Source organism: Microbispora sp. ZYX-F-249, assembly GCF_039649665.1.
Taxonomy (GTDB): domain Bacteria; phylum Actinomycetota; class Actinomycetes; order Streptosporangiales; family Streptosporangiaceae; genus Microbispora; species Microbispora maris.
Map to the genome: position 1 here is coordinate 1 of NZ_JBDJAW010000031.1, position 57,014 is coordinate 57,014.

At 70.6% G+C, this 57,014-nt stretch carries 52 protein-coding genes, 2 tRNA genes and 1 riboswitch (1 of these 55 running past the window's edge); of the genes, 28 read left to right on the forward strand and 26 right to left on the reverse strand.

Annotated features, from left to right (window positions below):
* Positions 1-470: 470 nt before the first annotated feature.
* From AAH991_RS29245 to AAH991_RS29270, 6 genes are all read right to left on the reverse strand, one after another.
* Positions 471-3,059: a valine--tRNA ligase gene (locus AAH991_RS29245; protein WP_428834045.1), complete on the reverse strand. Its 2,589-nt coding sequence runs from the start codon at positions 3,057-3,059 to the stop codon at positions 471-473.
* A gap of 76 nt (positions 3,060-3,135) precedes the next feature.
* On the reverse strand, positions 3,136-4,419 hold the full coding sequence (clpX, locus tag AAH991_RS29250; protein WP_169952773.1) for an ATP-dependent Clp protease ATP-binding subunit ClpX: 1,284 nt from the start codon (positions 4,417-4,419) through the stop codon (positions 3,136-3,138).
* Between the two features lie 207 nt (positions 4,420-4,626).
* Complete coding sequence (locus AAH991_RS29255) at positions 4,627-5,274, reverse strand: ATP-dependent Clp protease proteolytic subunit (protein WP_346229144.1); 648 nt, start codon at positions 5,272-5,274, stop codon at positions 4,627-4,629.
* A 14-nt stretch (positions 5,275-5,288) separates the two neighbouring features.
* Positions 5,289-5,933: a ClpP family protease gene (locus AAH991_RS29260; protein WP_169987685.1), complete on the reverse strand. Its 645-nt coding sequence runs from the start codon at positions 5,931-5,933 to the stop codon at positions 5,289-5,291.
* A gap of 353 nt (positions 5,934-6,286) precedes the next feature.
* Positions 6,287-7,678 carry a trigger factor gene (gene tig / locus AAH991_RS29265; protein ID WP_346229145.1) on the reverse strand — a complete coding sequence of 464 codons (1,392 nt, stop codon included), beginning with the start codon at positions 7,676-7,678 and terminating at the stop codon, positions 6,287-6,289.
* 201 nt (positions 7,679-7,879) lie between these two features.
* Complete coding sequence (locus tag AAH991_RS29270) at positions 7,880-8,746, reverse strand: Sco1979 family transcriptional regulator (protein ID WP_346229146.1); 867 nt, start codon at positions 8,744-8,746, stop codon at positions 7,880-7,882.
* A 276-nt stretch (positions 8,747-9,022) separates the two neighbouring features.
* Between AAH991_RS29270 and AAH991_RS29275 the strand changes: the two genes are divergently transcribed.
* The 4 genes from AAH991_RS29275 (at position 9,023) to AAH991_RS29290 (ending at position 11,744) form a co-directional block, all read left to right on the forward strand.
* Positions 9,023-9,502, forward strand: coding sequence for an ATP-binding protein (locus AAH991_RS29275; protein ID WP_346229147.1), 480 nt, complete (start codon positions 9,023-9,025; stop codon positions 9,500-9,502).
* A 275-nt stretch (positions 9,503-9,777) separates the two neighbouring features.
* Positions 9,778-10,671, forward strand: coding sequence for a ferritin family protein (locus AAH991_RS29280; RefSeq protein WP_346229148.1), 894 nt, complete (start codon positions 9,778-9,780; stop codon positions 10,669-10,671).
* 48 nt (positions 10,672-10,719) lie between these two features.
* Entirely contained in the window at positions 10,720-11,277 is a 558-nt protein-coding gene (locus AAH991_RS29285; RefSeq protein ID WP_346229149.1) for a DoxX family membrane protein, read from the forward strand.
* Positions 11,278-11,405: 128 nt separating this feature from the next.
* Positions 11,406-11,744 carry a hypothetical protein gene (locus AAH991_RS29290; protein ID WP_346229150.1) on the forward strand — a complete coding sequence of 113 codons (339 nt, stop codon included), beginning with the start codon at positions 11,406-11,408 and terminating at the stop codon, positions 11,742-11,744.
* 227 nt (positions 11,745-11,971) lie between these two features.
* Here the strand turns inward: AAH991_RS29290 and AAH991_RS29295 are convergent.
* Positions 11,972-12,042, reverse strand: a tRNA-Gly gene (locus AAH991_RS29295).
* A 90-nt stretch (positions 12,043-12,132) separates the two neighbouring features.
* Between AAH991_RS29295 and AAH991_RS29300 the strand changes: the two genes are divergently transcribed.
* Together AAH991_RS29300 and AAH991_RS29305 are read left to right on the forward strand one after the other, a co-directional pair.
* Positions 12,133-12,209: transfer RNA gene (locus tag AAH991_RS29300), tRNA-Pro, on the forward strand.
* A gap of 173 nt (positions 12,210-12,382) precedes the next feature.
* Positions 12,383-13,144, forward strand: coding sequence for an enoyl-CoA hydratase (locus AAH991_RS29305; protein ID WP_346229151.1), 762 nt, complete (start codon positions 12,383-12,385; stop codon positions 13,142-13,144).
* Positions 13,145-13,147: 3 nt separating this feature from the next.
* Here the strand turns inward: AAH991_RS29305 and AAH991_RS29310 are convergent, their stop codons facing one another.
* Positions 13,148-13,540 (reverse strand): VOC family protein, encoded by a 393-nt coding sequence (locus AAH991_RS29310; protein ID WP_346229152.1) that lies wholly within the window; start codon positions 13,538-13,540, stop codon positions 13,148-13,150.
* A gap of 50 nt (positions 13,541-13,590) precedes the next feature.
* Between AAH991_RS29310 and AAH991_RS29315 the strand changes: the two genes are divergently transcribed.
* The 4 genes from AAH991_RS29315 (at position 13,591) to AAH991_RS29330 (ending at position 18,060) form a co-directional block, all read left to right on the forward strand.
* On the forward strand, positions 13,591-14,088 hold the full coding sequence (locus tag AAH991_RS29315; RefSeq protein WP_346229153.1) for a DUF2087 domain-containing protein: 498 nt from the start codon (positions 13,591-13,593) through the stop codon (positions 14,086-14,088).
* Between the two features lie 64 nt (positions 14,089-14,152).
* Positions 14,153-15,511: a TrpB-like pyridoxal phosphate-dependent enzyme gene (locus AAH991_RS29320; protein ID WP_346229154.1), complete on the forward strand. Its 1,359-nt coding sequence runs from the start codon at positions 14,153-14,155 to the stop codon at positions 15,509-15,511.
* Between the two features lie 162 nt (positions 15,512-15,673).
* Complete coding sequence (locus AAH991_RS29325; RefSeq protein ID WP_346229155.1) at positions 15,674-17,407, forward strand: ATP-binding SpoIIE family protein phosphatase; 1,734 nt, start codon at positions 15,674-15,676, stop codon at positions 17,405-17,407.
* Positions 17,408-17,493: 86 nt separating this feature from the next.
* Positions 17,494-18,060, forward strand: coding sequence for a TIGR03086 family metal-binding protein (locus tag AAH991_RS29330; RefSeq protein ID WP_346229156.1), 567 nt, complete (start codon positions 17,494-17,496; stop codon positions 18,058-18,060).
* 9 nt (positions 18,061-18,069) lie between these two features.
* On the opposite strand, the gene AAH991_RS40540 is transcribed toward AAH991_RS29330, so the two are convergent.
* Complete coding sequence (locus tag AAH991_RS40540; protein WP_373320643.1) at positions 18,070-18,147, reverse strand: 50S ribosomal protein bL37; 78 nt, start codon at positions 18,145-18,147, stop codon at positions 18,070-18,072.
* Between the two features lie 140 nt (positions 18,148-18,287).
* Here AAH991_RS40540 and AAH991_RS29335 point away from each other — a divergent pair, with 140 nt between their 5' ends.
* The 4 genes from AAH991_RS29335 to AAH991_RS29350 all read left to right on the forward strand — a co-directional run bounded on the left by AAH991_RS29335 (position 18,288) and on the right by AAH991_RS29350 (position 21,883).
* Entirely contained in the window at positions 18,288-19,091 is an 804-nt protein-coding gene (locus AAH991_RS29335; protein ID WP_346229157.1) for a DeoR/GlpR family DNA-binding transcription regulator, read from the forward strand.
* 37 nt (positions 19,092-19,128) lie between these two features.
* Complete coding sequence (gene galT, locus AAH991_RS29340; protein ID WP_346229158.1) at positions 19,129-20,187, forward strand: galactose-1-phosphate uridylyltransferase; 1,059 nt, start codon at positions 19,129-19,131, stop codon at positions 20,185-20,187.
* Positions 20,188-20,257: 70 nt separating this feature from the next.
* A riboswitch (cyclic di-AMP (ydaO/yuaA leader) is annotated at positions 20,258-20,396 on the forward strand.
* Between the two features lie 34 nt (positions 20,397-20,430).
* Positions 20,431-21,342 carry a coiled-coil domain-containing protein gene (locus AAH991_RS29345; RefSeq protein ID WP_346229159.1) on the forward strand — a complete coding sequence of 304 codons (912 nt, stop codon included), beginning with the start codon at positions 20,431-20,433 and terminating at the stop codon, positions 21,340-21,342.
* Positions 21,343-21,421: 79 nt separating this feature from the next.
* A complete protein-coding gene (locus tag AAH991_RS29350) occupies positions 21,422-21,883 on the forward strand; it encodes a GNAT family N-acetyltransferase (protein ID WP_346229160.1) in 462 nt (153 codons plus the stop codon).
* 79 nt (positions 21,884-21,962) lie between these two features.
* Here AAH991_RS29350 and AAH991_RS29355 read toward each other — a convergent pair whose 3' ends face one another.
* On the reverse strand, positions 21,963-22,394 hold the full coding sequence (locus tag AAH991_RS29355) for a hypothetical protein (RefSeq protein WP_346229161.1): 432 nt from the start codon (positions 22,392-22,394) through the stop codon (positions 21,963-21,965).
* 321 nt (positions 22,395-22,715) lie between these two features.
* Here AAH991_RS29355 and AAH991_RS29360 point away from each other — a divergent pair, with 321 nt between their 5' ends.
* Both AAH991_RS29360 and AAH991_RS29365 read left to right on the forward strand, forming a co-directional pair.
* A complete protein-coding gene (locus AAH991_RS29360) occupies positions 22,716-23,885 on the forward strand; it encodes a serine hydrolase domain-containing protein (protein ID WP_346229162.1) in 1,170 nt (389 codons plus the stop codon).
* A gap of 44 nt (positions 23,886-23,929) precedes the next feature.
* On the forward strand, positions 23,930-24,439 hold the full coding sequence (locus AAH991_RS29365; RefSeq protein WP_346229163.1) for a DinB family protein: 510 nt from the start codon (positions 23,930-23,932) through the stop codon (positions 24,437-24,439).
* Between the two features lie 17 nt (positions 24,440-24,456).
* On the opposite strand, the gene AAH991_RS29370 is transcribed toward AAH991_RS29365, so the two are convergent.
* Positions 24,457-25,761: a M50 family metallopeptidase gene (locus tag AAH991_RS29370; RefSeq protein ID WP_346229164.1), complete on the reverse strand. Its 1,305-nt coding sequence runs from the start codon at positions 25,759-25,761 to the stop codon at positions 24,457-24,459.
* 190 nt (positions 25,762-25,951) lie between these two features.
* On the opposite strand from AAH991_RS29370, the gene AAH991_RS29375 reads away from it, so the two are divergent.
* Positions 25,952-26,557: a response regulator transcription factor gene (locus AAH991_RS29375; protein WP_346229165.1), complete on the forward strand. Its 606-nt coding sequence runs from the start codon at positions 25,952-25,954 to the stop codon at positions 26,555-26,557.
* A 4-nt stretch (positions 26,558-26,561) separates the two neighbouring features.
* Here the strand turns inward: AAH991_RS29375 and AAH991_RS29380 are convergent, their stop codons facing one another.
* A complete protein-coding gene (locus tag AAH991_RS29380) occupies positions 26,562-27,674 on the reverse strand; it encodes a PP2C family protein-serine/threonine phosphatase (RefSeq protein WP_346229166.1) in 1,113 nt (370 codons plus the stop codon).
* A gap of 117 nt (positions 27,675-27,791) precedes the next feature.
* Here AAH991_RS29380 and AAH991_RS29385 point away from each other — a divergent pair, with 117 nt between their 5' ends.
* Both AAH991_RS29385 and AAH991_RS29390 read left to right on the forward strand, forming a co-directional pair.
* Complete coding sequence (locus AAH991_RS29385; RefSeq protein ID WP_346229167.1) at positions 27,792-29,027, forward strand: GNAT family N-acetyltransferase; 1,236 nt, start codon at positions 27,792-27,794, stop codon at positions 29,025-29,027.
* Between the two features lie 36 nt (positions 29,028-29,063).
* Positions 29,064-29,261: a hypothetical protein gene (locus AAH991_RS29390; RefSeq protein WP_346229168.1), complete on the forward strand. Its 198-nt coding sequence runs from the start codon at positions 29,064-29,066 to the stop codon at positions 29,259-29,261.
* Here the strand turns inward: AAH991_RS29390 and AAH991_RS29395 are convergent.
* Positions 29,222-29,692 carry a ribose-5-phosphate isomerase gene (locus tag AAH991_RS29395; RefSeq protein ID WP_139576480.1) on the reverse strand — a complete coding sequence of 157 codons (471 nt, stop codon included), beginning with the start codon at positions 29,690-29,692 and terminating at the stop codon, positions 29,222-29,224. The two genes, AAH991_RS29390 and AAH991_RS29395, sit on opposite strands and share 40 nt — an antisense overlap.
* Positions 29,693-29,799: 107 nt before the next feature.
* On the opposite strand from AAH991_RS29395, the gene def reads away from it, so the two are divergent.
* On the forward strand, positions 29,800-30,288 hold the full coding sequence (gene def, locus AAH991_RS29400) for a peptide deformylase (protein WP_346229169.1): 489 nt from the start codon (positions 29,800-29,802) through the stop codon (positions 30,286-30,288).
* A gap of 1 nt (position 30,289) precedes the next feature.
* Here def and AAH991_RS29405 read toward each other — a convergent pair whose 3' ends face one another.
* On the reverse strand, positions 30,290-31,696 hold the full coding sequence (locus AAH991_RS29405) for an aldehyde dehydrogenase family protein (protein WP_346229170.1): 1,407 nt from the start codon (positions 31,694-31,696) through the stop codon (positions 30,290-30,292).
* A 94-nt stretch (positions 31,697-31,790) separates the two neighbouring features.
* Positions 31,791-32,399, reverse strand: a complete 609-nt coding sequence (locus AAH991_RS29410; RefSeq protein ID WP_346229171.1) for a mycothiol-dependent nitroreductase Rv2466c family protein — start codon at positions 32,397-32,399, stop codon at positions 31,791-31,793.
* Positions 32,400-32,581: 182 nt separating this feature from the next.
* Between AAH991_RS29410 and pepN the strand changes: the two genes are divergently transcribed.
* The 4 genes from pepN to AAH991_RS29430 all read left to right on the forward strand — a co-directional run bounded on the left by pepN (position 32,582) and on the right by AAH991_RS29430 (position 38,856).
* The gene (pepN, locus tag AAH991_RS29415; protein WP_346229172.1) at positions 32,582-35,146 is read left to right on the forward strand and encodes an aminopeptidase N; all 2,565 of its coding nucleotides are present in this window, start codon (positions 32,582-32,584) and stop codon (positions 35,144-35,146) included.
* Between the two features lie 315 nt (positions 35,147-35,461).
* Positions 35,462-36,013 (forward strand): LemA family protein, encoded by a 552-nt coding sequence (locus AAH991_RS29420; protein WP_346229173.1) that lies wholly within the window; start codon positions 35,462-35,464, stop codon positions 36,011-36,013.
* Positions 36,014-36,015: 2 nt separating this feature from the next.
* The gene (locus AAH991_RS29425) at positions 36,016-37,878 is read left to right on the forward strand and encodes a DUF2207 family protein (protein WP_346229174.1); all 1,863 of its coding nucleotides are present in this window, start codon (positions 36,016-36,018) and stop codon (positions 37,876-37,878) included.
* Between the two features lie 9 nt (positions 37,879-37,887).
* Positions 37,888-38,856, forward strand: a complete 969-nt coding sequence (locus AAH991_RS29430; RefSeq protein WP_346229175.1) for a hypothetical protein — start codon at positions 37,888-37,890, stop codon at positions 38,854-38,856.
* Positions 38,857-38,859: 3 nt separating this feature from the next.
* Here the strand turns inward: AAH991_RS29430 and AAH991_RS29435 are convergent, their stop codons facing one another.
* Positions 38,860-40,287, reverse strand: coding sequence for an amidase (locus tag AAH991_RS29435; protein WP_346229176.1), 1,428 nt, complete (start codon positions 40,285-40,287; stop codon positions 38,860-38,862).
* 372 nt (positions 40,288-40,659) lie between these two features.
* On the opposite strand from AAH991_RS29435, the gene AAH991_RS29440 reads away from it, so the two are divergent.
* Together AAH991_RS29440 and ilvD are read left to right on the forward strand one after the other, a co-directional pair.
* A complete protein-coding gene (locus AAH991_RS29440) occupies positions 40,660-41,262 on the forward strand; it encodes a nuclease-related domain-containing protein (RefSeq protein WP_346229177.1) in 603 nt (200 codons plus the stop codon).
* A gap of 91 nt (positions 41,263-41,353) precedes the next feature.
* A complete protein-coding gene (gene ilvD / locus AAH991_RS29445; RefSeq protein WP_346229178.1) occupies positions 41,354-43,192 on the forward strand; it encodes a dihydroxy-acid dehydratase in 1,839 nt (612 codons plus the stop codon).
* Between the two features lie 77 nt (positions 43,193-43,269).
* Here the strand turns inward: ilvD and pip are convergent, their stop codons facing one another.
* From pip to AAH991_RS29460, 3 genes are all read right to left on the reverse strand, one after another.
* Complete coding sequence (gene pip, locus AAH991_RS29450) at positions 43,270-44,232, reverse strand: prolyl aminopeptidase (protein ID WP_346229179.1); 963 nt, start codon at positions 44,230-44,232, stop codon at positions 43,270-43,272.
* 130 nt (positions 44,233-44,362) lie between these two features.
* On the reverse strand, positions 44,363-44,836 hold the full coding sequence (locus tag AAH991_RS29455) for a hypothetical protein (RefSeq protein WP_346229180.1): 474 nt from the start codon (positions 44,834-44,836) through the stop codon (positions 44,363-44,365).
* A gap of 344 nt (positions 44,837-45,180) precedes the next feature.
* Complete coding sequence (locus AAH991_RS29460; RefSeq protein WP_346229181.1) at positions 45,181-46,920, reverse strand: alpha/beta hydrolase domain-containing protein; 1,740 nt, start codon at positions 46,918-46,920, stop codon at positions 45,181-45,183.
* Positions 46,921-47,221: 301 nt separating this feature from the next.
* On the opposite strand from AAH991_RS29460, the gene AAH991_RS29465 reads away from it, so the two are divergent.
* The gene (locus tag AAH991_RS29465; protein WP_346229182.1) at positions 47,222-47,716 is read left to right on the forward strand and encodes a helix-turn-helix transcriptional regulator; all 495 of its coding nucleotides are present in this window, start codon (positions 47,222-47,224) and stop codon (positions 47,714-47,716) included.
* A gap of 91 nt (positions 47,717-47,807) precedes the next feature.
* Here the strand turns inward: AAH991_RS29465 and AAH991_RS29470 are convergent, their stop codons facing one another.
* The 3 genes from AAH991_RS29470 to AAH991_RS29480 are packed head-to-tail and all read right to left on the reverse strand — an operon-like array spanning position 47,808 to position 49,415.
* On the reverse strand, positions 47,808-48,032 hold the full coding sequence (locus AAH991_RS29470; RefSeq protein ID WP_346229183.1) for an FmdB family zinc ribbon protein: 225 nt from the start codon (positions 48,030-48,032) through the stop codon (positions 47,808-47,810).
* A 49-nt stretch (positions 48,033-48,081) separates the two neighbouring features.
* Positions 48,082-48,900, reverse strand: coding sequence for a GNAT family N-acetyltransferase (locus tag AAH991_RS29475; RefSeq protein WP_346229184.1), 819 nt, complete (start codon positions 48,898-48,900; stop codon positions 48,082-48,084).
* A gap of 5 nt (positions 48,901-48,905) precedes the next feature.
* Positions 48,906-49,415: an HNH endonuclease gene (locus AAH991_RS29480; protein ID WP_346229185.1), complete on the reverse strand. Its 510-nt coding sequence runs from the start codon at positions 49,413-49,415 to the stop codon at positions 48,906-48,908.
* Between the two features lie 299 nt (positions 49,416-49,714).
* Between AAH991_RS29480 and AAH991_RS29485 the strand changes: the two genes are divergently transcribed.
* The gene (locus tag AAH991_RS29485; RefSeq protein ID WP_346229186.1) at positions 49,715-51,778 is read left to right on the forward strand and encodes a prolyl oligopeptidase family serine peptidase; all 2,064 of its coding nucleotides are present in this window, start codon (positions 49,715-49,717) and stop codon (positions 51,776-51,778) included.
* Here AAH991_RS29485 and purU read toward each other — a convergent pair whose 3' ends face one another.
* The 4 genes from purU to AAH991_RS29505 all read right to left on the reverse strand — a co-directional run.
* Positions 51,779-52,627 carry a formyltetrahydrofolate deformylase gene (gene purU, locus AAH991_RS29490; RefSeq protein ID WP_346229187.1) on the reverse strand — a complete coding sequence of 283 codons (849 nt, stop codon included), beginning with the start codon at positions 52,625-52,627 and terminating at the stop codon, positions 51,779-51,781.
* Positions 52,628-52,781: 154 nt separating this feature from the next.
* Positions 52,782-54,695 (reverse strand): tetratricopeptide repeat protein, encoded by a 1,914-nt coding sequence (locus AAH991_RS29495; RefSeq protein WP_346229188.1) that lies wholly within the window; start codon positions 54,693-54,695, stop codon positions 52,782-52,784.
* 259 nt (positions 54,696-54,954) lie between these two features.
* Positions 54,955-55,521 carry a GNAT family N-acetyltransferase gene (locus AAH991_RS29500; protein WP_346229189.1) on the reverse strand — a complete coding sequence of 189 codons (567 nt, stop codon included), beginning with the start codon at positions 55,519-55,521 and terminating at the stop codon, positions 54,955-54,957.
* 21 nt (positions 55,522-55,542) lie between these two features.
* Positions 55,543-57,014, reverse strand: partial view of an NsdA family TPR-like regulatory protein gene (locus AAH991_RS29505; RefSeq protein WP_346229190.1) — the 3' portion only. Its footprint extends 118 nt past the window's final position; the window shows 1,472 of its 1,590 coding nt (coding positions 119-1,590); the start codon falls outside the window, past its right edge; its stop codon occupies positions 55,543-55,545.

The window sequence follows — 57,014 nt, forward strand, 5'->3', positions numbered from 1 at the left end:
ATGACGGGGTCATGCATGATTTCATGCACTGGCTTTTAGCACACTGTTGAGTTCTCAAGAAACGGACGCGACCACCATCACCCAGAACCCGTTTCACCAGGCCCTACGCTCCGGAGCGTTTCGCTTCGTTGTGCTTCTATTCTGGCGAGTCCGGTTATTCGTGTCAAATCAACTCGATTTGCTTTGAATTCCGTTTTTCGCCGAGAATTTCGGCCGCCCCGTTTCCGGGGCAACCCCTCGAACTTACCTGATCCCCGGCACCTCGTCGAATCGCGACGAGACATCCCGAGATCGGGTCAGAGAGAGGGAGTAACCGAGAGTCTAACAACCGGAACCCCGTGGGGTGTTCCAACTCGCCGGACCCTCAGCGCGAGAGAAAGACTAGCACCGGTTGGGAGGTGCTGGAGACAACTTAGGCAACTTCATAGTCCTGCCCCGTCTCCAGCACTCCCAAACCTCATCTGCCACACCTATGCCGGCAGGGCGGCGAGCTGGGCCTCGAGGCGAGAGATGTCCTCGGCGGCCTGCTCGGCACGCCGGCGCACCTTCGCCACGACGTCCTCGGGGGCCTTGGCCATGAACTGCTCGTTGCCGAGCTTCGCCGTGACCTGCGCCTGCTCCTTGCGCGCCGCGGCCAGATCCTTCTCCAGCCGCTTCCGCTCGGCGACGACGTCGATGGCACCGGCCGTGTCGATCTCCACGAGCACCGTGCCGACGGTGAGCCGGGCCGTCGGATTGAAGGTGTCCGCCGGCTCGTCCAGGCGCAGCAGGACCCGGATCGCGTCCTCATGGGCCGCGAGAGCCGTACCGGACAGGGACAGTCGCGCGGCCACGCGCTGGCCGGGCTTCAGCCCCTGGTCGGATCGGAACCTGCGCACCTCCGTCACGAGGTTCTGCAGCGCGGCGATCTCCTGCTCGGCCGCGGGGTCGAGCAGATCGGACGACACCGATGGCCAGGGAGCGACCACGATCGACTCCCCGCCGGTCAGGGCACGCCACAACTCCTCGGTCACGAACGGCACGAGCGGGTGGAGCAGCCGCAGCAGCGCGTCGAGGACGTGCCCCAGAACGCGCTTGGTGTTCTCGGCCACCGCGCCGCCCTCGGCGAACTGCACCTTGGCCAATTCGACGTACCAGTCGAAGACCTCGTCCCAGGCGAAGTGGTAGAGGGCGTCGGAGGCCTTCGCGAACTCGAACTCCTCGAAGGCCGCGTCGACACTCGCGACGACCTCCTGCAGCCGGGACAGGATCCACCGGTCGGCCGCGGTGAGGTCGTCGGGCAGGCCGTCGGAGACGGCGCCGTTCATCAACGCGAACCGGGTGGCGTTCCAGATCTTGTTGCAGAAGTTGCGGGACCCGGCCGCCCAGTCCTCGCTGATCGCCACGTCGGAGCCGGGGTTGGCACCACGGAGGAGCGTGAAGCGTGTGGCGTCCGCGCCGTATCGCTCGATCCAATCGAGCGGGTCGACGACGTTGCCGAACGACTTCGACATCTTCTTGCCGAACTGGTCGCGGACCATGCCGTGCAACGCCACGGTGCGGAACGGCGGCTGGCCGTCCATCGCGTACAACCCGAACATCATCATCCGGGCCACCCAGAAGAACAGGATGTCGTAGCCGGTCACCAGGACGGTCGTCGGATAGAAGCGGGCCAGGTCGGGCGTGGCGTCGGGCCAGCCCAGCGTGGAGAACGGCCACAGTCCCGAGGAGAACCACGTGTCGAGGACGTCCTGGTCCTGTTCGTAACCGGCCGGCGGCTCCTCGTCGGGCCCCACACAGACCATGTCGCCGTCCGGGCCGTACCAGACGGGGATGCGGTGGCCCCACCACAGCTGACGGGAGATGCACCAGTCGTGCATGTCGTCGACCCAGTCGAAGTAGCGCTTGGCCAGCTCCGGCGGGTGAATGCGGGTGCGGCCGTCGCGCACCGCGTCGCCGGCGGCCTTGGCCAGCGGCGTGACGTTCACGAACCACTGCAGCGACAGCCGCGGCTCGACCACGGTCTTGCATCGGGAGCAGTGGCCGACCGAGTGGACGTACGGGCGCTTCTCGGCGACGATGCGGCCCTGCTCGCGCAGCGCGGCGACGACGGCGGGCCGTGCCTCGAACCGGTCGAGGCCCTGGAAGGGCCCGTGGGCGGTGATGATGCCCCGCTCGTCCATGACGACGAGCGACTCCAGCGAGTGGCGCCGGCCGATCTCGAAGTCGTTCGGGTCGTGCGCGGGGGTGACCTTGACCGCGCCGGTGCCGAACGAGGGGTCCACGTGCTCGTCCGCGACGATCGGGATGCGCCGGCCGGTGAGCGGGACCTCGACATACTTGCCGACCAGGTGCGCGTAGCGCTCGTCGGCGGGGTGAACGGCGACCGCGGTGTCGCCCAGCATGGTCTCCGCGCGGGTCGTGGCGACGACGATCTCCTCGTCGCCCGAGCCGTATCGGATCGAGACGAGCTCGCCGTCGTCGTCGCTGTGCTCGACCTCGATGTCGGACAGGGCGGTCAGGCAGCGGGGGCACCAGTTGATGATCCGCTCGGCCCGGTAGATGAGCCCGTCGTCGAACAGCTTCTTGAAGATCGTCTGGACGGCCCGGGAGAGCCCCTCGTCCATCGTGAAGCGCTCGCGGGACCAGTCCACGCCGTCGCCGAGCTTCTTCATCTGGCCGAGAATCCGGCCGCCGGACTCCTCCTTCCACTGCCAGACGCGCTCGACGAACGCCTCACGGCCGAAGTCGTGGCGGGACAGGCCGTCCTTGGCGATCTCGCGCTCCACGACGTTCTGGGTGGCGATGCCGGCGTGGTCCATGCCGGGCAGCCACAGCGTCTCCATCCCCCGCATCCGGGCCCGCCGGGTCAGCGCGTCCTGGATCGAGTGGTCGAGCGCGTGGCCCACGTGGAGCGACCCGGTCACGTTGGGCGGGGGAAGCACGATGCTGTACGGCTCTCGCCCGCTGCCCGGGTCCGCGGTGAAGTAGCCCGCCGATACCCAGCGCTCGTAGCTCCGGGTCTCGACATCGGCGGGGGCGTACTGGGTGGGCAGCTCAGACGTAGTCACGCTGCCCAATTCTAGGGACGTCCGGACGCCACCCGAGCCGTCGCCGCACACCCTGTGGACAACAACCTGTCCGGAGAGGGAGCCGTCAGGCCGACTTCTCCCTCGGAGTCCGCTGCTGCTTGGCCTGCAGCTGGTCGCGCGGCACGAGGGTCGGGTTCACGTGCTCCAGCACGGCCTCGCGGGTGATGACGACGCGGGCCACGTCCTGGCGGGAGGGCACCTCGTACATCACGGACTGGAGGACTTCCTCCATGATGGCGCGCAGGCCGCGGGCGCCGGTGCCGCGCAGGATGGCCTGGTCGGCGATGGCCTCCAGCGCGTCGTCGGTGAACTCCAGCTCGACGTTGTCCAGCTCGAGCAGGCGCCGGTACTGCTTGACGAGCGCGTTGCGCGGCTCGGTGAGGATCTGGATCAGTGCGCTCCTGTCGAGGTTGTGCACCGAAGTGATCACCGGCAGCCGGCCGACGAACTCGGGGATCATGCCGAACTTCAGCAGGTCTTCCGGCATGACGTCCGAGAAGATGTCGGAGGAGTCCATCTCCTCCTTGGAGTGGATGATCGCGTTGAAGCCGATGCCCTTCCTGCCGACCCGGGATTCGATGATCTTCTCCAGGCCGGCGAAGGCGCCGCCGCAGATGAACAGCACGTTCGTGGTGTCGATCTGGATGAACTCCTGGTGGGGGTGCTTGCGCCCGCCCTGCGGCGGCACGCTCGCCGTGGTCCCTTCCAAGATCTTGAGCAGGGCCTGCTGCACGCCCTCGCCCGACACATCCCGCGTGATCGACGGGTTCTCGCTCTTGCGGGCGATCTTGTCGACCTCGTCGATGTAGATGATGCCGGTCTCGGCCTTCTTGACGTCGTAGTCGGCGGCCTGGATCAGCTTGAGGAGAATGTTCTCCACGTCCTCGCCGACGTATCCCGCCTCGGTCAGCGCGGTCGCGTCCGCGATGGCGAACGGCACGTTGAGCATCTTGGCGAGCGTCTGCGCGAGCAGGGTCTTGCCCGACCCGGTGGGGCCGAGCAGCAGAATGTTGGACTTGGCCAACTCCAGGCCGTCGTCGCGGCCCCGCTCCCCGGACTGGACGCGCTTGTAGTGGTTGTAGACCGCCACCGACAAGGCCTTCTTCGCCTTGTCCTGCCCGATGACGTACGCGTCCAGGAACTCGTAGATCTCACGGGGCTTGGGAAGGTTGTCCCACTTGAGCTCGGAGGACTCGGAGAGCTCCTCCTCGATGATCTCGTTGCAGAGATCGATGCACTCATCGCAGATGTAGACGCCTGGTCCGGCGATGAGCTTCTTGACCTGCTTCTGGCTCTTGCCGCAGAACGAGCACTTCAGCAGGTCTCCCCCGTCGCCGATGCGTGCCACCCCAGATACTCCTTTGCGTGGGACCGCCTGCCGCCGCGGTCGCTTCCGTCCGCACCCTCTTCGCGATCGATTGATCGCGATCCGGTGCGAAAACGTCATCCCGCTCAGGTTTCGACGTTACCGTCTCTCGGGCCCTCAGTGAGCCCCCTAGCGGTGAGTCGCACCGGAACGTGCCCAAATGGGCACCGTTCCGGTGCGGCAACCTCCTCAGGAAGCGGCGACCGCCGCCGCACGCTTCTTCCGCGACGGGATGATGTCGTCCACCAACCCGTACGCCTTCGCCTCCTCGGCGCTGAGGATCTTGTCGCGCTCGATGTCCTTGCGGACCTCCTCGGGCGACTTGCCCGAGTGCTTCGCCACGAGATCCTCGAGCAGTGACCTCATGCGCAGGATCTCACGAGCCTGGATCTCGATGTCGCTGCCCTGTCCGCCGCCCTCGGTGTAGGGCTGGTGGATCAGCACGCGGGCGTTCGGCAGCGCGAACCGCTTGCCCGGCGTGCCGCCGGCCAGCAGGATCGCGGCGGCCGAGGCCGCCTGCCCCAGGCAGACCGTCTGGATCTCGGGCCGGACGAACTGCATGGTGTCGTAGATCGCGGTCATCGCGGTGAACGAGCCGCCCGGCGAGTTGATGTACATGCTGATGTCGCGGTCCGGGTCGAGCGACTCCAGCGTGAGCAGCTGCGCCATCACGTCGTTCGCCGAAGCGTCGTCGATCTGGACGCCGAGGAAGATGATGCGGTCCTCGAACAGCTTGTTGTAGGGGTTCATCTCCTTGACGCCGTACGACGTGCGCTCGACGAAGGAGGGAAGGACGTAGCGGCCGTTGATGTCACCCGGCCGGATCAGCTCACTCATCTGGGAAGCTCCAGTCACGAGACGGCGCCCTCGGAGGGCACCTGGCGGGCGCTGCGCACCACGTGGTCGATGAAGCCGTAGTCCTTGGCCTCCTCGGCCGTGAACCAGCGGTCCCGGTCGGAGTCGCGCTCGATCTGCTCGAGCGGCTGGCCGGTGTGGTAGGCGATCCGCTCCGCGAGCGTCTTCTTCACGTAGAGCATCTGCTCGGCCTGGATCGCGATGTCGGCCGCGGTGCCGCCGATGCCGCCGGACGGCTGGTGCATCATGATCCGGGCGTGCGGAAGCGCGTACCGCTTGCCGCGGGCGCCGGCGCAGAGCAGGAACTGCCCCATGGAGGCGGCCAGGCCCATGGCGACCGTGCAGACGTTGTTCGGCACGTACTCCATCATGTCGTAAATCGCCATACCGGCGGTTACGGAGCCACCAGGGGAGTTGATGTACATCCAGATGTCGCGATCGGGGTCATCGGCGGCGAGGAGCAGGAGCTCAGCGCACAGCCGGTTGGCCACCTCGTCGTTCACCTGGGTGCCGAGCACCACGATCCGCTCGCGCAGCAGGCGCTGGTAGAGCTGGTCCTCGAGGCGGGAGGGGCCACCCTCCGGGCTCCGGGCCTCGAAGCCGGAACCACCGGTCGGGAAGAAGGTCGGCGGGCTGGTCACAGCGTCACCTTCCGATGCTCGTAATCGATTGGCTTTGCTTGTGACCTTAACGCGCGGCGCAGACAGGTCATGCCCGTGCGCCGTGCTGTTCGCTGTCGGCGCATGCCCGGCCGCGACGGCGCGTCCGCGCCGCATCGCTCGTGTTTCCCGCCCATGGCCGGACAGCCGAGACACATGTGTCACGGCCGCCCGCGTGCTCCCTAGCCACGGTAATAAACAAATTCTCAGGGATTTGCCCCGATATAACCGAAACCCCCGGCGCACCCGAGTGCGACGGGGGTTCCATCGTGGCCTGCCGCACCGGCCCGCGCCGCGGCGGGCCGGCGGCAGATGTCAGGCGAGAGCCTCGGAGATCAGCTTTCCTTGGTCTCGTCGGCGGGCTCCTCGCCCGCCTCGTCCACGCCCACGGCCTCCTGCTCGGGGTTGAGCTCGGCGTAGATGGCCTGGACGTCCACCTCGTTGCCCGCGGTGTCGGTGACCTTGGCCGCGTCCCCGATGACGGTCTTGGCCTTCTCGCGCACGATCTCCATCATCGCCAGCGGGAGCTGGTTGTTGTCGGCGAGGTGCTGGGCCAGCGTGTTCGGCGCGACGCCCATCTGCATGGCGCGGCGCACCACGAAGTCGGTGAGCTCCTGCTCGCTGACGCCGATCTCCTCCGCCTTGACGATCTTGTCGAGCACGAAGCCCGACTTCAGCGCCTTGGCCGCGCTCGCCTCGTACTCGGCGAACAGCTCTTCCTCGGTCGTCTGCTGGAGGCGGAGGTACGCCTCACGGCTCAGGCCGCTCTCGGCGACCTGGTGCTCGAGGTTGTGCTTGCGCGCGTCGATCTCCGCCTGGAGCGCGCTCTCGGGCAGCGGGATGTCGATCTTCTCGAGCAGCGCGTCGAGCGCCTTCTCGCGGCTCTGCACGACCTGGTCCACCAGCTTGTTGCGGCGAACCTGCTCGCGGATGCTGTCCTTGAGCTCGTCGAGCGTGTCGAACTCGCTGGCGAGCTGCGCGAACTCGTCGTCCAGCTCGGGCAGCACCTTCTCCTTGACCGACTTGACGTTGATGATCACGTCGGCCTCCTCGCCGGCGTTCTCACCGCCGACGAGCGTGGTGCGGAAGGTCTTCTCGTCGCCCGCGGCCATGCCCTGCAGCGCGTCGTCCAGGCCCTGCAGGACCGAGCCCGCACCGACCTCGTAGGACACGTCGGCGGCCTGCTGCTCCTCGAGGTTGCGGCCGTCGATCTCGGCACGCAGGTCCATCACGACGTAGTCGCCGTTCTGGGCCGGCCGCTCGACGCCGGTCAGCGTCGCGAAGCGCTGGCGCAGGGCCTCGAGCTGGGCGGTGATGTCCTCGTCGGTCACCTCGGCGGGGTCCACCACGATCTCGGCGCCCTGGTAGTCCGGGACGTCGAAGGCGGGGCGGATGTCCACCTCGGCGGTGAACTCGACCTGCTCACCGTCCTCGATCTTGGTGACCTCGATCTCCGGCTGGCTGACCGGGAAGACCTCGGTCTCGTCAACGGCCTGGCCGTACAGCTTGGGCAGGGCGTCGTTCAGGGTCTCCTCGAGAACCACCGCGCGGCCGAAGCGCTGCTCGATGATCCGGGCCGGCACCTTGCCAGGACGGAAGCCGGGCACGCGCACCTGCTGCGCGACCTTCTTGTACGCGGCCTGCAGGCTCGGCTCGAGCTCCTTGAACGGCACCTCGACGGTGAGCTTGACCCGGGTAGGGCTGAGCTCCTCGACAGCGGTCTTCACGGGGTGGTCTCCTTGATCCAGCATCTGGTGATCGCGGGCACGTCGTGCACGGCAACCGCGGCACAGTAACGCGCGCCGCGCCCACGTGAAAGGCGCAGGATCACCGTCTCGCCTGCACGCGACCTGTCCGGGCATGCTCGACTGTGGCGGGTGTCCAACGCCAAGGGCAGTCTAGAGCAGATGAGGCCCGGTAGCGACTGATCAGAGGTCGGCCATGATCTGCCGCAGCAGGTCCACCGTCTCCGTGGGGGTGGTGCTGACCGCGCAGAGGCGTTCCATGACCTCGCTGTAGCGGTCGACCTCTTCCCGTTTGTCCAGGTAAAGCGCGCTGGCGAGCTGCTCGACGTACACGATGTCGGGCAGGTCGGGGTCGGCGAACCGCAGGATGCTGAAGGCGCCGCCCTCGGCGGCGTGTCCTCCATAGCTGAACGGGATGACCTGAATCGTCACGTTGGGCTGGTTCATCAGGTCGATGAGGTGCTGAATCTGGCCCCGCATGACGTCGACACCGCCGATCGGGCGGCGCAGCGCGGCCTCGTCGATCACGGCCCAGAACTTGGGGCTGTTCCCGCCGTCGAGGATGCGCTGGCGTTCCAGCCGCAGGTCCACCCGTCTGGCGATCTCCTCCGGCGCCGCGCCGACCGCGCCGGCCATGATGACGGCGCGCGCGTACTCCTTGGTCTGCAGCAGGCCGGGAACGAACTGCACCTCGTAGGTGCGGATGCGCTCGGCCGCCTCCTCCAGACCGACGTAGGCCTGGAACCACGAGGGCAGCAGATCGTTGAACCTGTGCCACCAGCCGGGCTCGTTGGCCCTTTCGACCAGGTTCATCACGACATTGCGCGTCTCCTCGTCCTCCACTCCGTAGAGAACGAGAAGGTCGGCGACATCGCGCTCCTTGAACCCGACTCGGCCCAGCTCCATCCGGCTGATCTTCGACTCGGACGCCCGGATGCACTGGCCGGCCTGGTCACGACTGATGCCCTTGCTCTCACGGAGCTTGCGGAGCTGGGAACCGAGAAGGATGCGCAGAGCCGTCGGACCCGATCCAGCCTGGATCTGTATCACGGCGCCTCCCTCTCACCTCGGCCCTGTGTGCCGCCAAGGGACGACCCGTACGACACCCCCAGCCCACACAGTGTCACCACTTCGGGCTCCGATGACAAGGTCTGATCTACGTGTCCCTGACGGTCAGCACATTCGCCACGTGCGTCTGCACATGACAGCTGCACGTGCATTTGGGTCTTGCAGCAGCAGGAGCCACTGATCCATCATGTCTTAGGTGCATATTGGGCTAAATGTGCACCAGTCATCGATTCAGGCCAGCGGGAGGTACGGGCAACCATGTCGGACGAGCCCAAATCCGGCGGCCAGCTGACCCGCGATGTGGGATTCGGCTGGTTCCGGAGGGCGGCAGGTCCGTCCGATACGACGATGTGCCCCCTGGCCCCGCAGGCCGATTCGGTCAAGACCGCACGTGACGTCACCCGGACGACCCTGCGAGAGTGGGGCCTGTCGGAACTGAGCGACGACGCGGCGCTCGTCGTGAGCGAATTGGTGACGAACGCTGTTCGTTACGCTCTGTGCCCGGCGGACCGCACCGGCGACCCGCCCATAACGCTGACGCTCCTGCGCATCGCGCCGCACGTGCTGCTCGCCGTCTCGGATCCGAGCGATCAGGCGCCGTCGCCCGCGCAGCCCGACTTCGTCTCCGAGCACGGGCGCGGCCTCTACATCGTCGAGACCTACAGCCAGGCCTGGGGCTGGGACGCGCTGGACGAGGGCGGCAAGGCCGTCTGGGCCCTCTTCCGCACCGGCGACTGACGTTCTCCGGCCTTCGGCCATACGCCGATCTTCTTTGCCCAACGCGGAACCAAGCCGGAGTGCTTGGGGAGGTTGAGCCCGCGCGCCGGCGGTATTCCCACCACGGGCCCTTCATTCCGTCCCGCTCCGGCGGCCGCACCCGGCGCACTGCGCGTACGGGCCGCCGGACACGCCCATCGGGGGGTCGTATGGGAACCCGAGGTCTCGTCTGGTGGAAAGCCGGTCTCACCACGGCCGGCACGATAACCGTCCTCGCCGCAGGTGCCGGAAGTGCCATGGCGGCGTCCGCTCCCCGCTCGGACGACGTCGACCCGTCGACGCGTACGAACGTCACGAACGCGATGAAGGGCGAGGCGCTGGCGCACGTCACCTACCGGGAGTACGCGAAGCAGGCGGACAGGGAGAACCTGCCCGAGGTGGCCGGGCTGTACCGGCGCACCGCGCACACCGAATTACGCGAACACCTCACCGAGCAGGCGAAACTCATCGGCCTGGTCGGGGACAACGCCGCGAACCTCCGCGACAGCACGAGCGGCGAGTCCTACGAGGCGACGACGATGTACAAGAACTTCGCCGAGCAGGCGAGGGCCGACGGAGACCGGCAGGCGGCCCGGCTCTTCTCGGAGATAGCCAAGGACGAGGCCGCGCACCACGCGAAGTTCGTCGAGGCGGCGAAGGCCGTCACCGATCCGTCGTCCGGCACGGTCATCCCGACGGACGTGCAGGCAAAGCGTGTGGCCGTGCGCGCGGGAGAGCCGAAGGTCTCGTCGCCCCGGACGCTGGAGAACCTGCGTACGGCGATGAAGGGCGAAGCCTTCGCCTACGCGAAGTACACCCTCTATGGGGACAAGGCCCGCGAGACCGGTCAGCCGAGGCTCGCCAAACTCTTCCACCGCACCGCCGCCGTCGAGCGCACCGAGCACTTCGCCGAGGAGGCGAATCTGGCCGGTGCGGTCCGGGACACCGCGGCCAATCTGTGCGCGACGATCAAGGGGGAGACTCACGAGGGCACCCAGATGTACCCCGATTACGCGCGCCAGGCCTCGGCCGCCGGAGACACCGCGGTGGCCGACGTGCTCAACGACACGGCGAAGGACGAGCTGAAGCACGCCAAGGCCTTCTCCGGCGAACTGTCCAAGCTCGGCAGGCAGTGCTCCACGTCGAGCTGACCGCGCCCGCCGTCCCGTTGGGGCGGTCTCGCGCCCAGAGGAGTGGCGATGACCGGTTCGGGAGACGGCCGCGGCGGTGCGACGACCCGCGCCACCGGGCACCCTGCGGCCGGTACGGCCACCCGTCCGGGCGACTACGTCTGGGGGCTCGTACGACTGTTGATCGGCTGGGTGTTCCTCTGGGCGTTCCTCGACAAGCTCTTCGGCTGGGGGTTCGGCACGCCCGCCGACCGCGCTTGGATCAGGGGAGCGAGCCCGACGACCGGGTATCTCAAAGGCACCGCGAGGAAACCCCTCGGCGCGGTGTTCTCTCCCCTGGCCGGGCACGCGTGGGCCGACTGGCTTTTCATGATCGGTCTGCTGGGCGTCGGCCTGGCGCTCATGCTCGGCGTCGCGATGCGCCTGACGGCGGTCCTGGGCGGGTTGCTGCTGCTCCTCATGTGGGCGGCCGAACTGCCTCCCGAGCACAACCCGTTCGTGGACTACCGCCTCGTCTACCTGTTCGTCATCGCGGGGCTGGCTCTGACCGACGCCGGAGACACGCTGGGAATCGGCCGATGGTGGGGAAACACGGCGCTGGTCCGGCACCATCCCTGGCTCAAGTAGACGCGCACGGCGGGCCACGAGAGGCGGCAGGCCGCCGCGGCTGCGCGCCCCGAGCTCGTCGCTCAAGCTCTCGGACAGGCGTTCGCGACGGCGGCGTCCGGTCTCAGTGCTCGACTACGGTGTTGCGCATGGACCTCAGCGCCTACCGCGGATACTTCCTGGACGCGGTTGTCGTCCAAGTCGACTCCGTCGCCAGCACTGCGAGGATCAGCCTTACGAGCGGAGACGATGACACTGCTGTAATCGAGCTGATGGGCGTCGTCCATGTGAGGATGGACAGCCCGGATGTCAAGGGCGACTTCATCGACGAGGCCGTTGTAAGCGATCTGCCGAGAACCGGAGCCTGGCCGGCTGACGCCCATCACCTTCTTCACCTTCACAACAACGACAGCGAGCTGGTTTGGCTCAAACTGACGGGTCCCCGGGAGATCGAGGTGGTGGCAGAAAGGATCACCACCGAACATTGAAGTGGGCCAGACCTCTTACGTCCGCTCGGGCGACCCTGATCTACCTGCACGCCACGCAGGACCGTGATCGGGCGATCGCCAAAGCGCTCGGAGGCGTTCAGGACGGCGGCCGGAACGAGGATTGAACACTGAAGTGGCACGTGTGTGGCACGGCAGATCGGAAACAGTGTCGCGAGATCACGAAGGCCAGGCTCCCCGTACGGGGTGACCTGGCCTTTCGCGCTGAGAGCGGACGACGGGAATCGAACCCGCGTAGCCAGTTTGGAAGACTGGGGCTCTACCATTGAGCTACGTCCGCGCGCGCCCGGTGTCCATCTGGTCTAGACTTCATCCGGTCGTCAGGGCGTAAGCGTACCGGAGTCTCGGAGCGCACGCGTACCCGACGAGACGGGGCGTGGCGCAGCTTGGTAGCGCGCTTGCTTTGGGAGCAAGAAGTCGCAGGTTCAAATCCTGTCGCCCCGACCAGCACTCTCGCATTTCCGCGCCGCTTCCGGCCGACGGCCGGCGCAGCGGCCTCGTCCGTTCCCTACGAGGCGACGGCGGCACTGCGGCCGGCCCGCCGCACCAGCCGGGCTCCGGGCCTCCGGCACGTTTCTATAACCTGTTCTCGTCGTACCCCCGGGACCCTGAGGAGCACCATGGGCGACCTGGTCCTCGTCGACCGGCCCGCCGAGGCCGTCGCGATCGTGACGCTGAACCGTCCGCGCAAGTACAACGCGATCTCCAAGGCGCTGCTGGAGGAGTTCCGGGACACGCTGGAGCGGCTCGCGGCCGAGCCCGGCCTGCGCGCGATGGTCCTCACCGGGGCCGACCCCGCCTTCTGCGCGGGCCTGGACCTCGGTGAGCTGGAAGCGAACGTGCGGATCGGCCATCCCGACTCGATCCTCCCGCTGCGGAACTTCCCCGTGCCCGTCATCGGTGCGGTCAACGGCGTGGCGGTGACCGGCGGCCTGGAGTTCGCGCTCGCGTGCGACTTCAGGATCGCCAGCGAACGGGCGCGGTTCGCCGACACCCACACCCGCGTCGGCATCGTGCCCTCCTGGGGCATGACCGCCCGGCTGAGCCAGGCGGTCGGGCAGGCGTGGGCCCGGCAGATGACGTTCACCGGGGACTTCGTCGACGCGCCCCTCGCGCTGCGCATCGGACTGGTGAACGAGGTCGTCGCGCACGACCGGCTGCTGCCCCGGGCCGTGGAGCTCGCGCGGAGCATCGCGACGACGACCCCGCAGACACTGGGCAGGATCCGGGAGATCTACGACCTCCTGCGGGACGGCACCGGCGCCGACGGCCTCCGTGCCGAGCTGGAGACCGGCCGGGACGGGCTCGCCATCACCAGCCCCGAGGACTTCGCCGCCCGCAGGCGCGCGGTCTTCGACCGGGGCCGGAGCCAGAGCCGCTGAAGGTCACTCCTCCTCCACGTACGGGTGCGTGAGGAACTCGATGGCGTGACCGTCGGGGTCGTCCACGTACACCCCGCGGCCGTGGTGGCGGTGGTTGACCTGCTGCGGCTCCTGGTGATGCGGCCCGCCCCAGTACGGCAGGCCCCGCTCGGCGATGCGGGCGCAGATCTCGTCGAACTCGTCCTCGGAGACGAGGAACGCCAGGTGCTGCATGACGATCCGGTCCCGGTCGACGATCGAGTCGGCGTAGTCGATCGTCACGCCGTTGGCGACCCGGACCGTGGCGAACGGCCCGAACGCGCCGGGCTCCGGCTCGCCGAGCAAGCCGGTCAGGAAGCGGGCGGACTCGAAGCGGTCACTGCTGTGCACGATCGTGTGGTCCAGTCGAGCGGTCACGGCGCCCTCCAGGTTTTCCGTGGTCCTCATCGAGCCAATACCGTGGACGGGTGATCGACAAGCACATCTCCCGCGTGCTCGGGCTGCTCGGGCAGGACGACACGCTTCGTGTCCTCGCCGGACTGGTCCTGCGTCCCGGTGAGCCGCTCGACAAGGTCACCGGGCTGACCCCGGAGGCGGCGGCCAAGGCCCTGGACCGGCTGGCCAGGGGCGGCCTCGCGGTACGGGAGGAGGGCGGCTGGCGGGCGCGGCCCGAGACCTTCCGCGACCTGCTCCGCATGGTCCCCTCCACGCCGGCCGATCCGATGGACGCGTTCCTGGTCGACGGGCGGCTCGTCTCCATCCCGGTGAAGCGGGCCAAACGGCTGATGGTGCTCGACTACATCGCGCAGGTGTTCGAGGTGGGTGTGCGCTACCAGGAGAAGGAGGTCGACGTGGCGCTGCGGGCGTTCCACGACGACCACGCCGCGCTGCGCCGCTATCTGGTGGACGAGGGGTTCCTCACCCGGGAGGCCAACGTCTACTGGCGTTCGGGAGGAAGCGTCTGACCGGGTCCGGCCACATCGGCCGGCGCCCTTTCCCCACGGGCCCGCGGCGCGGACACTGGGAGACATGGGCGAGCCGACCAGGGTCCTTCTCGACGAGTCCCGGATCCCCCGGAACTGGTACAACGTCATCCCGGACCTGCCCACGCCACCCCCGCCGGTGCTCCATCCGGCGACGCTGCGGCCGGTCGGTCCCGACGACCTCGCCCCGCTCTTCCCGGATGCGCTTATCGGGCAGGAGGTGTCGGGCGAGCGGTTCGTCCCGATCCCCGAGGGCGTCCTCGACGTCTACCGCCTCTGGCGGCCGACACCGCTGATCCGCGCCCGCCGCCTGGAGCGCGCCCTCGGCACGCCCGCCCGCATCTACTACAAGTACGAGGGTGGCAGCCCGTCGGGCTCGCACAAGCCCAACACGGCGGTCCCGCAGGCGTACTACAACGCGCGGGAGGGCGTGCGCAGGCTGACCACCGAGACCGGCGCGGGCCAGTGGGGCTCCGCGCTGGCGTTCGCCTCCGCCCAGTACGGCCTGGCCTGCGAGATCTGGATGGTCCGGGCGTCGTACGACCAGAAGCCGTACCGGCGCACGCTGATGAAGGTCTACGGCGCCACCCTGCACGCCAGCCCGTCGGCGGTGACCACGGCGGGCAGCAGGATCCTGGCGGAGGACCCGCACTGCACGGGGTCGCTGGGCATCGCGATCAGCGAGGCCGTCGAGGTGGCCGGGCAGCACGACGACACGCGGTACGCCCTGGGCTCGGTGCTCAACCACGTCCTGCTGCACCAGACCGTCATCGGCGAGGAGGCGCTGGAGCAACTGGCCACCCTCGGCGAGACCCCCGACCTGGTGATCGGCTGCACCGGCGGCGGCTCCAACTTCGCCGGGCTGGCCTTCCCGTTCCTGCGCGAGAAGCTGGCGGGGCGGATGAACCCGGTGCTGCGCGGCGTGGAGCCGGCCGCCTGCCCGTCGCTGACCCGGGGCACGTACGCCTACGACTTCGGCGACGCCGCGGGGTTCACGCCGCTGATGAAGATGCACACGCTGGGGCACACGTTCGTGCCCGACCCGATCCACGCCGGCGGGCTGCGCTACCACGGCATGTCTCCGCTGCTCTCGCACGTGTACGAGCAGGGCCTGGTGGAGGCCGTGGCCGTCACGCAGACCGAGTGCTTCGACGCGGGGATCCGCTTCGCCAGGTCCGAGGGGATCGTGCCCGCCCCCGAACCCGCCCACGCCGTGGCCGCGACGATCGCGGAGGCGCTGCGGTGCGCGGAGTCGGGCGAGGAGAAGGTCATCGTGATGTCCCTGTGCGGGCACGGCCATTTCGACCTGCCCGCCTACGAGAGCCGTCTCGCCGGTCGCCTGGAGGACTTCACGCTTCCGCAGGAGCGGATCGACGAGGCTCTCGCGCACCTGCCCGCCGTCTGATGTGACGCATGCGCACCGGTATCCGTTTCGTCCCTTGAGCGGCGGGTACGGCTGCGCCATCGTGCCGTAATACCTGTCGGAGCACTCATGTCAAACGGCTGAAATGCGCGGTATCAGCTCCATACGATTCTGGAACGCCATCCGCTCTCTCCGGAGAATTCGTTGAACCGGAACTGCGTTATCAAGGACCCCGCCCCGGGGAACCGGGCGCAGTGGCGCCGCAGCAGCGCCGCGTCCGCAAACGAGCGGCTGGCTTTCCTGAACGAGGCGAGCCGGCGTATCGGCAGCACGCTCGACCTGGCCGAGACGAGCCGGGAGCTCGTGGACGTGTCGGTCCCCCGCTTCGCCGACGCGGCGGCCGTGATGGTGCAGGACCGCCTCATGTCGGAAGGCGAGCTGTCGCCCCGGCCGGTGGACGGGACGACCCTCGTACGCCGGGTGGCCCTGGGGGTGGCCGGCGCCGACCCGGACGCCTGGATGAAGGCGTTCCCGGTCGACGAGGCGACGGTCTACCCGGCGATCCTCCCGCAGGCCCAGTGCATGGCGAGCGGGAAGCCGCTGATGTACCCGTCGCTGGACAAGGAGAGCGCCCGGCTGATCGGCGCCAGCCTGGACCGGGAGGAGGCGGTCGCCTCGCTCCTGACCGACTGCTCGTTCCTCGCGGTGCCCCTGCGTGCCCGGGGACGGGTCCTCGGCTGCGTGGTCTTCACCCGGCGCCCCGGCGGCCTGCCGTTCGAGGAGCAGGACGTGGTGGTGGCCGAGGACCTGGCCGCCCGCGCGGCGCTGTGCATCGACAACGCGCGGCTGTACACCACGGAACGCAAAACCGCGCTGACCCTGCAGAGCAGCCTGCTGCCCGTCGAGCTTCCGCAGGCGCTCGGGATGGAGATCGCCTCGCGGTATCTGCCGGCCAGCGACCTGATGGGCGTCGGCGGCGACTGGTACGACGTGATCGCCCTGCCCGGCTGCCGTACGGCCCTGGTGGTGGGCGACGTCATGGGGCACGGGACCAGGGCCGCGGCGACCATGGGCCAGCTGCGCACGGCCGCGCGTACGCTGGCGAGCCTTGACCTGCCGCCCGACGAGGTGCTGTTCCGGCTCAACCTCATGAGCCAGGACCTCGACCCGAGCCAGATCGCGACGTGCATCTACGCGGTCTACGACCCGGTGACGCGCAGTTGCGCGCTCGCCCGCGCCGGGCACGTGCCGCCCATCCTGCTGCACCCCGACCGCTCGACCGAGATCATCGAGCTGCCGTCGGGCCTGCCGCTGGGCATCGGCAGCGACCCGCTGGAGTCGCGCGAGCTGATCCTGCCGTCCGGGAGCGTGCTCGCCCTCTACACCGACGGCCTGGTGGAGAGCCGCGAGCGGGACCTGGACGCCGGCATCATGGGGCTGCGGCGCCTGCTCGCCGGTCCGGTCGACGACCTGGAGGACATGTGCGACGTGATCATCAGCAGCCAGCGGTCGAGTCACGAGCGTGACGACATCGCCCTGCTGGTGGCCGAGGTGCGCGATCTCGATCCGGACGAGATCGCGACCTGCCCGTTGCCGGCCGATCCGCGGTTCGTCTCGCACGCGCGCCGCTTCGTCCGCGGCACCCTGCAGCGGTGGGGCCTGGGCGGCCTGGTGGACGCCACCCAGCTCATCGTGAGCGAGCTGGTCACCAACGCGCTCAAGCACGGGTGGCCGCCGATAGAGCTGCGGCTGCTGCGCGGGCGGACGCTTGTGGTCGAGGTCGCCGACGGTTCGCCCGCCGCTCCCGCCCCGCGCACGGCCACCCCCGACGAGGACACCGGCCGCGGCCTCCAGCTGATCAAGCGGTTCGCCTACCGCTGGGGCACCCGTCCCACTCCGTACGGCAAGATCGTCTGGGTCGAGCAGCACCTCCCTTGACCCGGCGTTCCTTCCCCGGCGAGCGTGTATTACCGATCGTTGAGAAGCGTTACGTTCGAACGGGGAGTTCGTGGCGAGGAGGGGACATGATCGATATCCGTGACGCGTACCGCAGGGCGCTGGACGGTTTCGGGGACCGCCTCCATCTCGTCCGCCGCGGACAGTGGGAGTTGCCGACTCCCTGCGTGGACTGGGACGTCCGCGGGCTGGTGAACCACGTCGTGTCCGAGAACCTGTGGGCCCCCGAGCTGCTGTCCGGCCGCACGGTCGCGGAGGTGGGGGACGCCTTCGAGGGCGACGTGCTCGGCGACGACCCGCTCAAGGCGTTCGAGGCGTCCGCGCAGGGCGCCGTGCAGGCCGTGTACGCCGAGGGCGCCCTGACCTCCGTCACCCACCTGTCCTTCGGCGACGTGCCGGGCGAGGAGTACATCACCGAGCTGTTCGCGGACGCGCTGATCCACACCTGGGACCTGGCACGTGCCATCGGCGGGCCGGAAAGGCTCGACCCCGACCTCGTCGCCTCCTGCTCGGATTGGTTCGAGAAGGCGCGGGAGGACTACCGCGAGGCGGGGGTGATCGGGGACGAGCGAGGCGTCCCGGCCGGCGCCGACCAGCAGACTCACCTGCTCGCCGCCTGGGGCAGGAACCCCTAGGCCGGGCCTCTACCGGCCCGTGGGCCGCCTGCCGTGGTTGGCCTTCTTCTTCTTGCGTGCCTTCGACTTGCGCGCGCGTCTGCCCATGAAGACCGCCTTCCGTCGAGTACGGCGTTTCGCTCACTGTCCCCCGCGGGACCGCGACCGGCAAGTACCCGGACCCCAACTCAACATGTCTCCACGTCCGTGGGGCATAATTTGTTTGAATCTGTTGACAGGAGTGGTGGATGCTGGCCCAGCAACGGCAGCAGGCGATCCTGGAGAGGGTGCGCAGAACCGGCGGGGTGCGCGTCGCGCAGCTCGTACGCGACCTCGGGGTCTCGGACATGACGATCCGCCGCGACCTGGAGGTCCTCGCGGAACGCGGCCTGATCGTCAAGGTGCACGGCGGGGCGACCGCCACCGGCACCGGCTCGACGGAGGAGCCGGGCTTCGCGGCCAAGTCGGTGCGGCAGCAGGCCGAGAAGGAGGCCATCGCCCGCAGGGCGGCCATGCTCGTACGGCCGGGCAGCTCCGTCGCCCTGTCGGCCGGGACCACGACCTGGACCCTCGCCCACCACCTGGTGGACGTGCCCGAGCTGACGGTGATCACCAACTCCGTGCAGGTGGCCGACGTCTTCCACCGAGCGGGGCGGCCCGACCAGACCGTGGTGCTGGTGGGAGGCGTGCGCACGCCCTCCGACGCCCTGGTCGGCCCGGTGGCCGTGGCGGCCGTCCGCTCCTTGAACGTCGACACGCTCATGCTCGGCGTGCACGGCATGAGCGTCAGGGCGGGATACACCACGCCCAACCTGCTGGAGGCGGAGACCGACCGGGCCCTCATCACGGCCGCCCAGCAACTCGTGGTCCTGGCCGACCACACCAAGTGGGGGACGATCGGCATCAGCACGATCGCCGCCCTCGGCGAGGCCGATGTGGTCGTGAGCGACGCCGGTCTGCCGGAGGAGGCGCGCGCCGCGCTGTCGGAACACGCCGGCGAAGTCCTCCTCGCCGATCCGTCCGGGGAATCCGCGCTGGAGACCGCACTGTGACGCAGAACACCGCACGCTGAAAGTTGGAGACCGCTCTGTGAAGCGCACCATCACCCATCTCGCCGACGGCCGCGAGCTCATCTACTTCGACCGGCGCGACGACGCCGACCACAGCGCCACCGACCCCAGGGACCTGCCGCCGCGCCCCCTCGCCTCCGAGTTGCGCTACGACCCCCTGATGGACGAGTGGGTGGCCGTCGCCCGGCATCGTCAGACGCGCACCCACCTGCCGTCCGCCGAGGAGTGCCCGCTCTGCCCGGCCCATCCCGGCTCGGAGATCCCCTCGCCGTACGAGGTGGCGGTGTTCGAGAACCGGTTCCCGTCGTTCAGCTTCAACACCGGGACGTACGAGCAGGTGGGCGGCCTGAGCGAGGTGCGGCCGGGGATCGGGCGCTGCGAGGTGGTCTGCTTCACCTCCGACCACAACGCGTCGTTCAGCTCCCTGAGCGACGAGCAGGCCGAGCTCGTCGTCGAGGCGTGGGCCGACCGTACGGCCGAGCTGTCCTCGCTGCCCGGCGTGGAGCAGGTCTTCTGCTTCGAGAACCGCGGCGCCGAGATCGGCATCACGCTGCCGCACCCCCATGGGCAGATCTACGCCTATCCGTACGTCACGCCGCGTACGCGCCAGATGCTGGACGCCGCCGCCCGTCACCGGGGCGGCAACCTGTTCGCGGACGTCCTGGCCGCCGAGCGGAGGGGCCCCCGGGTGGTGGCCGCCAACGAGCACTGGACGGCCTTCGTCCCGGCCGCCGCGCGGTACCCGTTCGAGGTGCACGTCTACCCGCACCGCCGGGTGCCCGACATCCCCGCGCTGTCGCCGGAGGAACGGGCCGCCTTCGCGCCGCTCTACATCGACGTGCTGCGCCGCCTCGACGGGCTGTTCGGCGTCGTCATGCCGTACGTCGCCGCCTGGCACCAGGCCCCGGTCACCTACCGGCGCGACCTGGCCCATCTCCACCTTCAGCTCTTCACGATCCGGCGGGCGCCGAACAAGCTGAAGTACCTCGCCGGCTCGGAGTCGGCGATGGGCGCGTTCGTCAACGACGTGCTCCCGGAGGAGGCCGCCCGGCTGCTCCGGGAGGTGGTCACGGCTTGATCACCGAACGGTTGCGACTTGGGTGGCACCTGTAGTTTCTTTACCAGTAGTATCCCTGGCACCGGTTGTCACAACCGGTACGCCTAATCCCGGGCGCCTCGCCCGGGAGCCGGGGACCCAACCACGAACCTGGGGTCAAGGCAGCCGCCTGCCCGGGCTCCTCCAGCCCGCACCCGTCAGCTAACCCGGCCGGCACGTGGAGAGGAGTGGGCTCTGCCCCGCGCGTACCCCCTGGCTGTCGGTGTGCTCGCCTCCGCCGCCCTCGTGTTCGGCGTGGCCGCCCCGGGCGCCGCCGACCCCAAACCGACGGCGAAGCAGCTCAAGCAGGAGCTGTCGGACCTGCGGAAGAGGATCGACCGGCTGATCGCCGACTACAACGCCAAACGAGTCGCGCTCGCCGAGGCCCGCGTCGAGGAGAAGGCCGCGCGCGGGCGGCTGGCCAAGGCGGAGGCCGATTACGAGGCCGCCAGGGACGCCGTACGGCAGATGGCCGGGCTGCGCTACCAGACCGACAGCTCGATGGCGCTGCCCGACATGAACACCGCCGCACTGAACTACCAGCTCAAAGAGGAGCAGGCCGCCAGGCTCGAGCACTTCGACCGGATCCGCGCCGAGCGGCAGCGGGCCGCGGACGCGGCCAAGACGCTCGCCGGACAGCTCAAGACGCAGGCCGCCGAGGTCGCCGCACAACGCGAGGACGCCGAGGACCTCATCGAGGAGATCAAGGACAAGCTCGACGCCCTCATCCCGATCGCCCCGGGCAGACGGGCCGGCGGTTCCTGGGCGCCGGAGCTGCCCGCCGGCTCCGACAACATCACCCCCCGCATGCGACTCATGCGCACCGAGGTCGGCAAGGCCTTCAACCTGCGGTTTCCGGTCGGCTGCTACCGCGCGGAGAACAGCGGCGAGCACCCCCTCGGACGCGCCTGCGACTTCATGATGAGCTCGGGCGGCGCCATGCCCTCCCCGGAGATGAAGGCGCTCGGCGACAGCCTGGCCGCCTGGGCCATCAAGAACGGGCCGAAGCTGGGCGTGATGTACGTGATCTGGCAGCAGCGCATCTACAACCTCGGCCACCCCGGCTGGCGGACCATGTCCGACCGCGGCGGAGTCACCGCCAACCACTACGACCACGTCCACATCTCGATGTACTAGGCCCGCAAGCCATCCGCCGGCCCCTTGGCCCGGGCGCTCTCGATGGCCGCGCGCGGCACGGTCGATAGCATCGACGGCCATGGCACCCGACTTCCGGCTCCGTCCGGCCGAACCGGCCGACTACGACCGCGTGATCGCCGTCGTGGACGACTGGTGGGGCCGTTCGATCCACGGGTCCCTGCCCCGCCTGTTCCTCGATCACTTCCATCGGACGAGCATCATCGCCGAGCACGACGAGCGGCTCGGCGGATTCCTCGTCGGCTTCCTGTCCCCCTCGATGCCGGACGCCGCCTACATCCACTTCGTCGGCGTCGATCCCCGTTTCCGCGGCAATGGCCTGGCCCGCCGTCTCTACCGTGGCTTCTTCGACATCGCCCAGGCCGGCCACCGCTCCGTGGTCCGGGCCATCACCTCCCCGCAGAACGACGCCTCGATCGCCTTCCACACGAAGATGGGGTTCACGGTCACTGGTCCCCACCCTGACTACGACGGGCCCTCAACCGACCGGATCCTCTTCGAACGCCGGCTCCCGACCATGTGAAGGGCTTGCTGAACGACTTCTCGCGCTCGGGGGGTAGGGCCGGCCACCTCGGCGAGCGAGGCGGCCGGGCCGTTCCGGGTCAGGCCGGGATCTGCTTCTCGTGCCAGGTGTAGTAGAGGTAGGTGCTGCCGGGCCCGGTCAGCGTGCCGTAGACCTGCCAGAAGGTGTTGGTGCCGGGCGAGAAGCGGAAGATCTTGTCCCCGGGCCGGTCGTCCACGATCACTCGCTGTGACCCGGTGGGCCCGATCCGGACCTCGATCGTGAACGTCTCGGTGTCGGGGATGTCGAGGCAGACCTCGTGCGTGTACGCCGTCGGACCGACGATGTTGTAGAGGCGATTGTCCACCGCCGGCGCCTCGACGTTGGTGGGGACGTATTTGTTGACGACATAGGTGTACCCGCCCGTGGAGCAGTCCACTGCGGATGTGTCCGCGGACGCGGCGCCGACGCCGGTGAGCGTGGCGCCGAGGACGCCGCTGGCGACGGCGAGAACGGAGATGGTGCGCTTCATGCCTCTCCTCATCCGTGCGGTGGCCCTTCACCCAAGTAGTTGAAGGGTGAATTGATTTTGATCACATCTGCCCCATATGCACAAGCCTGAGCAATGAACCGTTCATCTCTCAGTCAAGGCGGTCAGGTTCGGCCTCCACAGTCGATGAACGGCCTACTTGTCTCTGCGAGCGCCCGCGACCCGGAAGAGAACATCGTCTTCGCCGTTGACGATGTTTTATCAATGGACTAACTTCGTCTCTGCGAGAGACGGCACCGCAGCACCGCGCCCGCCTCGCCGGCTCCTGCCCACACATCCCGATCGTTCGGAAGGCGATGACGCATGCCCGGAATCGGCGGCGAGACCGCACCTGGATTCGAAGCAGTACGTGAGGCGTTCGCGGCGAATCTGTCCGGCGGGCAGGAGGTGGGGGCCGCGGTCGCCGTATACCTGCACGGCCGGAAGGTCGTCGACCTGTGGGGCGGGATCGCCGACCCCGGGACGGGCCGCCCCTGGGACCGTGACACCCTGGCGGTCGTGTTCTCCACCACCAAGGGGGTCACCGCCGCCTGCGCGCACCTGCTGGCCGAGCGGGGCGAACTGGACCTGGACGCACCCGTCGCCGGCTACTGGCCGGAGTTCGCGGCGAACGGCAAGGGCCGGATCCCGGTGCGCTGGCTGCTCACCCACCAGGCCGGGCTGCCCGCGATCGACAACCCGATCACCCCGGCCGAGGCGATCGCCTGGGACCCGATGGTGACCGCGCTGGCCGCCCAGCGGCCGTTCTGGGAGCCGGGCACCGAGCACGGCTACCACGCGCACACGTACGGCTGGCTGGTCGGCGAGGTGGTCCGCCGGGTGACGGGCCGCAGCCTCGGTGCCTTCCTCGCCGAGGAGATCGCCGCACCGCTCGGCCTCGATCTTTGGATCGGGCTGCCGGAATCCGAGCAGCACCGGGTCAGCCGGATCGTCACGACCCCGATCGACCTCGGCGCGCTGACGGGGATCGACCTGGACGCCCTTCCCGAGTCCGCGCGCGAGGTGATGCGCGCCTATGCCGATCCCACATCGCTGACCATGCGGGCGATGACCGTCGTCACCCCTCTGCTGAACCACGACGACCCCGCCGAGCAGCTCGCCGAGATGCCCGCGACCAACGGCATCTGCACCGCCCGCGCGCTGGCCCGCTTCTACGCGGCCCTGATCGGCGAGGTCGACGGGCATCGCATCCTGTCCCCCGCCACTGTGGCGGCGGCGACCGCGGAACAGGCCGGCGGCGTGGACCGCGTCCTGCGCGTGCCCGTCCGGATCGCCACCGGTTTCGGCCTGCCCACCCCCGACGCCTTCTGGTACAGCCCGGCCGCCTTCGGGTTCCCCGGCTACGGCGGATCGCTCGGCTTCGCCGACCCGGCGTCCGGCCTCGCCTTCGGCTACGTCATGAACCGCGTTCGGGAGGGCGAGCCGGACAGCAGAGCCGCCACGCTCCTCGACGCGGTCCGCAGCGCGATCTGAGGCGGCGTTGGCGCGATACCGCGTGAGCCGGGCAGTATGCCGGGATGACCGACACACGTATCGATCCCCCTGTCGCCGCGGACGAGCGCACGATGCTGCGCTCCTGGCTGGACTGGCACCGTGAGACCCTCGCCGTGAAGTGCGAGGGCCTGACGGAGGAGCAGCTGCGGCTGCGCTCGGTGCCGCCCTCCAGCATGTCGCTGCTCGGCCTCGTCCGGCACATGGCCGACGTCGAGCGATCCTGGTTCCGGCGGCGGCTCAACGGCGAGGACCTGGAGGGCATCTACTACAGCGCCGACGACCCGGACGGCGAGTTCGACAACGTGGACACCGCGTCCGCCGAGGAGGCCTTCGCGACCTGGCGCGCGGAGGTCGAGCACGCGCGGGCGGCCGAAGAGGCCTGCGCCGACCTGGACGCCATGACGAAGACGGCCCGTGAGGGCGTCCACTACTCGCTGCGCTGGATCATGTGCCACATGATCGAGGAGTACGCCCGCCACAACGGCCACGCCGATCTGCTGCGCGAGCGCGTCGACGGCGCGACAGGCGAGTAGCCCGCCGCCCGGCGGGCTCAGCCGGACAGGCGGACCGGGTTGACGAGGTCGGCGTAGATGAGAAGGCCGCCCATGACGACCAGCAGGGCCGCCATGACGTACGTCAGCGGGAGCGCCTTGGCCACGTCCACGTAACCGGGGGCGGGCCGGCGGCGCACCCGCGCGAAGGCCCGCTTGAGGCCCTCCCAGAGCCCGCCGGCGATGTGCCCGCCGTCCAGCGGCAGCAGCGGGATCAGGTTGAACATGCCCACCGCGAGGTTCAGCGCGGCCAGCAGGTTGATGAAGATTTCGATCTTGTTCTCGACCGGGAGGTCCGAGGCGGCGATCTCACCGCCGATCCGGCCCGCCCCCACGATGCCGATCGGCCCGTTCGGGTCGCGCTTGTCTCCCGAGAACGCGGCGTTCCACACGCCGACCATCTTCTTGGGGATGTTGACCATCGCGACGGCGGTGCGCTCGGTCAGGTCCCACATCTGCCCGACGACGTAGCCGGGGCCCTTCTTCACCACGACGGTGGTCGGGCTCACGCCCAGGAAGCCGACGTTCTTGTCGATCTTGTCGGGGTCGGTCAGCGAGGGCATGTCCTGCGCGATCAGGTCGACCCGCACGTCGGTCCGCTGCCCGTTCCGTTCGATGCCGAGCGTCGTCGCCCCCGCGCCGTGCTCCCGGATCAGCCGCTGCGCCGCCTCCCAATCGGCGGCCGCAGTGCCGCCGACGGCGACGATGTGGTCGCCGGGCCGCAGACCGGCCTTGGCGGCGGGCGTCAGCGGGTCGCTGTCCCGGCAGTCGCGGTGCCCCGCCTCGGCGGCGGGGATGGCGCATTTGGACACCGAGGACACGACAGGCGTCAACTCGCGCACGCCGAACCCCATCATCACGACCGCGAACAGCACGAACGCCAGCACGAAGTTCATCGCCGGGCCGCCGGTCATGATGATGACCTTCTGCCACCAGGGCTTGCGGTAGAAGACCCGGTTCTCGTCGCCCGGCCGGATCTCCTCCGAGGCGACGGCCCGCGCGTTCTCGATGAGCCCCTGCCAGGGGCCCGTGGAGACGCTGCGCAGCTTGCCCGGCTCGTCGGAGGCACGCGGCGGGAGCATGCCGATCATGCGGATGTAGCCGCCGAGCGGGATCCACTTCACGCCGTACTCGGTCTCGCCCCGCCTGCGCGACCACATCGTGGGCCCGAAACCCACCATGTACTGGGTCACGCGGACGCCGAAGAGCTTGGCGGGCACGAGGTGCCCGATCTCGTGAAGCGCGATGGAGACCAGCAGACCGACGAAGAGGATCACGAACCCGGCCACGAAGAGCCAGCTCATCAGCGCGTACCCCCGAGGTGGAGAAGGTGCCCTGGCAGACGAAGCACCTTTCGAGCGTAGCCCACCCGCGCAAAAGCGAAGACTTTTCCGACGCGGGTTCGGCTTGCCCGGCCATGACCGATTAGGGACACTTCGTTGACAGTACGCAATTGGTCGATCACCCTTTGAGAGACGTCCAGAGGGGAGCATCTTGATCCGGATCCTGGTGGCCGAGCATCTTCCGTTGGTACGGCGTGGCCTGGTCGCGTCCCTCGACGGGGAGGACGACCTGCGGGTGGTCGCGGACGTCGGGTCGGGCGAGGACATCGTGCCCGCGGCCCTGGACGTGCGGCCGGACGCCGCCGTCATCGACGCGGACCTGCCCGGCGTGGACGGGCTCAGCGCGGCGGCACGGCTCGGTGAGAAGGTGCCGCGCTGCCGGGTGATGCTGCTGTCGGCGCAGCCGAGCCCGGGTCACGTGAAGCGGGCCTTCGCGGCGGGCGTCCTGGGCTACCTGAGCATCGAGGTGGGCCCCGAGCAGCTCGCCGACGGCATCCGCCGGATCACCGCCGGGCGCCGGGTCGTCGACTCCGAGCTGGCGGTCGCCGCGCTGGAGGCCGCCGACTGCCCGCTGACGCCGCGGGAGCACGACGTGCTGCGGCTCGCGGCGGGAGGCGCGCGCCCGAAGGAGATCGCCGCGGACCTGGGCCTGTCCGTCGGCACCGTGCGCAACCACCTGTCGCGCATCCTCGTCAAGACCGGGGCGCGCAGCCGTGTGGACGCCGTCCGCATCGCCACCGACTCCGGCTGGCTGTAGGAACTCAGGGGCGCCAGATCAGGACGAGCGCGCAGTCGTCGTTGTGGCCGGAGGACATCGACTGGACGAGCTGCCGGGCCTTGTCCCGGAACCCCGACGGCAGCAGCCGCTCGGCCTCTCCCAGCAACCGGTCGAGCCCGGCGTCGATGTCCCGGCCGGGCTGTTCGATCAGCCCGTCGGTGAACAGCATGAGCGCGTCGCCCCTGCGCAGCACCCCGCTGTCGGTCTCGCAGGCCAGGTCCGGAACCACGCCGAGCACGACGCCCTTCGCCGTGGACACCCGCCACGTGCCCGACCCGGCGTCGAACCGGACCACCGGCGGGTGTCCGGCCGAGGTGATGGTGTAGGCGCCCGTGGACAGGTCGAGGTCGAGGTGGACGGCGGTGACGAACCCCTCGTCGCCGAGCTGGCGGTGCAGGTAGGAGTTGCACGCGACGAGGAAGTCGTCCACCGAGCCGAGCAGCCCGCCGAAGGTGCCCGACAGCATGAGCGCGCGGGTGCCCGCGTCCACGCCCTTGCCGGACACGTCGACGACCGCGACCTGGACCCGGTCGCCCTCCCGCATCGAGACGACGAAGTCGCCGCCGAACGAGGATCCCCCGGCCTGCTTGAGCACCACCTTGCCGCCCCAGTCCTTGGGCAGCGAGGGCAGCTCGCTCTGCCGCTTGAGCCGGTCGCGCAGCTCCAGCAGCATCGCGTCGCCGCGCAGGCCCTGGACGCCGAGCTTGCCCCGGGTCCGGGCCATCGTCCACGCCAGCGCGGCGGTGAAGGCCATCGTGATCAGCAGGCCGGGCCCGACGCTGGGCACCCCCGTGATCGGTCCCATGTACGTCAGGGAGGCCACGACCACGCACAGCAGGATCGCGAGGCTGCGCAGCCGGAGCTGGAGACCGCCGATCAGGGTGAAGAGGATCAGCAGCGAGGGCGAGAACCAGTACGCCGACACCTCCGCGTCGAGCACGCCGACCACGATGGTGAGCACGGCGAGAGCGATGAGGAGGTACCGGTCCCTCGACCAGACTTTCCTGACGAAACGAACCAACGGCACCAGGAGCGGTACGCGCGCCAGGAGCGCGCGCAGCCGAGGAGGGATCAGCGGCGCCGGTCGGGAAGTCATGATGGCCTCGACTGTATCCGGACAGCCCAGGTGGCGGCACCTGCTTGACCAAGGTCTAGATCACGCGGCACGGATATTGGGTCGCCCCGCGCGGCGGCCCGCTTCTACGGTGTTTCGATGAGCATCGCCGTCCGCCCCATCAAGGAAGCCGAGTGGCCGGCTTTCGTGGCCGTCGCCTACGAGGCGTTCAGCTCCACCTATCCACTGGAGATCACCGACCGCTGGCGCGAGATCATGGAGATCGACCGCCTGGTGTCCGCCTTCGACGGCGACCTGGCGGCCGGCTGCGCCGGCGCGCTGTCCTTCCGGATGACGGTTCCCGGCGGCCCGATCCCCGTCGCCGGGGTCACGTCGGTGGGCGTGCTCCCCTCACACCGCCGGCAGGGCGTGCTGACCGCGCTGATGACCCACCAGCTGCACGACCTGCACGACAGCGGGCGCGAGGCCGTCGCCGCGCTCTACGCCAGCGAGGCCGGCATCTACGGCCGCTTCGGGTACGGCAGGGCCGCCGACGCCCTGTCCTTCCGCATCCCCACCCACGGCTCGGCCTTCACCCGCTCGGCCCCCGCCGATCCCGCGCTGCGTCTCCGGGTGGCCAGGCCCGCGGACGAGCTCGCCAGGCTCCGCCGGGTCTACGACGCCGTACAGCCCGGCCGTCCCGGCCTGTACGGGCGTTCGGAGGCGTACTGGCGGGCCGAGATCCTCCCGGACACCGACCACGACCGGGGCGGGATGGGCCCGCTGCGCTGCCTGATCGCGGAGGACGCGTCGGGGCCCCGCGGCTACGCGCTGTTCCGGGCGAGGTCCGGCTGGAACGAGCACAACGTGTCGGACGGGGAGGTCCGGCTCCTGGAGCTGCACGCCGTCGATCCCGCGGCGTACGCGCTGGCCTGGCGCGGCGTCCTCGACCGCGACCTGTGCGCGGTCGTCCACGCCGAGCGGCGCCCGCTGGACGACCCGATCATGCACCTGCTGGCCGAGCCCCGCCGGCTCAACGCGGTCTGGATCGACGATTTGTGGGTCCGTCTCGTGGATGTGGACCGGGCCCTGGCCGCCCGCGCCTACGCCGCCCCCGCCGACCTCGTCGTCGAGGTGGAGGACGAGGTCTGCCCGTGGAACGCCGGGCGCTGGCGGCTGAAGGTCGCCGGCGGGGAGGGGACGTGCGAGCGGAGCGAGGCGCCCGCGGACCTCACGCTGCCGGTCGGCGTGCTGGGCGCGGCGTACCTGGGCGGGCGGCCTCTCGGTGCGGCGGCGGACGCCGGGCTGGTGCGGGAGCACCGAGCGGGCGCCCTGCGCGAGCTGTCGGCCGCGATGGCATGGGACCCGGCGCCGTGGGGCTGCCGGGTGTTCTGAAACGCGCCGCGGACAACCGGCGCGTAGGCTTCGGGCATGGCGCTGCAGAGTTTGCAGATCACCGCGATCACGGCCATGCGGGCCCGGGACGTGTCCCGGCCGACGCCGGAGCAGCTGGAGGCCGCCGACCAGCGGCCGCTGCGGGACGAGACGCCCCGGCGGGAGCCCCGCCGGGGCCGGGACGGCAGAGGGACTCAGGCGGGCAGCGGCGGCAGTTCGCCGGTGGTCTCGTAGTCGGCGAGCTGGCGGATCCGCCGGGCGTGCCGCTCGGCCCCGGAGAACGGCGTGGCCAGGAAGAGCCCGACGAACCGGGCGGCCTCCTCCGGCGTGTGCTGCCGGGCGCCCAGGCTGATCACGTTGGCGTCGTTGTGCTCGCGGGCCAGCTTGGCCGTGTCCTCGTTCCAGGCGAGGGCCGCGCGCACCCCCCGCACCTTGTTGGCGGCGATCTGCTCGCCGTTCCCCGAGCCGCCGATCACCACTCCGAGGCTGCCCGCGTCGCCTGCCACGCCCTGAGCGGCGCGCAGCACGAACGGCGGGTAGTCGTCCTCGGCGTCGTAGACGTGGGGCCCGCAGTCCTCCACCTCGTGGCCCTGCTCCTTCAGCCAGGAGACCAGGTGATTCTTCAGCTCGTAGCCGGCATGGTCGGCACCGATGTAGACACGCACGGCACAAGTTTCCCAGAAGGCCTCTGGCGGACACGACCCCGGGCTCCACTAAAGTAATAGCCAAGACGGGTATCCGTCCCTTACACCTCCGGCCTGACAGGAGTGTCATGCGCGAGCTGCGTTACGTCGGCGACCCGGTCCTGCGCACCCCCGCGGAACCGGTGACGGACTTCGACCGCGAACTGCGCCGGCTGATCGACGAGATGTTCGCCGTCATGTACCAGGCCGACGGCGTGGGGCTGGCCGGGCCGCAGATCGGCGTGGGCCGCCGGCTGTTCGTCTACGACATCAGCAACCGCAAGGGCCACGTGATCAACCCGGAGCTCACGATCGACGACGCCGAGCAGGTCGTCGAGGAGGAGGGCTGCCTGTCGGTGCCCGGCAAGGAGACCGGCAAGCCGTTGTACGCCCCGACCGCCCGCGCCGCCGGGGTCACCCTGCGCGGGGTCGACAAGCTCGGCAGGCCCGTCTCCGTCAAGGCCCGCGGCATGCTCGCCCGGTGCTTCCAGCACGAGTTCGACCACCTCGAAGGCACGCTGTACGTCGACCGGCTGGGCAAGGACGAGCGCCGCAAGATCCTCCTGCAGGCGCCCTGACTCAGAGCTGGATGGCCTTGACCTCCAGGAACTCCTCCAGGCCGAACTCGCCGAGCTCGCGGCCGATCCCCGAGTGCTTGTAGCCGCCGAACGGCGCCATCGTGTTGAACCGGCCGCCGTTGACGGCCACCTGCCCGGTGCGCAGGCGGCGCGCGACCGCGAGCGCCCTGTCCTCGGTGCCCGCCCACACCGCTCCCGACAGCCCGTACGGCGTGCCGTTGGCGATCTCGACGGCCTCGTTCTCCGACGAGAACGGGACGATCGACAGCACCGGGCCGAAGATCTCCTCCTGCTCGACGGACATGCCGGGCGAGACGCCCGCGAAGATCGTGGGCTCGACGTAGTAGCCGCGTTCCATCGGGTTGTCGGGCCCGCCGAGCACGAGGCGGGCGCCCTCCTCCTGGCCGCGGTTGATGTACCTGACGACCCGGTCGCGCTGGGCGGCGGACACCAGCGGGCCCAGACGGGTGCCCTCGGCGAACGGATCGCCCGGGACGTAGGCGCCGGCCGCCTCGACAGCGAGCCGTACGGCGTCGTCGTACTGGTCCCAGTGGACCAGCATCCGGGTCAGCGCCGAGCAGGTCTGGCCCGAGTTGAGGTACGCCCCGGCGACCCCGTTCCTCACCGCCTTCTCCAGGTCGGCGTCGGGCAGGATGATGTTCGCGGACTTGCCGCCGAGCTCCAGGGCCACCCGCTTGACCGTCTCGGCCGCGAGGGCCGCGACCCGGCGGCCGGCCCTCGTGGACCCAGTGAACGACACCATGTCGACGTCCGGATGGGCCGCGATGGCCTCGCCGACCACCGGCCCGTGGCCGCTGACCATGTTGAACACGCCGGGCGGCAGCCCTACCTCGTGGAGGATGTCGGCCAGCGCGTACGCCGCGAGCGGCGCGACCTCGCTCGGCTTGAGCACCACCGTGCAGCCCGCGGCCAGCGCCGGGGCCACCTTGCACACGACCTGGTGGAGCGGGTAGTTCCACGGCGTGATCGCGCCCACCACGCCCACGGGCTCGCGCACGATCAGCGAGTTGCCCACACGGCCGGCGTCGAACTCGTACCTCTTGGCGAGGTCGGCGTAGAAGGCCAGCACCTCGGCGGGCATCAGCGTCTGCACTTTCAGCGCGAGCGTGAGCGGCGCCCCCATGTCGGTGGCGATGGTCGCCGCGATCTCCTGGGCGCGTTCCTTGAGCAGCCCGGCCGCCGCCCCCAGGAACGCGGCGCGTTCGGCCGGCTCCAGGGCCGACCAGGAGGGGAAGGCGGCACGGGCGGCGGCGACGGCGGACTCGACGTCGGCGGGCGACCCCGCGGGCACCCGGTCCACGATCTCCTCGGTCGCGGGGTTGACGACGTCGACGGCCTCGCGCGAGGCGGACGGGACCCAGGCTCCGTTCACGTAGAGGTGACGCATGTCACTCATCCTTGCGCCTCGGCTGTCAGATGGCGAGCCTTCCGGCCGAAACCTTTCCGATCGATTCGCGAGCCGGTGAAGGAGCCTGTCAGCGTCAGGTGAAGATCGGGTCGCGGGTCCGGGACCGCTTCAGCTCGAAGAAGCCGTCGGTGCCGGCGACGAGCAGGACCCCGTCCCACAGCCGGGCGGCGGCCTCGCCCCTCGGGATCGGCGACACGACGGGACCGAAGAACGCCGTGCCCTCGACGGCGATGACCGGCGTGCCCACCTCCTGGCCGACCAGGTCGATGCCCTCGCCGTGCGAGCGCCGGATCGCCTCGTCGTACTCGTCCGAGTCGTGCGCGGCGACCAGTGCGGAGTCGAGCCCCGCGGCGGTGAGGGCCTCGGCGAGCGTGGCCCGGTCGCGCTCGCGCCCCTCGTCGTGGAAGCGCCGGCCGATCTCGGTGTAGAGGTCGCCGAGGACCTCCTCGCCGTACTTGTCCGCCGCGGCGGCGAGCACCCGTACGGCGCCGAGCGTCTGCCCGACCCGCTCGCGGTAGTCGGCGGGGATGTCCTTGTCCTCGTTCAGCACCGCCAGGCTCATGATGTGCCAGCGCACGTCGATGGGCCGGAGCGCGGCCACCTCGTGGATCCAGCGCGAGGTGATCCACGCCCAGGGGCAGGCGGGGTCGAACCAGAAATCGACAAGCTTTCGGTCGGACACTGTGACACCCTCTCGAACGGACTATGGTTCCTGCGGTCGTCAACCCGGGCAGGAAATCTCCTATTCCAGGTAGGAGCGATCTCGAATCCGCGATGTCCCCGCGGCGTGGCAGGATTCATCCATTCCCTGACGCGACGGGGCGGCGGGGATCCGGGGGCTCGATCATGTGATGAGGAGCGGGTGTGGCAGGGAATCTGACACGGGACGAGGCTCGGGAGCGCGCTCGGCTGCTCTCCGTCCAGTCCTACCAGGTCGAACTCGACCTGACGGAGGGCGAGGAGCGGTTCGAGAGCATCACGACGGTCCACTTCACCTCGGACCGCGAGGGGGCGGACACCTTCATCGACCTGCACGGCGCGCACGTGCGGAAGGTCGTGCTCAACGGCAGGGAGCTGGACGTCAGCACCTACGACGCCGAGAAGGGGCGCATCCCGCTGCCGGGGCTGGCCGCGCACAACGAGCTGCGTGTGGACGCCGACTGCTCCTACATGCGCACCGGTGAGGGCCTGCACCGCTTCGTCGACCCCGTGGACCGGCAGGTCTACCTGCACAGCCAGTTCGAGACGGCCGACGCCCACCGGATGTACGCCTGCTTCGACCAGCCGGACCTCAAGGCGACCTTCGAGCTGACCGTCCTCGCCCCCGCCGACTGGGAGGTGGTGTCCAACGCCGCCCCCGACGCGGCCGAGGAGCTGGAGGAGCACCGCGGGCGGCACGGCACGCTGCAGGCCGCGAGGCGCTGGCACTTCCCGCCGACCCCCGTCATGTCGACGTACATCACGGCCCTCATCGCCGGGCCGTACGCCGTCGTGCGGGACGAGCACGACGGCATCCCGCTCGGCGTCTACGTGCGGCGCTCGCTCGCGCAGTACCTCGACGCCGACAACATCTTCGAGGTCACCAAGCAGGGCTTCGACTTCTTCCACCGCGTCTTCGGCCTGCGCTACCCCTTCGGCAAGTACGACCAGCTGTTCGTGCCCGAGTTCAACGCCGGCGCCATGGAGAACGCCGGGGCGGTGACGTTCCTGGAGGACTACGTCTTCCGCTCGCGCGTGACCGACGCGGTCATCGAGCGCCGCGCCGAGACGATCCTGCACGAGATGGCGCACATGTGGTTCGGCGACCTCGTCACCATGCGCTGGTGGGACGACCTGTGGCTGAACGAGTCGTTCGCCACCTACATGTCCGTGCTGTGCCAGGCCGAGGCCACCCGGTGGGGCCAGGGCGCGTGGACGACGTTCGCCAACGTCGAGAAGGCCTGGGCCTACCGGCAGGACCAGCTGCCCTCCACCCACCCCATCGCCGCGGACATCCCGGACATGCAGGCCGTCGAGGTCAACTTCGACGGCATCACGTACGCCAAGGGCGCGTCGGTGCTCAAGCAGCTCGTCGCGTACGTGGGCCTCGACAACTTCCTCGCCGGGGTGCGCGACTACTTCAACGAGCACGCCTGGAAGAACACCACCCTGCAGGACCTGCTGTCGGCGCTGGAGCGCACCTCCGGGCGCGACCTGTCGTCCTGGTCGAAGGAGTGGCTGGAGACCTCGGGCGTCAACACGCTGCGGCCGTCGTTCACCACGGACGACGAGGGCCGGTTCCTGAGCTTCGACGTGCTGCAGGAGGCCACCCAGGAGCACCCGACGCTGCGCTCGCACCGGGTGGCCATCGGCCTGTACTCCCTGCGGGACGGCGTGCTGACCCGGACCAAGCGGGTCGAGCTCGACGTGGTCGGGGCGCGCACGGCCGTGCCCGAGCTGGTCGGCGAGGCCCGGCCCGACCTCGTGCTGGTGAACGACGACGACCTCACCTACGCCAAGATCCGGCTCGACGAGCGGTCGCTGCAGACCCTCGTGAACGGCGGGATCAGCGCGTTCACCGAGTCGCTGCCCCGCGCGCTGTGCTGGTCGGCCGCCTGGGACATGACGCGGGACGCCGAGATGGCCACCCGCGACTACGTCAAGCTGGTCGTCTCCGGCATCGACTCGGTGCGCGACATGACCGTCCTGCAGACCGTGCTGCGCCAGGCCCGCCAGGCCGTGCAGCAGTACGCCGACCCGGCGTGGCGGGCCACCGGCCTCGCCGAGCTGGCCGGCGCGCTGCGCCGCCTGATCGCGGCGGCGGAGCCGGGCTCGGACCACCAGCTCGCCTACGTCAACGCCTTCGCCGCCACCGCCACCTCGCCCGACGACCTGGCGTTCCTCAAGGGCGTCCTCGACGGCGCCGAGGTGCCCGAGGGCCTGGCCGTCGACACCGACCTGCGCTGGACGCTCATCCACGCGCTCGTGTCCGGCGGTGTGCTCGGCGCCGGGGACATCGACGCGGAGCTGGCGCGGGACGCCACCGCGACCGGCGAGCGCTCGGCCGCCACCAGCCGGGCCGCGATCCCGACCCCGGAGGCCAAGGCCGAGACCTGGACGGCGATCGTGGCAGGCGAGCTCAGCGGGGCGCTGCTGCGCTCCACGATCCTCGGCTTCGTGGACCCGCACCACCCCGAGCTGCTGGAGCCGTACGGCGACCGGTACTTCGAGGAGATCGGGCGGATCTGGAGCGAGTGGACCTTCGACATGGCGCAGAACTTCGCCGTCGGCTGCTACCCCGCGCTGCTGATCCGTCCGGAGACCGTGGCCCGCACGCAGGACCACATCAGCGCGAACCAGCCGCCGCACGCGCTGCGGCGCCTGCTGCTCGAGGGCGCCGACGGCGTCAGCCGGGCGCTGCGCGCCCGCGCCCGCGACGCCTCCGCGTGATCTTGCAGTTTGTCGCACAGGACCCCGCCGAGCTGCCCGGTCACCCTTGGTGATCATGCAGAATTCGGCGGGCCCACCCTTCTGGCAGCGTGAATACAGTCCGTGATCTTGCAGTCGGGCAAACCGGGTGCAAGATCACGGACTTTTGTCGTACGGCGTGAGCTGCGCGGATCGCTCCGCGGCGCCGATCACTGCAAGATCACGGAGGGTCGCCCTCCAGGTCATCGCGTACGCGTGCGACAAACTGCAAGATCACGACGGAGAGGGCGTTTACAGGGGGGCGGCCCGGGACTACCGTCCGTGCAGGAGGCCTCCATGATCCCCTTGATCGTCGTCCTCGCCGTCGTGGCCGTCCTCGTCGCGGCGTTCGTCTCCGTCTACAACCGTCTCGTCCGCGCCCGCAACAACGCCGACAACGCCTGGGCCCAGATCGACGTGCAGCTCAAGCGCCGCTACGACCTGATCCCCAACCTCGTGGAGACCGTCAAGGGCTACGCCGCCCACGAACGGGCCACGCTGGAGGCCGTCGTCGCGGCGCGCTCCCGGGCGATCGGCGCCCGGGGCCCGGCCGAGCAGGCGGCCGCCGAGAACATGCTGTCGGACGCGCTGAAGAGCCTGCTCGCGGTGGCCGAGGCCCACCCCGATCTCAAGGCGAGCGCCAACTTCGCCGAGCTCCAGGAGGAGCTGGCCGCCACCGAGAACCGGATCGCCTACTCCCGGCAGTACTACAACGACGCCGTCCTGACCTACAACAACGCCGTCCAGGCGGTCCCCGCGAACATCGTGGCCGGGATGACCGGCTTCGCGCCCCGCGAGTACTTCCAGGCGCCCGGCGAGGAGCGCGGCCCCGTGCGGGTCAGGTTCTGACGGTGTCCGCCTCGATGGCCGCCTGGGTGGCCGCCGCGGCGGCGACCGGCCTGTGGCTGCTGCTCCTGCTCGCGCTCGCCGTGGCGACGAGGAACCCGGACGTCGAGCCGGGGCCGGCCACCGGGGAGCTCGCCGGGCACTCCCCCGCGGTGGTCGACCTGATCACCGGCAACTGGCGGCTGTGCGACGAGGCGGCCTCGGCCACCCTGCTCGACCTGGCCGCCAGGGGAGTCGTGGCCGTCGAGGAGATCGGCCCCGAGCTGTCCCTCGTACGGCTGCGCAAGGAGCCGGGCGGCCTGCGGCCGTACGAGCGGCTCGTCTACGACCACGTCCGCTCGCTGGCGGTCGACGGCGTGGTCGCGACGGGAGCGCTGGCCGAGGGCTCGCGCGACCTCGGCCGGTGGTGGAAGAGCTTCCGCAGGAAGGTGATCGTCGAAGCGCGGGAGCAGGGCCTGTCCCGGCCGCGCTGGAGCCGGGCGCACGCGCTGCTCCTCGGCGTGGCCGCGAGCGTCCCCGCGGTGGCCATCGGCATCGCGGTCTCCGTCGACGACAGCCGCGCGAACCACGACGGCGGTCCCGGGGCGGCGATCGTGTCCTTCGCGCTGCTCGTGGCGATGATGGGCCGGCTGAACGGGGAGCGCGGCACGGCCGAGGGTGCCCGGGCCGCCGCGCACTGGCTCGGCGTCCGCGAGCACCTGCGCGCGACCGGCCGGTTCGCCGAGCGGCCCGCGGCCTCGGTCACGATCTGGGGCCGCCACCTCGCGTACGCCGCCGCGCTCGGGCTCGCGCCGCGGGCCGTCGGGAGCCTTCCGGTCAGCACGCCGGCCGACGACAACCGGGCCTGGTCCGACTACGGCGGGATGTGGCACGTCGTCGACGTCCGCTACCCCTCGCGGCTGCTGTGGGGCAGGCCGCCGGGGCCGACGATCCTGCGGGGCCTCGCGGCCGGCTGGTTCGCCGGGTTCTTCACCTGGATCCTCCTGGTGGTCGCCGCCGCCTTCGGCGTGTGGCCGGACGGGTTCGTCCTGCCCGCCGCCCTCGCCGCCGGCCTGGCGGTCGCCGGGCTACCGGTCGTGTACGCGATCACCGATCTCGGTGGTGCGGCGACGGTCGAGGGCCAGATCGTCCGGCTGCGCCGCTTCTCCGACGGGAGCAAGGGGAACGACACCCCCAAGTGGACGTACTGGTGCGCGATCGACGAGGGGGGCTCCCGCGAGGTCAGGGCCATGTGCCTGAGCGAGGAGATGTGGCGCCCCCTGCGGGAGGGCGACAAGGTGCGGGCCGTGGCGGGCCGCAGGCTCGGCTGGATCAGGCGGATCGACGTGACGGAGGACTCGCGTATGCGGGACGCCCCCTCCTACGGCGACACCGGCGAGCACCTGGTGGACGCGCCGGAGAACCTGGGCGAGGTCCGGATACTGCCCGATCCCCTGGCCCGCGCGACGACGGCGGACGGCGTACGCCCTGCCGACCTCACCCCTGCCGACCTCGTCACTCCCGCCGATCTCAAGCGCGCTCTCGGGATCGACGTCGGGGCCCCCGTGGCGTGCGACGGCCCTCCCGCGCCGTCCTGGCTCCGCATCGACTCCTGCCGGTACGAGACCGGCACCGGCGTGACGGTGGACGTCCATGCCGCCACCGGCCTGCGCTCCCGCTACCTCATGGTGGTCGGGCACACGCTGACCCGGGTTCAGGGCCGGCCGGTCGAGGGGGTCGGCGACGGCGCCATGCTCTACCCGGGCCTGGTGTCGGCGGCCACCCGCCGGGGCACGTTCGCGATCACCGTGTCGTCCCCGCAGGGCCCGCCGCCGCCCGGCCCGCTGATCGACCTCGCCCGTACGGCCGCCGCCCGCCTGGGTCAGTAAGGTCGTCGGGTGCACTCAGCCCGAGACCTGTTGATCGCCCTGGCTCGCAGGCACTCGTTCGGCGACGTCGGCGCGCTGGCGCCCGACGTGCTCGGAGAGGGCGCGCGGGCGGCCCTGGTGACGTCGGTCTGTGAGTTCGGCCAGCGGCTACTCACCCTCGACGCGGAGGACTTCGCCACCGAGATCGACGCCCAGACGGTGCCCGCCGGCCTGCGCAGGCGCGCCCGCGCGTGCCACATGCCGCAGACGCCGAGGGAGCAGCCGCGCGGCGCGCTCGACTCGCTGCGACCGGCCTACGCGCTGCTCCTGGAGGTGATCGAGTCCCGCTGGCGGCGGCGCGAGCTGAGCGCGATGATCGCGGCCGTCCACATCTGCAGCGAGTATCTGCCCCTGCTCGCCTTCGAGCCCGCGCTCGGCCACGCGGGCGACCCGGTCCGCTGGCCCGAGGGCCTGCGCGCCCCCGGCAGCCGGTTCGGCACCATGCCGGTCAGGGAGTGCGACCACACCAGGGCCGAGCGGTCGGCGGCCGAGCGGACGCTGCGCGTGGCCGTGGAGCCGCCGCCGGGCTGGCGGGCCTACTTCGACCGGCAGCACAGCCAGGTGGCGGGGGCCCTGGCCACCTGCGCCGGCCGGTGCCGCACCCCCTGCGAGGCACTCGCGTGGGTGCCGGACCTCGACGACCTGTCCGCCCGCTGCCGGATCGCGCTGGCGTTCGCCGAGACCCCGCTCGTACGGCTGCGCCACGCGGCCCCGGTGGGCCACGGCTTCGGCGTGCCGTCGCCGGAGGAGGTGCTGGAGGCGTGGGAGCGCAGCCGCGCCGCGCTGGCCAAGCACGACGCGGCCCGCGAGGTCACCGAGGACGACGACTTCCCGCTGCCGGGCCTGCCCGCCCTGTTCTCCGCCGTGGCGGCGGCGCCGGTGCGGCCGGCCACGCTGCTCGCCGACGTCGCCGCCCACGTGGTGGAACTGCTCGGGTAGCCGTTACCAGACCGGCGGCCTGCGGTCGCCCCAGAAGCCGCCGACCGACGCCTCCACCTGGGACGACAGCGAGATGAGCGTCCCCTCGTCGCCGTACCTGCCCGCCAGCATGACGCCGATCGGCAGGCCCTCGGGCGTCCAGTGGAGCGGGAGGTTCACCGCGGGCTGCCCGCTCACGTTGTAGATGGCCGCGAAGGGCGCGAAGCGCATCATCCGCTCGAACGTCTCCTCGGGCGAGTCGACGTCCTCGAACCAGCCCACCGGCACGGGCGGCTGGGTGACGGTCGGCGAGAGCACCGCGTCGTAGGTGTCGGTCACCAGCAGCGCGAACCGCGTGGCGAGCTGGAGCGTCCCCTGGGCCTGGAGGAACTCGGGAGCCGAGACGGCGCGGCCGCGCTCGCGCAGCCACGCGGTGAGCGGGCGCAGCTTCGGCTCCAGTTCCTCGGCGACCGGGTGCATGCAGGAGAAGGCGAACCACATCTTGACGAACTCGGGCACCACGTCCGGCCCGAACGGCGGGGCGATCTCCTCCACCTCGTGGCCGAGCGACTCCAGCGTCGCCGAGGCGCTCTCGTACGCCGCGAGGACCTCGGGGTGGACCTCCGCGCCGGGCACGGCGGGCGTGGCGAACCGGGCGATCCGCAGCCGGCCCGGCTCGCGTCCCACGTACGCCGAGAACGACCCGAGCGCGGGCGGCGGGGCGTGGTAGAGGTCCCCGGGGTTGTTGTGCGCCATGACGTCCAGCAGCGCCGCGGCGTCGGCCACGTCGCGGGCCAGCGGCCCGTTGGTCGACAGCCCCGCGAGGTCGGGCACGATGGGCGCCGCGGAGATGCGGCCGCGGCTGGGCTTGATGCCGTACAGGCCGCAGACGGAGGAGGGGATGCGGATCGAGCCGGCGCCGTCGCTGCCCTGCGCCACGGGCGCGAGTCCGGCCGCGACCGCGGCTCCCGCTCCCCCGCTCGACCCTCCGGCCGACCGCGTGGTGTCCCACGGGGTGCGGGCCGGCTCGCCCAGGTAGGTCTCCGTGTAGCAGGGCATGCCGAACTCGGGGGTGCTGGTCTTGCCCAGCATGATCGTGCCCGCGTCCCGCAGGCGCTCGACCACGCTGTCGTCCGCGGGCGCGACGAACCCCTCGTACGTGGCCGAGCCGAAGTAGACCGGGACATCCTTGACGAAGTTGAGGTCCTTGATCGGAACGGGTACGCCCAGCAGCGGGGGAAGGTCCTCGGCGCCGCCCGCGGCGATCCGGGCCTCCTGCTCGCGCGCCTGGCCGAGGGCCCGCTCGGCGGTCACCGTGACGAACGCCCCCAGGCCGGGGTCGAGCCGCTCGATGCGCTCCAGGTAGTGCTCGGTGATTTCCACGGGGGAAAGTTCCCCCGTACGTACGGCTGCCGCCTGCTCGAGGGCGGTAAGATCGTGAATGTGCGCCACGCTACCGAACGGTAGGCCTCCGGGCCGCGGATATCTAGAGAAGATACCCGCACTTCCGCGCAACGAATCGGCTCAAGCAGGCCACAAAAGTATGAACCATCCAACACTAGGCAAGCCGCTGACGGCTCAACTACCGTGAGTGATGTGGATACCGGTCTAGCGCCAGAAGACGGTCACGATACGTCACCCATCTGGGTCGGTGACCAAACGTCGGAGCAGGCGGAACGCCCTCCGGCGCCACCCGAGGCGCCGGCGTCCCCCACATACGCTCCGGTCCAGCGCACGTCGCTGAGCAGCCTGTGGCAGGACACGCGATACCGCCATCTGCGCCGCCGTGCCCTGATCGCGGTCGCGGCGGGCGTGGTGTTCGCCGTGCTGTTCGGCAGCTGGCGGCTCGGGCTCACCGCGGCCATCCTCGCGTGTGTCGCCGACGCCGTCTACCGGGCGAGAACCGTCTCCACCATCCCCGCCTGGCGGCGCGCCTCAGCGGCCGAGCGCCAGACGGAGGCCCAGCTCAAGAAGCTGGAGCGGAACGGCTACAAGACGCTGCACGCCCGGGCCATCCCCGGCAGCGAGGCGCAGATCGACCACCTGGTGGTCGGGCCCACCGGCGTGTACGCGGTGGACTCGGAGAAGTGGGACAAACGCCTGCCCGTACGTGTCCAGTCGCACCGCAAGCTCTTCCACGGCCCGTTCAACCAGAAGCCGCGGCTCGACGAGGCCCGGTGGGAGGCCGCGCAGGCCAGCGACCTGATCAGCAAGGCGCTCGGCCGGGAGATCACCGTGGTGCCGTCCCTGGCCATCTACGGCCCGCCGATCCCCTGGCGCATCCTCAACATCCGCGAGGTCGACGTCTTCTCCGGCGGGCTCGTACGCAAGTGGATCACCAAGCGGGAGAGATCGCTCACCACGGCCGAGATCAAGGCGATCTACCTGGCCGCCGAGCGCGTGCTGCCCGCGCGGTATCCCGAGTAGACACGTCCCGAGTCGTGGACAGCAGGTCTCGGCAGCCGGGCACTGGCCGTACCATTTGAAGACTCAGTAGTCTCCGGATGGGGGTCCCTCGATGCCCGCTCTCAGGTCCCGCACTGTCACCCACGGCAGGAACATGGCCGGCGCACGTGCGCTGCTTCGGGCCACGGGCGTAGCGGGCAGCGACCTCGGCAAGCCGATCGTCGCGATCGCCAACAGCTTCACCCAGTTCGTGCCCGGCCACGTGCACCTGCGCGAGGTCGCCGAGGTGGTGGCCGGCGCGGTCAGCGAGGCGGGAGCCGTCCCGCGCGAGTTCAACACGATCGCCGTGGACGACGGCATCGCGATGGGCCACGGCGGCATGCTCTACTCGCTGCCGTCCCGCGAGCTGATCGCCGACGCGGTCGAGTACATGGTCAACGCCCACTGCGCCGACGCGCTGGTCTGCGTGTCCAACTGCGACAAGATCACGCCGGGGATGCTGCTCGCCGCCTTCCGGCTCAACATCCCCACGATATTCGTGTCGGGCGGCCCGATGGAGGCCGGCAAGATCCCCGGCCGCAAGCTCGACCTGATCGACCCGATGATCGCCTCCGCCGACGCGAGCGTGTCGGACGCCGACCTCCTGGCGATGGAGGAGAACGCCTGCCCGACCTGCGGGTCCTGCAGCGGCATGTTCACCGCCAACTCCATGAACTGCCTCGCCGAGGCGATCGGCCTGGCCCTGCCCGGCAACGGCACCACGCTGGCGACCCACAAGGCCCGCAAGGCCCTGTTCGAGGACGCGGGACGGCAGATCGTCGGCCTCGCCCGGCGCTACTACGAGGAGGACGACGAGTCGGTCCTGCCGCGGAACATCGCCACCCGCGAGGCGTTCGAGAACGCGATGGCGCTCGACGTCGCCATGGGCGGTTCGACCAACACGATCCTCCACATCCTGGCCGCCGCGCGCGAGGCGGGCGTCGACTTCGGGCTCAAGGAGATCAACGAGATCTCGCTCCGAGTGCCGTGCCTGTGCAAGGTCGCCCCGGCGACCATGAAGTACCACGTCGAGGACGTGCACCGGGCGGGCGGCATCCCCGGCATCCTCGGCGAGCTGGACCGGGCCGGTCTGCTCCACCGCGACCTGCCGACCGTCCACTCCGCGTCCATCGCCGAATACATCGCCAAGTGGGACCCCAAGTCGCCCGAGGTCACCGACGAGGCCGTGGAGCTGTGGCACGCGGCGCCCGGCAACGTGCGGACGGTCAAGGCCTACTCGCAGGACGCCCGCTGGGAGTCGCTCGACCTCGACCGCGCCGAGGGCTGCATCCGCGACCTCGACCACGCCTACACGAAGGACGGCGGCCTCGCCGTGCTGTACGGGAACATCGCCCTGGACGGCTGCGTGGTCAAGACGGCCGGCGTGGACGAGTCGATCTGGCGGTTCTCCGGCCCGGCGGTCGTGTTCGAGTCGCAGGAGGAGGCCTCCGACGGCATCCTCGGCGGCAAGGTCAAGGCCGGTGACGTGGTCGTCATCCGCTACGAGGGCCCCAAGGGCGGCCCGGGCATGCAGGAGATGCTCTACCCGACGAGCTTCCTCAAGGGCAAGGGCCTGGGCAAGGCGTGCGCGCTCATCACCGACGGCCGCTTCTCCGGCGGCACGTCGGGCCTGTCCATCGGCCACGCCTCCCCCGAGGCCGCCGAGGGCGGCACGATGGCCCTGATCGAGGACGGCGACATCATCGAGATCGACATCCCGGGCCGCTCGATCGAGCTCAAGGTGGCCGAGGACGTGCTGGCCGCCCGCCGCGAACGGCTGCTGGCCGACCTCGGCGGCTACCGCCCGCGCGACCGGCACCGCCCGGTGTCGGCCGCCCTGCAGGCGTACGCCGCGCTGACCACCTCGGCCTCGACCGGCGCCTCGCGGGACCTGTCCCAGCTTTCGCGTTGACCGGACCGTGACGGCTGCCGCCCCCATCCCGGGGCGGCAGCCGTCACGCGTTCGCCCTCGGGGATGCGCGGCGCGGGTCACCGTCCGTCCGCGACGCCGGCGAAGCCGTCCAGCGCCCCCCGGATCTCCCGGCTCATGGCGTCGCTGCCGGTGTGGCCCGCGTCGTCCACGACGACCAGGCGCGCGTCCGGCCACGCCCGGGCGAGCTGCCAGGCGGTCTCCAGCGGTGCGCCCAGGTCGAGGCGGCCGTGGACGAGCACTCCGGGGATCGCCGCCAGCCTGTACGCGTCGCGGAGCAGCACGCCCTCCTCCAGCCATGCGGCGTTCGAGAAGTAGTGCGTGCAGATGCGGACGAAGGCCTCCAGCGCCGGGGTAGGCCGGTCGCTGTAGGCGTCCGGCTTGCCGTTGACCTCGTGCGAGATCACCGCGTCCTCCCACGCCGTCCAGTGCCGAACCGCCCTGGCCCGTACGCCGGGGTCGGGGTCGGACATCAGCCGCGCGTAGGCGGCGACCAGGTCGCCGTCGCGGCACTCCCCGGGGACTCCGGAGCGGAAGCGCTGCCACTGCTCCGGGAGGAACCGGCGGACTCCCCGGTAGAGCCAGTCGATCTCGGAACGGCGAGTCATCGTGACGCCCGCGATGACGATTTCCGACACCCGCTCGGGGTGGGCTTCGGCGTAGGCGAGGATGAGCGTGGATCCCCAGGACCCCCCGCGGAGCAGCCACCGCTCCACCCCGAGACGCTCACGCAGCCGTTCCATGTCCGCGACCAGGTGGTGGGTGGTGTTGGTCGTCAGGTCGGCCGCCGGGTCGCTCGCGTGGGGCAGGCTCCGGCCGCAGTTGCGCTGGTCGAAAAGGATGATGCGGTAGCGTGCGGGGTCGAAGGCCCGGCGCCGGCCCGGTGCGCAGCCCGAGCCGGGACCGCCGTGGACGACGAGCGCGGGCTTGCCCTCGGGGTTCCCGCAGACCTCCCAGTAGACGAGATGGCCGTCGCCGGTGTCCAGATAGCCGTGGTCGTACGGCTCGATGGGGGGATACACGCCGGAGAAACTACAGCGACCGCCATGGGCGGGGAAGCGTTTTTCCCCGCCGGCGGACGGCTCACCACGGCTCCGGCCGCGCGGCCCGCCGGAGCGGCCCGCGTTCACGCGCTCGGTGCCCCGGGAGCGATCAGCTGTACGAGACCGACTGCACGCTGCAGTTGGTCATCCACGGGCCGGGATAGACCGGAGCAGTGCTGCAGCTCCAGGTGGCCGTCACCGTGGTGACGCCCGCGGGGATGCTGATACTGGCGGTCGAGCCCAAGAAGTCGTACTGGTGGCCTTCGCTGCACATGCCGGAGGCGCCGACGGACGTCGTCCCACTGGGCAGTGTGTGCGTGATCTGCCACGCGTGCGTTGCCGGGACCGCGACCACAGTGCCGGCCCCTCCTGTCCCGTACGGCGAGGCGCTGACGCTGGGGCCGATGGGATACCAGTCCCTGGTGTCCCCGAAACTGTTGTAGTTGGAGCAGTCGATCGTCGCCTGTAGCGTGACGGTCGACGCCGTGGCGGGGGCGGGTGCGAGCGCCACGCTCAGCACGCCGGTCGTCACGAGCGCCGCACCGAGCGCGAGCACCCTCCTGGCCGAATTCACCGCGAACATCGGATGTCCTCTCCCGTCTCCGACAACAGCCACAGCGAATGCACCACCTCCCCCGGGCGCCGTCAACGACCGGCGTTTTCGGCGGGGCCGGAAGGCGTGGTCACCCCGGATGCGAAAACCGCACGTCGCCGAAGACCAGAAAGGCGGTACCGGTCAGGCCCGGCCGCCATGACTCGATACGCAGCGGGGATCGGAGAATTCGTGCCGGTGGCTCGCCGAAATTCGGCGAATACGGGAATTGATGGGATTTCCGCACAGAGTCGGCTCGGTGAAAGATTCACCCCGCGCGGATGGCCCGCGGGCGTGAGTGGCACACCCGCGGACCCGTCCACCGAGCGGCGTGTCTAGCGGCCCTTGTGCTCCGCCTTCCGCGCCTCGGCGAGGAGCGCGATGAGCGCCTCGGTCACCCGCAGCACTCCGGCCCTCGCCGCGTCGTCCTCGACACCCCTGTCCGCACGCTCGGCGAGTTGCCGCAGGTGGGCGATGGCGGGAGGCTCGTCACCGGCGAGGCCGGCCCGTTCGGCGTGCCGGAGACGGTCCTCCAGGGAGGACGCGACAGACCCGGCGATACGACCGGCGGCGGCGTACTCGCCGATCAGGTCCCGGAGGTCGGAGTACCAGGCGGGATCGCGGGTGAACGACCGGGGGATGTATCCGGCCTTGACGTCGGCGAGCGTCGTCGCGACGACCTCGTCGGCGTACGACCGCGCGGTCGGGTAGAGCTCCGCGAGCCGCGCGTCGGTCAGCGGCACCGAGCTGCCGTCGAGGAAGCAGAAGCCCGGGCCGGTGTTGCTGCCGCTGTTGACGCGCAGCGGCGCCTCCTGCTGGGCGAGCCGGATGCCGCCGAGCGCGACACCGAGCTCGTCGCGCGCGACCGCTCGCGGAGTCGTGTCCGTCATCTTGATCTTCGGGGCCGCGGGGGGCCGCACACCCTGGGCGACCCAGGCGACGGTGTGGTCGTAGACCGCGTTCTGCACCATGTGCTGCGGAATGCGGGACAACGAGGGCAGCGTGCACGTCTGCGGCTCGCCCGGGTAACCCCCCGGGTAGGTGCCGATGTCGCGCTTGCGCAGCGGTCCGTAGTCCCTGATGAGTTTCCAGTCGCCGTGCGACGCGCCGGCCACCTCCCAGCTGGTCAGGACCGCCGAGTCGGCCTGAGCGCGGGCCGCCTCCGGCAGGATGCCGCTGCTCACGTCGCCTTCGGAGTTGATCCGGAACACCGGCGTCGCCAGGTCGGTGCGCAGCGGGCCGCCGCCGCCGTGCAGGACGACCGCGTCGAGGACGTTCGCGAGCGGCTGGACGCCGTTGTAGTAGTTCGCGAGGCGACCGGCAGATTGCGAGTGGCCGGTCGCGATCACGTACCGGGGCGGGGGCAGCTCGCCGAGCGGGTCGGCGCCCGCCGGACTGCGGACGGCCTTCACCGCCTGGCTGAAGATGTCGTAGGACAGGCTGTCGTCGTTGATCGTCCCGCCCGCGGTCACGTCGAGGGTTCCGTAGCGGGCCGGGCTCCACGCCTTGAGCCCGGTCGCGGAGTGCACTCCGGCGCGCTGGGCGGAGACGCCGACCCAGGCGTACCCCTCCCGGATCAGATGCTCGTGCGACTGGAACCAGTCGACCTCCTGGTCCCACTGGTTGCTGACGTTGTACCACTCGGCGATCACGACCCCGTTGAACGTCCGGGCCGAGACCGGGCGGCGCACGACGATGCGCGTGGTGTACGGATTGCCCGTGCTGACGGCGGTCGCGGTGCCCGTGCCGGGGGTCGCGTAGCCCGTCGCCGTGCCGGAGACGAGGAACTCCTGCTCGACGTAGCCCGCCGCCTTCAGGTCGACGTCCGTGGCGAGGAACGGGTAGCCGTGGGCGGGATCCCCGACGGGGGTCGTGCGGGCGATCGGTCCCGTGAGCACGGGGTTCGCGACGTTGTCGCCGGTCGCGGTGGACGGACGGGGCGCGGCCTCGCCCCGGCCGGGCCCGGACGCGCTCGCGGGAGTGGCGAGCCCGAGGGGAACGGTCAGCGCGCCGGCCAGGCCGAGCGCGGCGAATCGTCGACGAAGGGTCCGGAGAGCGGGAAGAAGAGCAGGCAAAACTTCACCTCGCTGCGAGAGGCCGGGGGATGGGGGGATCGTCCGGATCAGCGCGCTGTCTCTGGCGCAGAGACTAACTGTCAGATCGAACGAAAGATAGTCTTGCGACTACCAAACTTTCGACGAGAACAACAAAAGGTCGTGGTGCCGCCCGCCTGACGCGCCGGACGCGTCGAACCGGCACGGGCGGCCGACCCCGGCCGCCGTACAGGGAAGTAATGGCTGGCACGGCGGCGACATGATGCTGACCATCCGATAAGACGTTCGGAAAAATGTCAGTCCTCGTCGTTATTGTCGAGATATGGCCAACGTCATTCGGCACTCGCTGACCGCCGAGGAACTCGCCGCCCTCGCCCTGTCGCTCGCTCACCTCGGTGCCGGCCCCCAGTCGGTCACCGCCCGGCGCGGCCTGCGCCACGCTTTCGCGCACCTCGATCTGGACGACGACGTCATCGCCACGACCCTGACCACCCTGACCACCCCGCTGCCCACCGACGTCGCCCGCCGCGCGCGGGCGGTGGCCAACGCGATCACCGCGCGCCTGGTGATCCGCATCCAGTATCACGACGCCGCCGGCCGGATGACCGTCCGCGACGTCGAGCCGGTGACCTGCCTCGTCCACGGAGAGTTCTGGTATCTGGTCGGCTGGTGCCGCATGCGCCGCTCGATCAGGGCCTTCCGCTTCGACCGGATCCTGGCGGTCGAGCCGACCGACCTGCCGGCCCGTCCCCACCTGCCGCAGCGCTACCTGCCGTTCCAGCGACGCGCGCGGGTCAGGCGCCCGTCCGCGGCCTGACCCGTGCCCTCACACGGCTAGCTCGGCCGTGACAGCCGTGCGGCCCGGGGCGTGACGCCCCGGGCCGCACGGTCACACGGCCGTACGCGCGTCAGCCGCCGCAGCAGCCGCCACCGCAGCAGCCGCCACCTCCGCCTCCCGCCGGGCGGGCGGCGGAGGACCCGGACGCCCTGCCCGTGACGGCCACGGTGGACAGCAGCTTCACGGTGTCGTCGTGGCCGGCGGGGCACACCGCCCGGTCACCGGCCTCGGCCATGGGACGGTTGAGCTCGAACGTCGATCCACACGCGCGGCAACGGTAGTCATAGCGAGGCATGCGTCCAGATTACGACCCACCGCCGCGTACGGCATCGGGCGGCGGCCGATCACCCGAACTGGATGCTCGCGAAGTCCGTGACGGGCCGGAAACCGAGCCGCTGGTAGATGGAGTTCGACGTCGGGTTGCTCAGATCGGTGAACAGCAGCACCTCGGTCGCGCCGTCGTCGAGCGCCTTCCTGCTGGCCGCGTGGGTGACGGCGCTGCCGTAGCCGCGCCCGCGCAGATCGGGCGGGGTGTAGACGGGCCCGATCCGGGACATCCCGGCGATCGGCGCGGAGGCCCCCGCGATGGACACCGGACGGTCGTCGTCCTCCCACCAGACCAGCTCCTCGCGGTTGAGACGGGCCGCGACGACCGGACTGGGATCGGCCGTACGGTCGACGTGCGCCTCGTCCTGGAATTCCCGGAAGAAGCGCACGGCCATCGGCAGGTCGTCGGGGCCGGCGACGCGGGGTTTCCCCGATGCGGAGGGCGACCGCAGCGTGCCGAGGCGGTAGAGGCGCTCGGACCGCCGATGTGTCTCCGGCCGCCACCAGGCGTCCGCGAACGCCTCCGCGGCGGCCAGCGGACCGCCGACCTCGGACACGTCCCGGTCCATCTCGATCAGCTCGCGCACCAGCAGGGGAAGCGACGCGAGCGGGACGTCGCCGAGCGCGAGCGGATACGGCGGCGTCCGGCAGGCCGCCCCCGCCACCGTCCCGTCGTCCTCCTCCAGCCAGGCCAGCAGGCAGTCGCCGGCGAACTGGCCGCTGCGGATTCCGCGCAACGCGGTCAGCATGACCGTGTTGCGGACGGGATCGCGCAGCAGCCAGGGCTCGGCCGCCGCGGCGTACTCCTCAACCTCGTCGGTGATCGTCCACCGCATGCCCATCAGGCCGCCGTCTGCGACAGGTAGGGCGCCCACTGCGGATCGCCGTCGAGTTGCGCGCCGATGAGCCGCCAGTGCGCGCCGTGCGGCACCGCGGGGGCGACGGGCAGCGCCCAGCCCAGCTCCTCCAGCAACCTGTCGGCCTTCCGGTGGTTGCACGGCGTGCACGAGGCGACGCAGTTCTCCCAGGTGTGGGGGCCTCCCCGGGAACGGGGGATGACATGGTCGATGGTCTCGGCCCGCTGGCCGCAGTAGGCGCAGCGGAAGTTGTCCCGGCGCATGAGCGCCGCGCGGGTGAGCGGGATCCGCGTCCGGTAGGGAATGCGGACATAGCGCCGGAGCCGGATCACCGACGGGACGTCGAGCGTGCGGGTGGCCGAGCGCAGAACCGCGCCCCGGCCGTCGCGGTGCACGACGTCCGCCTTCTCTCTGAGCACCAGGATGACGGCCCGGTGCAGGGAGAGTGTGGTCAGCGGCTCGTATGTGGCATTGAGGAGCAGGACTTGGCGCATCAGCCGGCCTCCACAGCGATCTCGGCTGTGCGCCTGGGTTGTGGCCCCGCCTGTTGGGACCCGGGTGCTTCCGTCACAGGGACCTCCGCCGGACGGCCCAGCGGATCGTCACCACGGCACCGCCCTTCACCAAAGTGTGGCCTTTCCGGCGACCCCTTCGCCACCCATAAAAGGGTCTGCGAGGTGAACGACTGGGACGCCTGCTGCTTCTATGCCCAGCCGATCACCCCTTTATTCCCGTCTTGGCCGGGTACGGACGATGTACCGTCGCAGTCGTCCGGCTGATTTAAAGTGCCAGCATGAGCCGACCGCCGTACCCGCCAGCCCGCCGTGACGACATCGTCGACGATCTTCACGGAACGCCCGTCCCCGACCCGTACCGGTGGCTGGAGGATCCGGACGATCCGGCGACGAAGGAGTGGCTGGACGCGCAGGAGATCCTGTTCCGGTCCGCCGAGCTGGAGGGGCGCGACCACTTCCGCGAGCGCGTCGCCGAACTGCTGCGCTCAGGGTCGGTGGGAACGCCGTCCTGGCGCGGCGGGCGCCGCTTCTTCACCCGCCGCGCGCCCGACCAGGAGCACCCGGTCCTGTACGTCGGGGAGGGAGACGGCGAGCGCGTGCTGCTCGACCCCACCGCCCTCGATCCCTCGGGCCTGACCACGCTCGACTCCTACCAGCCGGACAAGGAGGGCAACCGGCTGGCGTACCAGATCTCCGTCGGCGGCGACGAGGAGTCGCGCCTGTACGTCGTCGACGTGGCGACGGGAGAGGTAGTCGAGGGGCCGATCGACCGCTGCCGCTACTCCCCCGTGGCCTGGCTGCCCGGCGGCGAGGCGTTCTACTACGTGCGCAGGCTGGCGCCCGCACTGGTCCCGGCCGGCGAGGAGCAGTACCACCGCCGCGTCTACCTGCACCGCGTCGGCACCTCCCCCGACGACGACGTGCTGGTCTTCGGCGAGGGCCTGGAGAAGACCAACTACTACGGGGTGTCCGTCTCCCTCGACGGCAGATGGCTGTCGATCTCCGCCTCGCGGGGGACGGCCCCGCGCAACGACCTGTGGGTGGCCGACCTGGTCGCCTCGTCGCCCGAGGCGCCGGAACTGGTCACCGTGCAGCAGGACGTCGACGCCCAGACCGGGCTCCACTTCGGCCGCGACGGGCGGCTCTACGTCTTCACCGACCGGGACGCCCCGCGCGGGCGCGTCTGCGTCACCTCGCCGCAGACCCCCGGTGCGGAGCACTGGCGCGACCTGGTCCCCGAGGACCCCGAGGCGGTGCTGTCCGACTTCGCCATCCTCGACGGCATGGCCGAGCCGGTCCTGCTCGTCGGCTGGACCCGGCACGCGATCGGCGAGATCTCCGTGCACGCACTGGAGAGCGGCGAGCGGATCGGCGAGGTCCCGCTGCCGGGGCTCGGCTCGATCGGCGGGATCGTCGAGCGGCCGGAGGGCGGGCACGAGGCCTGGTTCAGCTACACCGACGAGATCACCCCGACCGCGGTGTACCGCTACGACGCGCTGACGGGCGAGACCACGCTGTGGGAGGCGCCGCCCGGCGCGGTGGAGGTGCCCGAGGCGACCACCGAGCAGGTGGTCTACCGGTCGAAGGACGGCACCGAGGTGCACATGCTGGTCACCTCGCGCCCCGGCTCCGGGCCCCGCCCCACCATCCTGTACGGCTACGGCGGCTTCGGGATCTCGATGAACCCGGGCTTCTCCGCCACCACGCTGGCCTGGGTCGAGGCGGGCGGCGTCTACGCGGTCGCCCAGCTCCGCGGCGGCGGCGAGGAGGGCGAGCGGTGGCACCGGGCCGGCATGCTGGGCGACAAGCAGAACGTCTTCGACGACCTGCACGCCGCGGCCGAGCACCTCGTCGCCACCGGTGTCACCAGCCCCGACCGGCTGGCCATCTCCGGCGGCTCCAACGGCGGCCTGCTCGTCGGCGCGGCGCTCACGCAGCGCCCCGACCTGTACGCGGCCGTCGTCTGCTCGGCCCCGCTGCTCGACATGGTGCGCTACGAGAAGTTCGGTCTCGGGGCGACCTGGAACGTGGAGTACGGCTCCGCCGAGGTGCCGGAGGAGTTCGCCTGGCTGTGGGGCTACTCGCCGTACCACCACGTCCGCGAGGGGGTGTCCTACCCGGCCACGCTGTTCGCCGTGTTTGCCTCGGACACCCGCGTCCATCCCCTGCACGCGTGGAAGATGGCGGCGGCCCTCCAGCACGCGCAGGCGGGCGACCGGCCGATCCTGCTGCGCAACGAGACCGAGGTGGGTCACGGCGCCCGGGCCGTGAGCCGGTCGGTCGAGCTCTCGGCCGACCAGCTCGCCTTCCTGGCCCGGCACACCGGCCTGAAGGTGGGCTGATCAGCGCGGGAAGATGACGGTCTTGTGGCCGTCCAGCAGCACGCGGTGCTCGGCGTGCCAGCGGACGGCCCGGCCCAGCGCCTGGCATTCGAGGTCGCGGCCGATCGCGGCGAGGTCCTCGGGCGAGTGGGTGTGGTTCACCCGCGCGACCTCCTGCTCGATGATCGGCCCCTCGTCGAGGTCGGGCGTCACGTAGTGCGCCGTGGCGCCGATCAGCTTCACGCCGCGGGAGTACGCCTGGTGGTACGGCTTGGCGCCCTTGAACGACGGCAGGAACGAGTGGTGGATGTTGATCATGCGCCCGGCGAGCTTGGCGCACATGTCCTCCGACAGCACCTGCATGTAGCGGGCCAGCACGACCAGGTCGGCCTGGTAGTGGTCCACCAGGGTGAGGATCTCCGCCTCCTGCCGCGGCTTCGTCTCCGGGGTGACCGGCAGGTGGTGGTAGTCCACGCCGTACGACTGGGTGAGCGGGCGCAGGTCGGGATGGTTGGACGCCACACCCACGATCTCGATCGGCAGCAGCCCCGAGCGCACGCGGTAGAGCAGGTCGTTGAGGCAGTGGTCGAACCGGCTCACGAGCACCAGCACCCGGGTCCGCACCGCGAGGTCGAAGAGCTGGAACTCCATGGCGAACTCCGGCGCGAGCGAGGCGAACTCGGCCCGCAGCTCGTCGACGGCGAACCCGCCGGAGAACTGCACTCGCATGAAGAACCGCTCCTCGACCGGGTCGCCGAACTGCTGGCTCTCGATGATGTTGCAGCCCTTCCGGGCCAGCAGCCCGGAGACGGCCGCGACCACACCGGGCCGGTCCGGGCAGGACAGGGTCAGCACGTATTCAGCGCTCATGCTCAGATCCTCGACAGGGGCGACGTATCGGGTTCAAGGGTAGGGCCAGCGGCCCGTGAGGTGCGGTCGGGCGGCGGCGCGGACGACGGCCGGGCTCGCAGAGGTCGTCGCGCGGCTCCCCGGCGCCTCGGCGTGACCGTCGTCCCCCGCCCCGTCACCCCTCCTTCTCGTGCCGCTCCAGCGCCGCGCGTACGACGGGGTCGCCGGGGGCCAGGGTCAGCGCCCGGCGCAGGTCGGCCAGTGCCTCCCTGCCCCGGCCGAGCGCGTCGAGGGCGGTGGCCCGGTTGAAATACAGGGCCGCGTCCTCGCCCAGCTCGATCGCCCGGGTCAGGTCGTCGACCGCGCCCGCCGCGTCGCCGGTCTCGAACCGCAGGGTCGCGCGGTTCGCCCAGGCCGAGGCCAGGCGGGCGTCGGCGGCCAGCGCCGCGTCGAAGGCCAGGGCGGCCTCCGCGTAGCGACCCGCGTCGGTCTCCAGCTGCCCCAGCACACCGTGCAGGTGCGCGTTGCCGGGGTCGAGCGCGAGCCCCGCCTCGACGTCGCGCCTGGCGGCCTCGTGTTCGCCGAGCATCTCCAGCACGCCGGCCCGGTTGACGTAGGCGTCGAGGTAGCCCGGGTCGAGTTCGAGCACGTGGTCGAGGTCGGCCCGGGCGCCGTCCAGATCCCCGGCGGCCAGGCGCAGCTCGGCCCGGTTGTAGTACGCCTCGGGCAGCGGCGGGCTCACCCGGATCGCGGTCTCGTAGTCGGCCAGCGCCTCGCCGGTACGTCCCATCTCGAACAGCAGGTTGCCCCGGTCGAGATAGTGGTCGGGGAAGCCCGGATCGATCTCGACGGCCCGGTCGAAGTCGGCCAGCGCCTCCCGCGTGCGGCCCAGGCGGGCCAGAAGCTGCGCCCGGTTGGCGTACAGCACCATCCGGTGCACGGGGTGGGCGCCCGGCGGCAGGTCGCGCTCGGCCAGGTCGATGGCCGACTGCACCAGGCCGAGCGCCTCGTCCGCCCGTCCCTCCCGCAGCTCGATCAGCGCGCGGGCGTTCTGGTCGAACCCGAGCTTGAAGGCCCGTGTCCGCCGGTCGGGCAGCAGCGTGGAGATCGCTATCGCCTCGTTGATCCAGGCTCTGGCCCTGGACAGGTCCCGCCGTGCCGGATCGCGGTCGCGCGCGTCGAGCATCGCCGTGCCGTACGCGGCGGCCGCGTGCACGGCGGGGTCGACGCTGACCCGCCGGGCCTGGTCGTACAGCTCCTGCGCGTGCGCCCGCCGGCCCAGCCCCGCCAGGGCGGTCGCGGTGCGCTGGGTGAATCGCCACCACAGGTCCGAACCCGGCTCCACCAGTCTCAGGCCACGGGAGCCCAGCTCCACGACCGCGTGCAGGAGCCCCTCGGTGACGCAGTGGTCCACCGCCGCCCACAGCGCCCGCGCCGCGGCGTCCGGGTCGCCGCCGTGCTCCAGGTGGTACGGCACCGCCCCCAGGGCGTGTTCCGCCGCAGCGGCACCGGCCCTCAGCTCGGCGGCGCGCCGGTCGTGCCGGCGCGCGCGTTCCTCCGGCGGCAGCGACAGGTACGCCCGGTAGGCCCGGGGGTCGTCGGAGGTGCCGTCCGAGGCGACGTAGTCGTCGGGTGGCCCGCCCTGGGCCCGCGCCTCCACCGGCCGCATGCCCTCCCATGGCGGCTCGACCGAGCCCACCGCCAGCGTCAGGCCCGGCACACGGCGCGCCAGGACGCGCAGCAGTTCGCGGTCGGCCGGATCCGCCTCGTGCAGGTTGTCCACCAGCAGCGTCCGCGGTCCCTCCAGGCAGCCGCGCACGAACTCGGCGACGCCGTTGGCGATCCGCAGCGTGCGGCGCGGCGCGGGCACGAGGATGCGCTCGTCCTCGGTCAGGCGGTCCTCGATGGGCTGCCGGCGCGCCGGCACCAGAGGGCGCAGGCCGGGTGCGACGGCGCGGATCTCGATGTCGTGTGCCGCCACCAGGCCCGGGGAACGCTCCAAGGCGACCGGGACGAGGGCGCGCAGCAGCGCGCCGCCGATCGTGTACGGACCGCGTAGCCGGCGGTGCCCGTTGACGACGGGCGCCACTGGGGGCGGCACCTCCAGTGCGTGGTTCCCAACCAGCGATCGGAGGGCCGCTACGCGGTCGCGGGAGAGGTCTCCCCGGACCCAGATGTGGCTCGGGAGGTCCCTCACCCCTTGTGGATCACACTCGAGGTGCCGCTCAGCTTGGTCGTCCCCGGCTTACGGATAATGATCTTCTTCATCATGCCTCTTTCCCCACTCTTGCGGACAAGGCACAAGTATTCGCAGGGATCAGCTATCCGCCAAGGGATGGAAGCATTATCTATCGGGAGAAAAGCGGGGAGACCACGCCATTTAGCTGCTTCTCGATATAAATCACCACGTTGTCGCCGCATACCTCGCGCCGTAACTCCCGCCAGCCGGATTTGCGGTAGAGCTCCAGCGCGGCGACCTGGCGCAGAGTGGTGTCACCGCGCAACGTCGAGTATCCGAGCCGGCGCGCCCGCTCCTCGAGCTCCTGCGTGATCCGCGCGCCGTAACCGCGCCGCTGGTGATCGGGGTGGACGCGCAGCCGGCACATCTCGGCCGTGTCGGCGTCGATGCGCCGCAGGCCGCCCATCGCGACGAGCCCCGCCCCGGGCACCTCTCCGACGAGGAAGTCACCCCCGGCCGTCAGGTAGATCTCGGTGATCCGGGGGAAGTCGTCGTCATAGTAGACGCCGTCCCCCGGCACCACACCCACCTGTGCCAGGCCGATCTGATGGAGGGACCACACCGCGTCGAGGTCCGACCAGCGGTACCGCCGGATCCTCAGCGGTGCGATCCCGCTCTCCTCGCCTCTCACGGGATCTCCCGGCTCGAAATCTCCCGCCAGCGCGTCTCCTGCCACACGTCCTCCTTGCTCCCCACGTCACCCGATGTCCCGGACCAGCTCCGGCGGGATCGTGACGCGGCTCTGCTTGATCACCTCGCAGAACTCCTGCAGCCGGGCGGAGTCGCCGTGCTTGGCCCTGATCGCCTTCACCAGGTCGTACGCCGGTTTGAGCAGCAGGTCGGTCCGGTAGTCCTTGTCGACCAGGTCGATGGCCTCCTGGCCCAGCTTGAGCGCTGCCTCGACGTCGCCGTCGATGAGCCGGCACATCGCCCGGTCGAACCGGATCAGGGTCTGGTCGAGCAGGTCCTCGTCCGTGTACTTGTCGAGCGCCTGCTGCAGGATCACGTCGGCCTCCACGGTCTGCCCCAGCTTCACCAGGACGTCGCCCTGGTAGAAGTAGAGCTGCCGCTCGGTGTAGCCGAAGGCCGGATCCTCCCGGTCGCTGTCGCTCATCTGCTGGAAGGCCGCCCGGGCGCGGTGCAGCGCCCGCTTGGCCTGTTCGACCACCTCGTGCCGCGAGCCGTTGACGCCGGCGATCTTCGCCAGCGCCCTCGCTTCGACGACCGGCGCCATGGTCCGGGCGGCGCACGGGGTGTGGCCGGCCAGGTCGCGGCTCTTCTTCGCCAGCGTGAGCGCCTCGCGCGGGTCGCCGTAGTAGAGCGGCACCAGCGCCTCGCGGGCGGTGACCCAGGCGCGCAGGGCACGGTCTCCGGTCTCGTCCGCCGCCATCCGGCCGGTGCGGAAGAACGAGCGGGCCAGCCGCTGGTCCCCCAGGTCGATCATGATCATCCCGGAGAGCCCGGCGAGCTGTGCGGCCATCCGGCACAGCCGCTCCTGCACGTCGATGGGCTGGCGGCGGTCCATGGCCTTGCGCACGGCGGTGAACTCGAGCATCACGTCGCAGAGCAGACGTACGGGCGGGGTGTTCATGTACTGCCGCCCGAAGCCGGACGTGGCCTGCTCCCACTGGTCGAGCATCGCCGGCGAGACGGTGGCCGCGACCATGGTCTCGTCCATACGCCGACGGAGGTTCTCCACCGCGCCGAGCACCTGCTCGTCGAGCTCCTGGAGGCCGGCCGCCCCCACGGCGCCGCCGGCGAGGAGCCTCAATAGCGTCCTCCGTAGCACGTTCTCGTCCTCCTCGCCCCCGTTCACCGTGGGGGTTTCGCCGCCCGACGGGGCCGGCGCACCCCACGGAGCGGGTGAAGTGTTAGGTCTGTCCTCTTCTGGGGCTCCACTACTCGATTCGGCGAGGTGTCCGTGGCCGCAGATGCACGGGCTCTCGAACCCGAGAGCCAGCGGTTCCACCCGATAGACCGAGCACAGGTAGTGGAGATACTCCGGGCCGGGCCGCTTCATCCCCGACTCGTACGCGGACAGTAGCGTCTCTCCGATGCCGGGGACGGCTTTTCCGTCTCTCTCGAAGAGAGCGCGCACCTGCTCGATCACGTCGGCGAGCGCCACACCGTGCGAGAGGCGATGTGCCTTGATCCGGGTCGTGCCGAACT

Coding starts and splice junctions, on each gene's coding strand:
- AAH991_RS29385 (WP_346229167.1), top strand. CDS start 27,792: ATGAGCATCGCCGTCCGCCCCATCAAGGAAGCCGAGTGGCCGGCTTTC.
- AAH991_RS29485 (WP_346229186.1), top strand. CDS start 49,715: ATGAGCCGACCGCCGTACCCGCCAGCCCGCCGTGACGACATCGTCGAC.
- AAH991_RS29335 (WP_346229157.1), top strand. CDS start 18,288: ATGCTGGCCCAGCAACGGCAGCAGGCGATCCTGGAGAGGGTGCGCAGA.
- AAH991_RS29405 (WP_346229170.1), bottom strand. CDS start 31,696: ATGCGTCACCTCTACGTGAACGGAGCCTGGGTCCCGTCCGCCTCGCGC.
- AAH991_RS29475 (WP_346229184.1), bottom strand. CDS start 48,900: ATGCGGTGGACGATCACCGACGAGGTTGAGGAGTACGCCGCGGCGGCC.
- AAH991_RS29305 (WP_346229151.1), top strand. CDS start 12,383: ATGGGCGACCTGGTCCTCGTCGACCGGCCCGCCGAGGCCGTCGCGATC.
- purU (WP_346229187.1), bottom strand. CDS start 52,627: ATGAGCGCTGAATACGTGCTGACCCTGTCCTGCCCGGACCGGCCCGGT.
- AAH991_RS29285 (WP_346229149.1), top strand. CDS start 10,720: ATGACCGGTTCGGGAGACGGCCGCGGCGGTGCGACGACCCGCGCCACC.
- AAH991_RS29365 (WP_346229163.1), top strand. CDS start 23,930: ATGACCGACACACGTATCGATCCCCCTGTCGCCGCGGACGAGCGCACG.
- def (WP_346229169.1), top strand. CDS start 29,800: ATGCGCGAGCTGCGTTACGTCGGCGACCCGGTCCTGCGCACCCCCGCG.
- AAH991_RS29255 (WP_346229144.1), bottom strand. CDS start 5,274: ATGAGTGAGCTGATCCGGCCGGGTGACATCAACGGCCGCTACGTCCTT.
- AAH991_RS29280 (WP_346229148.1), top strand. CDS start 9,778: ATGGCGGCGTCCGCTCCCCGCTCGGACGACGTCGACCCGTCGACGCGT.
- AAH991_RS29455 (WP_346229180.1), bottom strand. CDS start 44,836: ATGTTCGCGGTGAATTCGGCCAGGAGGGTGCTCGCGCTCGGTGCGGCG.
- AAH991_RS29320 (WP_346229154.1), top strand. CDS start 14,153: ATGGGCGAGCCGACCAGGGTCCTTCTCGACGAGTCCCGGATCCCCCGG.
- ilvD (WP_346229178.1), top strand. CDS start 41,354: ATGCCCGCTCTCAGGTCCCGCACTGTCACCCACGGCAGGAACATGGCC.
- AAH991_RS40540 (WP_373320643.1), bottom strand. CDS start 18,147: ATGGGCAGACGCGCGCGCAAGTCGAAGGCACGCAAGAAGAAGAAGGCC.
- AAH991_RS29330 (WP_346229156.1), top strand. CDS start 17,494: ATGATCGATATCCGTGACGCGTACCGCAGGGCGCTGGACGGTTTCGGG.
- AAH991_RS29350 (WP_346229160.1), top strand. CDS start 21,422: ATGGCACCCGACTTCCGGCTCCGTCCGGCCGAACCGGCCGACTACGAC.
- AAH991_RS29370 (WP_346229164.1), bottom strand. CDS start 25,761: ATGAGCTGGCTCTTCGTGGCCGGGTTCGTGATCCTCTTCGTCGGTCTG.
- AAH991_RS29290 (WP_346229150.1), top strand. CDS start 11,406: ATGGACCTCAGCGCCTACCGCGGATACTTCCTGGACGCGGTTGTCGTC.
- AAH991_RS29470 (WP_346229183.1), bottom strand. CDS start 48,032: ATGCCTCGCTATGACTACCGTTGCCGCGCGTGTGGATCGACGTTCGAG.
- AAH991_RS29380 (WP_346229166.1), bottom strand. CDS start 27,674: ATGACTTCCCGACCGGCGCCGCTGATCCCTCCTCGGCTGCGCGCGCTC.
- AAH991_RS29465 (WP_346229182.1), top strand. CDS start 47,222: ATGGCCAACGTCATTCGGCACTCGCTGACCGCCGAGGAACTCGCCGCC.
- AAH991_RS29275 (WP_346229147.1), top strand. CDS start 9,023: ATGTCGGACGAGCCCAAATCCGGCGGCCAGCTGACCCGCGATGTGGGA.
- AAH991_RS29390 (WP_346229168.1), top strand. CDS start 29,064: ATGGCGCTGCAGAGTTTGCAGATCACCGCGATCACGGCCATGCGGGCC.
- AAH991_RS29480 (WP_346229185.1), bottom strand. CDS start 49,415: ATGCGCCAAGTCCTGCTCCTCAATGCCACATACGAGCCGCTGACCACA.
- AAH991_RS29420 (WP_346229173.1), top strand. CDS start 35,462: ATGATCCCCTTGATCGTCGTCCTCGCCGTCGTGGCCGTCCTCGTCGCG.
- AAH991_RS29360 (WP_346229162.1), top strand. CDS start 22,716: ATGCCCGGAATCGGCGGCGAGACCGCACCTGGATTCGAAGCAGTACGT.
- AAH991_RS29355 (WP_346229161.1), bottom strand. CDS start 22,394: ATGAAGCGCACCATCTCCGTTCTCGCCGTCGCCAGCGGCGTCCTCGGC.